The following is a 56,258-nucleotide window of genomic DNA, read 5'->3' as shown; positions in this document are numbered from 1 at the left end:
AGCGCGATGGCCTCGGTCAGGTCCTCGTTGAGCCCCAGCGCACGCGCGACCGACCGGCCGATCTGCGCGACCTCGAGCGAGTGGGTCAGGCGGTTGCGGAACAGGTCGCCCTCGTGACTGATGAAGACCTGGGTCTTGTACTCCAGACGGCGGAAGGCGCTGGAGTGCACGATGCGGTCGCGGTCGCGCTGAAACTCGCTGCGATGACGTGGTGCGTCTTCCGCGTACTGGCGGCCGCGCGTCTGCGCCGGGTCGGCCGCCCACGGGGCGAGGCCGATGCCGTTCGGAGTGCGGGCGATCGATGCGGTCTCAGGCGGCACGGGCGGTCTCGTCGAGGGTGTGTTGCAGGGCGTCGTCGTCAAAATCGGCGGTCAGCTCGGCGTTGCCCAGCCCGCGCAGCAGCACGAGCCGCAGGCGGCCGTCGCTGACCTTCTTGTCGATGCCCATCAGTTCACGGAAGCGTGCGGCGTCCAGTTCCGCCGGCGCGCGGGTCTCGAGCCCGGCGCGCCGGATCAGGGCCTCGGCGCGTTCGGCATCGGCGGGTGCGAGCCAGCCCATGCGGGCGGACATGCGCGCGGCCATCGCCATGCCGGTGCCCACCGCCTCGCCATGCAGCCAGGCGCCGTAGCCCATGCCGGTTTCGATGGCATGGCCGAAGGTGTGGCCGAGGTTGAGCAGGGCGCGGCGGCCGGATTCGCGCTCGTCCGCGGCCACCACCTCGGCCTTGCAGGCACACGAGCGGCGGATCGCATGGATCAGGGCCTCGGGTTCCAGGGCCAGCAGGCGGTCGATGTTTTCTTCCAGCCAGGCAAAGAATTCGGCATCCTTCATCAGGCCGTACTTGATGACCTCGGCCAGCCCCGCGCGCAGTTCGCGCGTCGGCAGGGTGTTCAGGCTGTTGGTGTCGATGACCACCGCGCGGGGCTGGTGGAAGGCGCCGATCATGTTCTTGCCCAGCGGGTGGTTGACCCCGGTCTTGCCGCCGACCGAGGAATCGACCTGGGCCAGCAGGGTGGTGGGGACCTGGACGAAATCGATGCCTCGCTGGTAGATCGCCGCGGCAAAACCGGCGATGTCGCCGACCACGCCCCCGCCCAGCGCCACGATGCGGCTGCCCCGGTCCAGCCGGGCCTCCAGCAGGCGGGTCAGGATCTGCTCGACGGTCGCCAGGGTCTTGTGCGATTCGCCGTCGGGCAGTTCGATCCACAGGGGTTCGCCGCGGATGCCGGCGCCGGCCAGGCTCGCGCGCAGGGCCTCGCCGTGCAGCGGCGCCACGGTGCGGTTGGTGACGACCGCGACACGGCGTCCGGAGAGTTCCGGGGCGAGGCGTTCGGGGTGTGCGGCCTCGCCCGGCCCGATGTGGATCGGGTAGCGGCGATCGCCCAGTTCGACGTTCAGCGTTTCCATGCCGTCATCATAGCGTGCGTGGCGGGTGCCCGTAAGTCGGGATGGACGGGCCTTTGGTGGTCGGCGACCAAGGATGTGGCCCGCATCACGGGCTTTTGCAAAAGCGCTGGCTTGGATTATGATACGCCGTTCTGCATGTCCGGGCGCTGCTCCGGGCATGGCGATCGTTACCGTTTCGTCGAAACAAAATGCCGTAATCGGAGAATGTATGCCGCACGTTCGAGTCCGCGAAAACGAACCCTTCGAGGTTGCCCTGCGTCGCTTCAAGCGCACCTGTGAAAAGGCCGGCGTGGTGGCCGAAGTCCGCCGCCGCGAGTTCTATGAAAAGCCCACGGCCGAGCGCAAGCGCAAGGCGGCCGCCGCGGTCAAGCGGCAGCTGAAGAAGAATTCGCGCGACATGACCCGTCGGCCGCGGCTGTACTGAGCCCGGCGGCCCCGGCCCCACCGGGCCCCCGGCCCGTGGATGATCACTGGCGAGGAGTGATGCCGAATGTCGCTGAAGGCCCGGTTACAGGACGACGTAAAACAGGCCATGCGCGCCCGGGAACGGGAGCGCCTTGCGATCCTGCGTCAGATCCAGGCCGAGATCTCCCAGTTCGAGGTGGATGAGCGTCGCGAAGCCGATGACGATGCGGTCCTGGCCATCCTCAATCGGATGCTCAAGCAGCGCCGCGATTCGATCGAACAGTACCGCAAGGGCGGGCGCGACGACCTGGCCGACCGCGAGGCCTCCGAGATCGCGGTGGTGGAGACCTACATGCCCGAGCCGCTGGACGACGCCGCGCTGGATGCGGTGATCGCGGAGGTCATTGCGGAGACCGGGGCCGAAGGTCCCGGCGACATGGGACGCGTGATGGGCGTGCTCAAGCCGCGGGTCTTCGGCCGGGCCGACATGGGGGCCGTCAGCAGCAAGGTCCGCACGGCATTGGGGAAATCCTGACCCGGAGCCGGCTTCCGGCTTAATCTGAACCGACGGTGCGATCGGCCGCGCCGATCTCCGATCCCGTCCGGCCGATGTGGCCCCACCCCGTTTCGTTGGAGCGAGTGACCCATGGCGACCAATCCCATGCAGTTCCTGGACCTCCCGCGCCAGGATCCCCAGAAGACCCCCGCAGAGATCCGTATCCACGAGTTTGGCGAGATCATCGGCCAGTTCGATCCGGCGACCGCCGGGCAGCAGGCCGGCCGCTGTCTGGCCTGTGGCAATCCGTACTGCGAGTGGAAGTGCCCGGTCCACAACTTCATCCCCAACTGGCTGAAGCTGGTCGAGGAGGGCAACCTCTTCGCCGCGGCCGAGATGTCGCACAAGACCAATTCCCTGCCCGAGGTCTGCGGGCGGGTCTGCCCGCAGGACCGCCTGTGCGAGGGGGCCTGCACGCTGAACGACGGTTTCGGCGCGGTGACCATCGGCTCGGTGGAGAAGTACATCACCGACGAGGCCCTGAAAGCCGGCTGGCGTCCCGATCTGTCCGATGTCGTGCCCACCGGCAAGCGGGTGGCGGTGATCGGTGCCGGACCGGCCGGGCTGGGCTGCGCGGACATCCTCGCGCGCAACGGCGTGCAGGCGGTGGTGTATGACCGCTATCCGGAGATCGGGGGTCTGCTGACCTTCGGCATCCCGCCGTTCAAGCTGGAAAAGCACGTGATCCGCACCCGTCGCGAACTGCTCGAGGGCATGGGCGTAGAGTTCCGCCTGAATACCGAGATCGGCCGCGACGTGGATTTCCAGACGCTGCTGGACGAGTACGACTCGGTGTTCCTCGGCATGGGTACCTACAACGCGATGCAGGGAGGCTTCCCCGGCGAGGACCTGCCCGGCGTCTATCCGGCGCTGCCGTTCCTGGTATCCAACATCCGCGAAGTGATGGGCTGGGAACATGACGAGAACGGTTTCGTCGACATGGCCGGGCAGCGCGTGGTGGTCCTTGGCGGCGGTGATACCGCGATGGACTGCAACCGCACCTCCATCCGCCAGGGAGCCGCATCGGTGACCTGCGCCTACCGTCGCGACGAGGAAAACATGCCCGGGTCGCGCAAGGAGGTCGTGCATGCGCGCGAGGAAGGTGTGCAGTTCGAATTCAACGTGCAGCCGGTGGAGATCGTCGGTGACGGCAAGGTCGAGGGCGTTAAGGTAGTGCGCACCCAGATGGGTGCCCCGGACGAGCGCGGCCGTCGGCGTCCCGAACCGGTCCCCGGTTCCGAGCACGTGATCCCCGCGGATCGCGTGCTGATCGCCTTCGGTTTCCGCCCTTCGCCGTCCGACTGGTTCGGCGAGTACGGCATTGACATCGACGAGGGCGGTCGCGTCCGTGCCCCGGAGTCCGGTCGGCACGCCTTCCAGACCGCCAACGAGAAGGTCTTTGCCGGCGGCGACATGGTCCGCGGCTCGGACCTGGTGGTCACCGCCGTCTTCGAGGGCCGCCAGGCCGCCGAAGGCATCCTCGATTACCTCGGCGTCTGAGGGCTGCATGGCTCAGGAACTGCAGAACGACCGCCTGCTGCGGGCGCTGGCCCGCGAACCGGTGGATCGCCCGCCGATCTGGATCATGCGCCAGGCCGGCCGCTATCTGCCGGAATACCGCGAGACCCGGGCACAGGCCGGCAGCTTCATGAGCCTGTGCCAGAACCCGGAACTGGCCTGCGAGGTCACCATGCAGCCCCTGCGGCGGTTCCCGCTGGATGCCGCCATCCTGTTCTCCGACATCCTGACCATCCCGGATGCGATGGGGCTGGGGCTGTACTTCGAGACCGGTGAGGGCCCGAAATTCCGCGACCCGGTGCGCAGCGCCGAGGCGATCGAGCGGTTGCCGGTTCCCGATCCAGAGGACTCCCTGGCTTACGTGACGGATGCGGTTCGCATGATCCGGCGCGAGCTGAACGGTCAGGTCCCGCTGATCGGGTTTGCCGGCAGCCCCTGGACCCTGGCCACCTACATGGTCGAGGGCGGCAGCTCGCGCGACTTTGCCGAGACCAAGCGGCTGCTGTACGGCGACCCGCAGGCGATGCACGCGCTGCTGCAGAAGGTGGCCGATTCGGTGACCGAATACCTCAACGCGCAGATCCGTGCGGGCGCCCAGGCGGTCATGATCTTCGATACCTGGGGAGGTTCGCTCACGCCGCGCACTTACCGCGAGTTCTCGCTGGCGTACATGCAGCGCATCGTCGACGGACTGATCCGCGAGAATGATGGACGGCGGGTCCCTGTGACCCTGTTCACGAAGGGTGGCGGCGCGTGGCTGGAGGCGCAGGCCGATACCGGGGCGGATGCCCTGGGGCTGGACTGGACCATCGAGATCGGCGAGGCGGCGGGGCGTGTCGGTGACCGGGTCGCCCTGCAGGGAAATCTCGATCCCTCGGTGCTCTACGCCCCCGAGTCCGTGGTGCGCGAAGAGACCCGCCGGGTGCTCGATGGCTTCGGCCGGGACACCGGACACGTGTTCAATCTCGGCCACGGGGTGCATCCGGGGATCGACCCGGAGCGCGTCGCCGCGATGGTCGATACGGTGGTCAACTACCGCCGGCCAGCCTGAAGCGCCGCTGGGCGCCGGGCTCCCTCATCCGGGGATCAGGACAGCGGTTCCGCCTCGTTTCCTTCGGCCAGCAGGCGCTCGACCTCCGCCACCCCCGCGCGGGGCATCGGTCGGCCATCCACGGGAGATGGCGGTGCCTGCCGGATGCCGTCCAGCGGGAAGATCGTCATCTCCACCTCGGTGTCATCCGGGCCGCGAAAGGCGATGAACGGCACGCGCTGCTCGCGCCCCTGGCGGCTGCGGTAGCGGCGTTCGCCGGTCTCGCAGTGGATGCCGCGGTCGGCGAGCTCGATCAGCACCTCCTCCACCGTCTCGGCGAAACCGTGCAGATTGATCACCGGAAAGCGTTCGATCATGCCGGTCAGCAGCGGGCCCACCAGGCGCGGCTCGAGGTGCGCCAGCTGTTCCATCACCACAACAGCGGCCCGCAGGCGGTCGCGATAGGCCGCGCGGCTTTCCTCGGAGGCGAACAGCCGACTGCGTTCCAGCGCGGCATCCTGGATCTCGATGTTGGCGGGCATGTCGTGGCGCGCGTCCACGCCCAGGTGCTCCGCCGCCTTGCGCTTGGCCAGGCCGAAATCACGGATCCCCTCGTCGAGCAGGATGCGACCGGCTTCCTGAGCGAGTTCGTGACGCAGGCGGGAGGGGTTCCCCATCTCAGAACACCGATTCGGGTTGCTGGGCTGAACCGTTGCGGTCACCGTCACCCCCGCCGGTGTCACGCCCGCGCTCGGGCATCTGCTGCGGCAAGAGCCACTCGGTCGTGGCTCGCCCGTCATTGGGGTCGGAGGCGCGGCCGCCGTCCGGCAGGATGCCGACCCGCACCAGATCGTCCGGCCGTTCGAGCGGGCTTTCCTCGGCGTCGGCGAGCACGTTGCTCATGAAGCGGGTCCAGATGGGCAGTGCAGCGCGACCGCCACTTTCGCGTCGGCCGAGTTCCCGGTTGTCGTCGAAACCGATCCAGGAAGTCGCCACCAGATCGTCGTTGAAGCCGGCGAACCATGCGTCGCGATAGCTGTTGGTCGTCCCGGTCTTGCCTGCCAGATCGGAGCGGCCGAGTGCCTGCGCGCGGCGACCGGTTCCGGCCTCGATCACGTGGCGCAGCATCTGGCCCATCTGCCAGGCGACCCCGGGTTCCATCACCGGGGCCGGGTCACGGTGCTGCAGCACGGCTTCGCCGGTCGAAAGGGTCAGATCCTGTCCCGGCGGGTTCTCGCAGGGCGTTTCGCAGCTGCGTTCGGCCGGAGCCTGGTACAGCAGCTCGCCGTCGACGGTTTCGATGCGCGAGATGATCCACGGGCTGTTCAGCCGGCCGCCGCTGGCGAATACGCCATAGGCGTTGTTGAGCTGCAGGGGGGTCACCTCACCGGTGCCCAGCACCATTGAAAGGTTACGCGGCTGGCGCTCCGGGTCCAGGCCGAAGCGGGTCAGCTGATCATGGGTGCTTTCCACCCCGATATTGTCCAGCAGGCGGATGGAGGCCAGGTTGCGCGAATGCGCGAGGGCGCTGCGCATCGGGGTGTCGCCCTGAAACTGGCGCGAGTAGTTCTGCGGTCGCCATTCGGCACCCAGTGCCGGGTCGTCGAAGACCATCGGAGCGTCCACCAGGGTGCTGCCGGGACGGTACCCCTCGCGCAAGGCCAGGGCGTAGACCAGCGGCTTGAAGGCCGAGCCCGGCTGGCGACGTGCCTGAACCGCACGGTTGTAGTGGTTCTCGAAGAAGTCGAAGCCCCCGGCGAGGGCCAGGATCGCACCGTCCTGTGGCGCCTGTGCGATCAGCGAACCGGTGACCTCCGGTTTCTGTGCCAGGCGCCAGGGAGCGGTGTCGTGCGGGCGGATGCGGATGACGTCGCCGCGTTCGAAGACCGGAGTGTCCGCCCACTCCAGACTCTCCGGTTCCAGCTCCAGTTCGCCAATACGACCGCCGTCGACGCGGACGTGGCCGTCTTCACCGGTTTCCATGACCACTACGGGGTAGAGCAGGCGCCCGTGCACACCGATCGCCCGCAGCGCGCGTTCACGCGAGTCCGCTGAGGCCATCTGTTCTTCGCTCAGGCGAGTTTCCGGGCCGCGATAACCGTGACGCTCGTCATATTCCAGCAAGCCCTCGCGCAATGCCTGGTTGGCGGCCTCCTGATGCCCGGGGTCGATGGTGGTATGGACCTGCAGCCCCCGCCGGTAGGCCTCGTCACCCCACAGGTTGACCACGATCCGACGTGCGTCCTCCGCCACCCAGTGCGCGTCGACCTCGGTCTGCGCCGTGTGGCGTTCCGAGGCGACCGGGCGTTCGATCGCGCGTTCGTACTCTTCGGTGGAGATGGCGCCGGTGTCCAGCATGCGTCCGAGGACATAGTCGCGGCGGATGCGGGCGCGCTCCGGGCTGGTGACCGGGTTGGTGGTGGAGGGCGCCTTGGGCAGGGCAGCGAGGATCGCGATCTCGTCGATCTCCAGCTCGTCCAGCGAGCGGCCAAAGTACACCCGAGACGCGGCTTCGACCCCGTAGGCCCGCTGACCGAGGTAGATCTTGTTCAGATAGAGTTCCAGGATCTCTTCCTTGTCGAGCTCCTGCTCCAGCCGCACCGCGAGGAAAATCTCGCGCAGCTTGCGTTCGTAGGTGCGGTCGCGCGTCAGAAAGATGTTGCGGGCCAGTTGCATGGTGATGGTGCTGCCGCCCTGGGTTTTCTCGCCGGTACTGACGAGATTGACGGCAGCCCGCGCAAGTCCGAATACGTCGATCCCGGGGTGCTGGAAGAAACGCTCGTCTTCAGCGGCCAGGAATGCCTGGATCACCGGCTCGGGAATTTCGTCGATCTCCAGCGGAATGCGGCGTTCGTCGGCGAATTCGCCCATCAGGCTGCCGTCCGCCGCACGGATCTGGAGCGGCGTCTGCAGGCGGACCTCGCGCACCGCCTCGGCTTCCGGTAAGGTCGGGGCGTAATACGCGTACAGGCCCAGCAGCGCCGCCGAGCCGGCGATCACCAGGGTCAGGGTTACCGCCGCCAGAGCGGTGACAAGCTTCACAATACGGTGCATGACTCTAAATTTTGTGGGGCGAAGGTGAAGGATTGCCTTCAAAGCAATTTGCAACCCTGAAAACGTAATGTATATTAAACAATGTCTAGCATTTCGAGATTGTAACGCTACCAGCTGCAATCATCGGGGTATACAGGGGGATGTGTGCTGACTCTCGGAAAATCCAGGCCCGCCCTGCTGGGCGTTGATGTCAGTTCGGCGGCCGTCAAGGTGCTCGAGCTCGGTCGACATGGAAAGGGATATCGGGTCGAGGCGTTTGCCGTCGAACCGCTCCCGGACGGTGTCATGGTCGACAAGGTCTGCCAGGACACCGAGGCGGTCGGTGCAGCACTTGGACGCGCGGTGAAGCGCTCGGGTTCCCGGCTCAAGCAATGCGCGATGGCCGTGCCTTCCTCGGCCGTGATCACCAAGACCATCCAGCTCTCCGCTTCGCTCAGTGACGCCGAGCTGGAAGGGCAGGTGTTCGTCGAGGCCGATCAGTACATCCCTTACACCCTCGACGAGGTCAATCTCGACTTCCAGGTCCTGGGGCCCAACGAGAAGAACCCGCAGATGAGGGACGTCCTCGTCGTCGCGTCGCGGCGCGAGAACGTCGAATCGCGCATCGCCATCGCCGAGGCCGCCAGGCTGTCGGTGGAGCTCGTCGACGTCGAGGCCTACGCCATAGAGCACGCAGCCGAACGGCTGAGGGAGCAGATCCCCGACCGCGAGAGCAAACCGATGATCGCGATCGTCGATGTCGGTTCGTCGGTTACCGCGGTTTATGTCGTGTCCCAGACCGAGGGCGTCGTCTACACCCGCGAGCAGAACTTCGGCGGTCGCATGCTCACCGAGGAGATCATGCGCCGCTACAACATGAGCTACCAGGAGGCCGGTTCCGCCAAGATGAGCGGCGACCTGCCCGCCGACTATGTCGGCGAGGTCCTGGAGCCGTTCAAGCAGACGATGATGGACCAGATCCAGCGTCTGCTTCAGTACTTCTATGTCACGCGCCCGCAGGACACCATCGATCACGTGCTTCTGGGCGGTGGATGCGCGGCCATCCCCGGCGTGGACGAGATGCTCGAGGAGGTGACCTCCACCCCGGTCTCGGTGGCCAACCCCTTCCGCGGGATGGCTCTGGCACGGCGAATCAATCAGCAGCGCTTCACCAATGATGCGCCGGCCCTGTTGACGGCCTGTGGTCTGGCACTGCGGGGGCATACCTCATGATTAACATTAACCTGCTTCCCTGGCGTGAACGCGCCCGCGAGCAGCGGCGCAAGCAGTTCTTCGTCTCCGCGGGCGTGGCGGCCGTGATCGGCGCCGCGATGGCCTTTGGTGCGTACATGTTCGTGGACTCACAGATCGAGCATCAGGAAGATCGCAATCAGATCCTGGAGGAAGAGATTCGGGAGCTTGATCGCAAGATCGCCGAGATCGAGGACCTGGAGCAAAAGCGTGAGGACCTGATCGCGCGTATGGAGGTCATTCAGACCCTGCAGGCACAGCGCCCCGAGGCCGTCCACCTGTTCGACCAGATGGTCGAGACCCTGCCGGATGGCACCTATGTCAACGAGATCAGTCAGGAGGGCTCGCGCGTCCGCATCCGCGGGTTGTCGGAATCCAATACCCGGATCTCCGCCCTGATGCGCAATCTCGATGAATCGCCGTGGCTTGGGAACTCCGATCTGCAGATTATCGAAACCCGGGACGAGGGCCAGGTCCGGGTGCGTGACTTCCGCCTTGATGCCGAGCAGACCCGACCGGACAACGGCTCGGACAACGGCGACTAGGGAGATGGCCCCATGGATCTGAACAATCTCAAAGAAATCGATCTCAACAACATCGGCGAGGCCCCCTGGGTCGTCAAGGGCTTCCTGCTGCTCGTCATCATCGCGGTCATCCTGGGCCTCGCCTACTATCTGGTGATCGATGACCAGCTTGATGCGCTGGAGCGGGCCGAGGCCGAGGAACAGATGCTGCGCGACGAATTCGAGGACAAGCAGCAGCGCGCGGCCAATCTCGACGACTACCGCGAGCAGCTTGCGGAAATGGAAGACATGTTCGTCGAGCTGCTCGAACTGCTGCCGACCAGCGCGGAGATCCCCAGCCTGCTGGTCGATGTGTCCCAGACCGCGCTGCAGACCGGGCTTGAGATCGAGCTGTTCGAGCCGCGTTCGCATCGCGACCAGGATTTCTACGCCGAGGTGCCGATCCGGCTGCGGCTGCGCGGTGACTACGAGGAACTGGCCGAATTCGTCAGCGGTGTTTCCTCAATGCCGCGCGTCGTCACCATGCATGACATGCGTATCCAGCGCGCCGGCGACTCGGACTTTGACCTGACGATGAACGCCGAGGCACGGACCTACCGCTATCTGGAGGACAACTGATGAGTCGGATCTCTGTCAGCCCCCGGGTGCGGACGCGGGTACGAGTGCTCGCCATCGCGATCCTTGGCGCCGGCTTTCTCGGAGGCTGCGCGCAGGAGAAGAGTGACCTGCACAGTTACATCGCGGAGGTGCACGAGCGACCCGGTGCGGGTATCGAACCGATCCCGACCCTCGAGCCCCACGAACCCTACATCTATCCCGGTCATACCCGCTCTCCCTTCGATTCCAGCGTGATCGAACAGCCCCGGGTCGCTGAGGAGGAAGGCGAGCCGGGCGATGCGGAAATCGATCCTGATCGCCCGCGCGAGTACCTCGAAAGCTACCCCCTCGATTCGCTCACCATGGTAGGCACCCTGGAACGGGACGACATGCAGCTCGCCCTGGTGCGGACTCCGGACCGTTCGGTCCATCAGGTCGCGGTGGGCAACTGGATGGGGGAGAACCACGGGCAGGTCGTCGAGATCACGCCCACGCGCATCGAACTCGTGGAGGTCGTGCCGGACGCCTTCGGCGGACACGAGGAACGCGAGAATTCGATTGCCCTGCGACGGGGCGATGATCGCTAGGATCCCGGGAGAACCATTATGGACATCAAAGCGCGGCTCAAAACCGGCAACAGCAACAGGGGACTGAACATGGGATCTTCCATGCGCGTACTGGCAGGCTCCGTCATGGCGGGACTGCTGTTCATGGCGTCCCAGGGCGTTTCCGCCCAGGAGCTTGAAGACATTCGGGCCGCGAGTATCAGCGGGGACCGCATTCAGGTGAACCTGCAGTTCTCGGATACGCCGCCGGAGGATATCCGCGCCTTCGCGATCGACTCGCCGCCGCGGATCGCCTTCGATCTGCCCGAAGTTGGCAGTGCGCTGCGAGACCGGCAGAAGGAGTTCAATGTCGGGCCCCTGCTGGAGGCCACGGCCGTGGAATCGGGGGAGCGTACCCGCGTGGTGCTGGGACTGACCCAGCCCTCCGAATACCAGACCCGGGTGGACGGTAACAACCTGATCGTCACCCTCGGGCGCGGCGTCACCGAGGCCGATGCCGAGGATGAGGCCGTCGCCGAGCGCGTCGGGGAGACTGAGCCTCGCACCACCCGTTCGGCCCGGCCGCTGGAGTTGACCGACATCGATTTCCGCCGCGGTGATCAGGGTGAAGGCCGTGTGGAGATCGATCTTTCGCGCAGTGGCGCCTCGGTGGATGTGCGCGAACAGGCGGGTCGGATCGAGCTTCAGTTCGACCGGGCGCAGATCGACGAGGAACTGGAACGCCGCCTCAACGTCGTCGACTTCGCCACTCCGGTGAGGACCATCGACACCGTGGCCGAACGAGATCGGGTGCGGCTGGAGGTCGCTACCGAGGGCGAGTATGAGGTGGTCTCCTACCAGAGCGACCGGAAATACGTGCTCGAGGTCGCCCCGCTGACCGAGGCCGAACGCCAGGCGCGTGAGGAAGAGGAACGGGAATTCACGGGTGAGCGCCTGTCGCTGAACTTCCAGGACATCGAAGTGCGTTCGGTGCTCCAGCTGCTGGCCGACTTCACCGACCTGAACATCGTGGTCAGCGATGACGTGGGCGGCAATATCACCCTGCGGCTGAACAACGTGCCGTGGGATCAGGCCCTGGACATCATCATGCAGTCCCGTGGCCTGGACAAGCGGATGGAAGGCAACGTGCTGTTCGTCGGCCCGGCGGAGCAGATCGCGGCGCGCGAACGTCAGCGCATGGAGGCGGAGCGTGACCGTGAGGAACTGGAGACCCTCCGCACGGAGTTCATCCAGATCAATTTCGCGCAGGCGAATCAGATCGCCGAACTGATCCGGGGCGAAGAAGACCGCTTCCTGTCCGAGCGCGGCAGCATGACGATCGACAGCCGGACCAACACCCTGCTGGTGCAGGATACGCAGAACCGCATCGAGGATGTCCGCGAACTGGTGCGCAGCCTGGATGTGCCGGTGCAGCAGGTTCTGGTCGAGACGCGGATCGTGATCGCCGAGGACAGCTTTAACCGTGACCTGGGGGCACGTTTCGGAGTGACGGGAACGCGCACCCGGGGGCAGACCGAGGCTGCCGGCACCGGGTCTATTGATGGCGCCGATGCCGCCCGCGGCGGGTCGCCCGCGGATGCGGCTCTTGCCGACCGCCTGGGTTCGTCCCTGCCGGCGGATGCCGCCAACCGCGGGGAGTTCGGCTTCAGTATCCTGCGGCGCGGTCTCCTGCTGGACCTGGAGCTGTCCGCTCTGCAGGCCGAGGGTCGTGGCGAGATCATCTCCTCGCCGCGTGTGGTGACCACCAACGGTCAACCAGCGCTGATCGAGCAGGGTCAGGATATCCCGATCATCGTTCAGGACGAGGCCGGGAACCCGAATACCGAGCTGGTCGAGGCCTATCTGGCGACCGAGGTGACTCCGCAGATCACGCCCAATGGCAACGTGATCATGGATATCCGCGTGACCAAGGATGAGCCGGGTGACGTGGTCTTCGATGACGTGACCATCAACCGCCGCGCGGTGGAGACCCAGGTCTTCGTGGGTGACGGCGAAACCGTGGTCCTCGGCGGGGTGTACGAGATCGACAGCTCGGAGCAGGTGCAGGAGGTTCCGTTCCTGGCGGACATCCCGTTCCTGGGGAACTTCTTCCGCAACCGCTCCAGTTCCGAGCAGAAGGCGGAGTTGCTGGTCTTCGTGACGCCGCGCATCCTCGATTGATGCGCCAGCTCCCGGCCCTGCGCCGGGGTGCCAGCGAACCCGGGGTCCACGGATCCCGGGTTTTTTTTGGCCCGGACTCCCGGTAGCCTGCCTGCATGCAAAACATAGTCCTGGTGGGGCCCATGGGGGCCGGCAAGAGCACGATCGGGCGTGGACTGGCAGGCCTGCTGCGCCGTCCGTTCCACGACACCGATGACGAGATCCGCAGGCGTACCGGGGTCGATATCCCGACGATCTTCGAGTTCGAGGGCGAGGAGGGTTTCCGCCGGCGCGAGAGTGCGGTTCTGGACTCGTTGCTGGAGAGCGAGGGCATTGTGCTGGCCACCGGGGGCGGGATCGTGGAACGCCCGGAGAACCGTGAACGCCTGCGGGATGCGTTCGTGATCTACCTGCGGGTGCCGGTGGAGGAGCAGTTCCGCCGTACGCGCCGGACCCGGAACCGGCCGCTGCTCACTCAGGCGGAGGACCCCCGGGCGCGGCTGCAGGCGCTGTTCGAGCGGCGTGATCCGCTTTACCAGGAGGTGGCGGACATGGTCCTCGAGGGCCACGGGCGCCGGGTGCGCGATGCGGTCAACGGCGTATGTTCGGCCCTGCGGATGAAGCGCCCGGATCTGTGCGAGCCGCGCACAGGGACGGAATAGTCGGCATCAGTGGCGGGTCTGGCCGCCTCCGTCCGGCATGAAGACGCCCTGCGGATCCGGGTTGGCCCGTCGCCCGTGGGAGGCGTGATGAAACATCAGCCGCCACTCTCCGGGTCCCTGATCGGCCGTCCGGCGCCAGGTCTGGCTGAGCAGCAGGGTACCGGTCGGGGCGACATCGCCCGGGCGGGTGATGGCCTCTTCGATCACCAGCCCGAGACTGTCGGCACCCTCGCATCGTCCCACGACCCGGGGCTCGATGCCGATGTTCAGCTCGCGCGAAAACACCAGCAGCCAGCTTTCCATGACTTCGGTGGTGCCGCGGTGCGCCCGGGGGCTGCCGGGATGAATGCAGATGATGTCCGGCCGGTCGGCCCACAGATCCATCATGCGTTCGATGTCCGCCTCGCGGAACGCCCGGTAGTAGGCAGCCATGCAGGCCTCAACGGCATCCCCCGCCATCAGTGGACACTCCGGCGGTTGCGGCGCGCCCGGGTGGCCGGGTCGGGACTGGCGTGGTGTAGCACCATGCGCCAGCTCCGGCCGTCGAAGCGGTAGGCATTGGTCGCGAGCACGACACCGCGCAGCTCGCCGCCCATGTACAGGTGCTCGTGCAGGGCGTGAGTGACCAGCCCTTCGCCGGCGAAGACGCTGCGACCGGAGCGCCGGATCACGGTGTCTTCCATGTTCACGAGGATATCGTCCCAACTGTCCATCACCAGTTCGATCCCCTGCAGGCGCTCACCGCCGGGATGGATGCACACGCAATCAGGCCCGTCCATCCAGACCGCGCGCATGGCCTCCGGGTCACCGGCTTCGAACGCGCCGTAAAAAGCTTCTTCGGCGGCTTCGGGGGAGGAAAACTTCGCCATGGCCATCCTGTCCTTTGTTGCGCCCGCCCGGGGCGATCCTGGATCGGAATTCTTGCAGTGCCGGGCGCTCGCGGCGAATTCTGCCAGTAACCGCACCGTTGAGGATACGGCGAACCCCGGCGGTGCTGGTCGCCTGCGGCGGTGACCGTCACAATGACGCGTCCATGCGACCCCGCCCAACGCGAACGGAGCCCTGCCCATGGCCCGCATCCTGACCACCGGCATCGTCACCCTTGATCACGTACTGGATGTCGCTACCTATCCCGCCGAGGACGCCGAGGTGCGCGCGGTCGCGAGTCGCACCCGGCCCGGTGGCAACGCGGCGAACACCGCCGTTCTGCTGGCGCAGTTCGGGCACCGGCCGGAACTGGCCGCGGTGGTGGCGGACGGGGCCGCCGGTGACGACCTGATCCGGCGTCTGCGCGAGCGGGGCATCCCGGATGGCCATCTGGTCCGCCGGCCGGGGGCGACGCCGACCTCGCATATCCTGCGCGCCCGCGACACGGGTTCGCGCACCATCGTGCATCATCGTGATCTGCCCGAACTGGCGGCGGAGGACCTGCGCGGCGTCGCCTGGGAGGAATACGACTGGCTGCATTTCGAGGGACGCAACCCGGAGGTCCTGGCCCGGGTACTGGCCACGGTGCGCGACTGCGTGTACGACGCCCCGGTCTCGCTGGAGCTGGAGAAGCCCCGCGACGGGCTGGAGGCCTGCATCCCGTTCGCCGACATCCTGATGGTCTCGCGCGACTGGGCGCAGGCGCGAGCTGAGGGCCTCGGGGTCGGCGACGAGCCGGCGGCGGGCTGCGAGGCGGCCCTGCGGGCCCTGATGGAGGAACACCCGGAGGCCATCATCACCGTCACCGGCGGCCCCGCCGGTGCCTGGATCGGGTTCCGCGGCCGCGTGGAGCACTGCGCGCCGACGCCGGGGCTCACGGTGATCGACAGTGTGGGCGCCGGGGACGCCTTCAACGCCGGGCTGATCGACGCCATCGCCTCCGGGGAGCCGCCGGAGCGTGCCCTGGTCGCCGCCGTGCGTCTGGCCGAACGCAAGCTGGCGCAGGACGGCCTCGAAGGGCTGGCCCGGGCCTGACGCCGGGGCTGGTTCGGACCCGATCCGGGGCGAGCCGCGGCCTCCCCGGTCCTGCGGGATCATCGCACCGGCCGGGTCGGCTCCAGCCGAAGCCCGCGGACCTCGCCGCGGGCCCCGGCGGTCTGCAGGGATTCGGCCCATGGCGACTGGCGGGCGGGCTGGCCGTTGATTTGTTCCACGGTGGTGCCCCGGCGGCGTGGCAGCCAGGGCCCGGCCATCAGCCCGCGCAAAGCGCCGACGATGCGGTGTTCCCAGTCGGCCGGCTCGATGCGCGTGACATCGGCCGGCCAGATGAACAGCTGTCGCCCGGAGGCCGTGAGGTAGATCGCGGGACGCCCGTCCACCAGCGCGACCAGCGCGCCGGCGACGCGACGCAGCCGCCGCTGCGCACCCGGGGGCGGCTCGGGCCAGGCCAGCAGCGAGCCCCAGGGCTGGGCCGGATCCACGGCCGCCAGCCAGCACGCCTCGTCGGCTTCACTGGCGCCGGACCCGGAGCTCTCCAGCGAACGCAGTCGGTCGACCACGCCGGCGCGCGCGAACTGGGCCCCCGTCAGCCCCTCGACGAAATGCCCGCGTCGCAGCTTGCCGGCGTCCTCCATCGCGCGGCACACGGGATAGATGCGACCGAACCCGCCCGGCGACTCCTCCGCCCGCGCCATCTCGCGACTGACCACGCCGTAGCGCGCGAGCAGCACCTCGGTGCGGTCGCGGGCGCGTTCGGTGATCTCGATGGTCGGGTCCACCAGATCGCTCACCCGCGACCAGCGTCCGCCCGCGATGCCTGCCTGCCCCCGATCCGGCCCCCTGCCGGCACCCCGTCCGGCGCCACGTCCGGGCCCCCGGCGGCCGCGCGTCGCGGTGGATCGCCCGCGCTGGCCGAGGCCACGCAGCGGGGCCACCGTGTCGTTGGTGATCAGGCCGGACCATACGCAGTCCCACAGCGCCGCCTCGATGGCGGCCGCCGGGGCCTCGGGTACGGCCTCGCGCGCCGCGCGCTCGAGCTCCATGTAGAAGCAGGCCCCGCGCCGGTCGAGGGCGTCGAGGATCGCGCGCCTCAGGCGGGCCTCGCTGTCGCCGTCGATCCCGGAATCGCCGTCCTCGGTCGATGCGTCCGGGCACGCGTCCGCGTCGGGCGCTGCGGCCGCTGGTTCCAGCAGCGCTCCGGCGTGTTCCCGCCGCAGGAACATCACCCGCCCGTCGCGCTGGCCCAGTGCCCCGCAGCCGACCCAGACAAAGGCCCCGGTGGCCGTGGCCAGGTCCAGCTGTTCCAGCGAGAAGCCCTGCAGCCGCATCGGCAGCACCTGTCCGGTCCAGGCCGACCAGGGCAGGGCGATGCCCTCCAGCTGCGCCAGCACCTCGTGCAGGGCCTCGGTCCCGCGCCCCGGTCGGGTAATCCCCTGCCACTGCGGCAGGAAACGCCCCAGGGTGCCGGCGTCCACCGCGGCGGCCTCCTCGCGCAGCTGCGCCAGGGTGCGGCGCTTGAGCCGGCGCAGCACGTCGGTATCGCACCATTCCTCGCCGTGGCTGCCGGGCCGGATCGCCCCGCGCAGCAGGCGCCCGGCCGCTTCCAGCACCTCCAGTACCGGGCGCACGGCGGCCTCCGGCAGACCGTAGCGGGCGGCGGGCTGTTCCGCGCGGAACGGGCCGCGATTGCGGGCGTAGCGGATCAGCAGCTGTTCCAGCGGCCGTGCCGGCGCTTGCAGAAAGCTGCCCGGCAGACCCGGCGGCGGCACCACGCCCGCGGCATCGCGGTACAGTGCGGCGTCCTCCGCTGCGATCCAGCGCGGCTCGCCGCCGATGTTTACGCGCACCGCACGCAGCCCGTCCTGCAGCTGCTGCAGCCACGGCCCGGGAGGCGCCTCGCAGGCCGCGGCCAGCTCCGCCTCGCTGCGGTCGCCGAGGCGGCGCAGCAGGTCGTGCAGTTCGTCCGGGTCGGTGGCGCGGGTGCCCGGCGCGGTACGGGCCAGTTCCGCCTCCAGCGCCGCCAGGGCCCCGGGGTCGATCAGCTCGCGCAGTTCCGCCTGGCCCAGCAGTTCCGCCAGCATCCCGCGGTCCAGGGTCAGCGCCTGGGCCTTGCGTTCGGCCACCGGGGCATCCTGCTCGTAGATCCACGCCGCCACCCATGCCGAGACCAGGCTGCGGGCGAATGGCGAGGCGCGCGGCGTCTCCACCTCGTGCACCCGGATCTCGCGCTGCTGCACCCGCTCCAGCAGGTCGCGCAGGGCCTCCATGTCGAACACGTCCGCCAGCAGCTGGCGGTAGGTCTCCAGCACCACCGGGAACTGCGCATGCTGCTGCACCGTGGCCAGCAGCTGCTGGGCCTTCAGGCGCTGGGCCCACAGCGGGGTGCGCTGTCCGGGCCGGTTGCGCACCAGCAGCAGGGCGCGGGCGGCGTTCTCGCGGAACAGCGCGGCGAAGCGGCTGGAGCCGGCCGCCTCGCGGGTGACGAGCTCCTCCACCGTGTCCGGGTCGGGGAACAGCGTCGCCGGATCCGGCAGATCCTCGCGATCCGCCAGCCGCAGCACGATGCCGTCGTCGGTGTACATCACCTGGGCCTCGCCCTCGGCGCTGACGCTCAGCTCCGCCTGCAGGGCCATGGCCCACGGGGCGTGCACCCGCGCGCCGAACGGTGACAGGATGCACACCCGCCAGTCGCCCAGTTCGTCGCGGAAGCGTTCCACCACGATGCGCCGGTCGGAGGGTACCGCGCCGGCGGCCTCCATCTGCTCGCCGATGTACTCCGCGAGCTCGTCGGCGGCGGCCGGCGACAGCGGCGCGTTGCGGCAGAGCCAGTCGCTGCGCGCGGCCGGCTCCAGCCGCGCCAGGGTCTCCGCGGCGGCGCCGATGGCGCGCCCCAGTTCCACCGGACGGCCGGGGCCGTCGCCGTGCCAGAACGGCAGCTTGCCGGCCTCGCCGGGGGCGGGCGAGACCAGCACGCGATCGCGGGTGATCGCCTCCACGTGCCAGGTGCTCGCGCCCAGGGTCAGGTTCTCGCCGGTCTTCAGCTCGAAGACCATCTCCTCGTCCAGTTCGCCGATGCGCGGGCCGCCTTCGCCGGCATGCACCGCGTACAGCCCGCGATCGGGGATGGTTCCGGCGTTCAGGCGGGCAGCCATGGCCGCGCCGCGCCGCGGGGTCAGCTCGTCGCGCGCGCGGTCCCAGGCCAGCCACGGGCGCAGATCCGCCAGTTCGGTCCCGGGCAGGTTGCCGGCGAGCATGTCCAGGGTGGCCTCCAGCAGGCCGCGGCCGAGATCGCGCCATGGTGCGGCCCGGGTGACCACGGCGTGCAGCTCGTCCACCGTGCGCGGCTGCTCGCAGACCATGGCCACCAGCTGCTGGGCCAGTACGTCCAGCGGGCGACGGGGCATCTGCAGGGGTTCCAGCGCCCCGGCGTGCATGCGCTGGCCGATCACCGCGCATTCCAGCAGATCGCCGCGATAGCGCGGCAGCATCAGCGAGCGCGACACCTGGCCGACCCCGTGGCCGGCGCGCCCGGCCCGCTGCAGCCCGCGCGACACCGCACCCGGCGACTCGACCATGACCACCAGGTCCACGGCCCCCATGTCGATGCCCAGCTCCAGCGAGCTGGTGGCGATGATCCCGCGCAGGTGGCCGGTCTTCAGCCGACCCTCGATCTCGGCCCGCCGGCCATGCGATACGCTGCCGTGGTGGGCGGCGACCAGGTCCTCCGGGTTGTCTTCGTCGCAGCGTTCCCGCCATGCCTCGTTGATGCGCTGCACCAGGCGTTCGCACAGGCCTCGGCTGTTGACGAACACGATGGTCGAACGATGCGCGAGGATGGCCTCCAGCAGGCGCGGTTCCAGACTGGCGGCGCGCCCGCCCTGCGGCCCCGTCACCGCCGGGCCGGGCGGGCTGCTCGTTGCCTGCCGGCCCGCGCCCTGCTGCCAGGCCTGGCCGAGCAGCGAGCCGCCCGCGATCGGCGGGGCTTCGGAGCGGGTCTTATCGTCGGTTTCGTTCGGGTCCGAGGCCGGAGTCCCGGGGTCGGACGCGGACGCCGTCTCCTCCGGAGTGACGATCTCCAGATCCAGCCGCGGCGCTTCGGCGGCATCCACGACCTGCACCTCGCGGTCGCCGCCGAGGAACTGTTGTGCGACCTCGACCGGGTGCACCGTGGCGGACAGGCCGATACGCTGCGGATCCCGCGCGCAGCGTTCGCTCAGGCGTTCCAGCGACAGCGCCAGATGGGCGCCGCGCTTGCTGCCGGCCAGGGCATGCACTTCGTCGACGATCACCGTATCCACCGTTTCCAGGGTCGCGCCGGCGCGCGAGCCCAGCAGCAGGTAAAGCGATTCCGGGGTGGTGACCAGGATGTCGCCCGGCTCGTGCGCCTGACGCCGCCGCTCCGCCTGCGGCGTGTCGCCGGTGCGGATGTCCACGCGCGGGGTGACGACGGGCCGGCCCTGGCGTGCGGCGGTATGGGTGATGCCGGTCAGCGGCGCGCGCAGGTTGCGTTCCACGTCGGCCGCGAGCGCCTTCAGCGGCGAGACATACAGCACGCGGTAGCCGGGCGTGATTTCTGCTGCGGTGTGCTCCGGATCCGGGACCCATTCCGGGGGCTGTTCCTGCATCCGCCGGTCGAGTGCGTCGAGGAACGCGGCCAGGGTCTTGCCGCTGCCGGTGGGGGCGATCAGCAGGGCGTGCCGGCCTTCGCGGATGACCGGCCAGCCGGCGCTCTGGATCGCGGTGGGGGTGCCCAGGGCCTCCCGGAACCAGGCATCGGTCGCCGGCCCGAAGGGCGTGCTCATCGAGCAGTGTTTCCCTAGGCGTGGCCGACGGTGGTGTCGGTGCTGGCATGGAAGTACTCGCTGTCGCGGGCCAGTTCGTCGACCAGCTCGTGCAGCATGGCCAGGCGGCTCTCGGCATCGGAGAACGGCGAGCATTCCTCGCAGCGCACGTCGCCGCAGGGCTGGCGGCTGTACAGCCAGAAGTGCACCGCGCCGGCCAGCAGGCCGTCGGCGACATCGCCGGTGTCCACCGCGTCACCGTCCTCGGCAAGGCGGTTGGCCAGGTCGATCAGGCGGCGCGCGGCGTTGTTGTAGCTCTCTTCGGGGCTGTCGTTCTCGTTCATCTTGTATCGGCTCGCGTTGGCGTTGGGGACCCGGGAGGTCATCTCCGCGGGTCCGCGCGCCAGTTTACCGGGAATTGGCCAGCGACCGAAGGAACAGCGGGATGCGGCGTTCCTCGGGCGAGAGCCCGCCGTGTGCGCCACGGAAGAACGGGCCTTCGTCGTCGGCCGGCGGGTCCACCAGGTAGGCGTCGGCCGCGGGCAGGAGGAGGTAGTCGCCGGCGCGGGCCCGCAGCTCCGGGTGTTCCGGTCCGGGGCCGAGGGTGGGGGCCAAGGTGTCGCCGGCCATCCAGGCCTCGCGCGGCAGCAGGGCGATATCGTCGCCGAAGCTCTGCGCGACGGCGGCCTCGAACGCGGCTTCGCGGCCTTCGCGCACGTGGGCCAGCGCGGCGCGCGGTTCGCCGGTCAGGCGGTGCCGCAGGCAGTCCTGCACCGCCGGGGCCTCGCGCAGATCGAGACGGCGCTCCACCGGGCGCATGCCGTGGTCGGCGGTGGTCAGCATCACCGCGTCGGTCCCGGCGAGCTGGGCGCAGGTGGCGGTGTAGGCGAGATCCAGCTGTTTCAGGTGGTGTTCCACCTCGGGACTGTCGGGACCGTATTCGTGGCCGAGGTGATCCAGCTCCGACCAGTAGACGTAGGTGAAATGCGGCCCCGGATGCGCGCGTACATGGGCGGCCACGCGCGCCGGCAGGTCGCTGATGCCGTCGAAGCCGACAAACCCCGCACCCTCGCTCATCATTCGGTTGTAGGGGGAGTGGCCGATCCACTTCGGGCCGATGAAGGTGCTGGCACAGCCAAGGCGGTCGATCAGCCGGTCCGGTCGCACCCGGGCGGCGAGTTCGCGATGGTCCAGGCGCGTGGCCTGATCATCGGCGCCGCGTTCCTCCGCCATCAGCACGGTCAGGGTGCGCGCGGTTTCGGCCAGTCGGGTGTGCCAGCCGAGCAGCCCGTGGTGCGCCGGGTGCCGGCCGGTGAGGATGCTGGTGATCGCGGTGGCCGTGGTGCTGGGGAACACCGTCTCCAGCGTGGCGTGGTGGTCGGCCTGCATCAGGGGGGTGTGCCGCCGGTAGTCGTCGGCGAAGCCGTCGATCAGCCACAGCACCACGTGGGTATCCGGGCCCAGGGCCGGGTCGAGCCCCGCCAGGGCGCCGGCAGGTTCCGGCGCGTCCGGATTGAGGGCCGCCTCGATGCGCCCCAGCAGGTCCATCAGCCCCGGCCCGTCGTGGCGGGCGCGCAGGACCTCGGTGATGGACATCAGGCCTTTGCGCCGCCGTCACCGCCCTCGCACGGGGGGGAGTCGGCTACCTTGCCGGCGCGCTCGAACCACTGATCGGGGTCCAGGGTATGCAATGCCAGGGCGTGGACCCCGCCGGCGAGTTCGTCGGCGAGGGTGCGGTTCACCATGCGATGGCGTGCGACGAGTTTCTGGTCGCGGAAGTCTTCGGAGACGATGGTGACCTTGAAATGCGACTCCGAGCCCGGGGGCACGTTGTGCATGTGGCTCTCGTTCACCACCTCCAGATGCTCGGGCGTAAAGCTCTCCTCCAGCTTCCGGGTAATGGTCTCCTGCATGCTCATCGGTGACTCCAGTGCTTCAATTGACGGAATATCCTGCTCAGTCTGACGTGTCGCTCCCGCATGTCCAGATCCTTCGCGGGCGGCATGGCTGCGTTCTGCAGTGGACGAGCCGGCGGCCGATTTCGCTCTGGCAGTGCGGCCCGCGGGTTTCGGAACGGGGTCAGTCGGTGGGTGTCTCGATGACGGCATCCAGCGGGTTGTCTTCCGGCAATGCGTGCATGCGACCCTCGCGAAGTTCGTGAGCCACCCCCTGCAGGCTGTGGCGGCGGGCGTGTACGCCGTCCAGCGACAGGAAGAAGAATCGCCGCGTGGCGTCACCGCGCCAGATCAGGGCCAGGCGTACGGGATTCTGGCCCTCGTCATCGGTGAACTCGAACCAGTCCCCCACGTCGAGCCCGATCGCGGCGAACACATAGTCATCGTCGAGATCCTGCTCCAGGGCCGGATCGTCGTCCTCGTAGCGTACGGATTCTCGTATCCGCAGGCGGGCGCGCGGATCAAAACGCGGGGTGTCCTCGCCGGCGCGCAGGCAATAAAGATGGGCCTTGCCCAGGTGCTGTACCAGATCGCGGATGCGATCTTCGGCCAGTCCGGCCGCACTTGCGTGCTGTTTCGTTTCAGCCACGAGCGGGTTCACCTCGGCGGCGCTGGCCATCTTGCAGATGTGACGCACGACCTGACGCAGTACGCGGTGCAGGGCCTCGCCCGCTTCGCCGGCGTCGTGTTCCGTGGCCAGTACGGTCTCCCACGACTGGAAGATCTCCTCTGCCGCGGATTCCGGCAGATCTGCCCCGGTCTCCAGTGCGGCGAGGGCCAGGTTGCGGCGCGCCTGTTCGGCCCACTCCTCGGCATTGGGCAGATCGACCTGCATGACCTGGCGCTCATGCCAGAGCGCATCCTCGGCTTCCACGCGGTCGAGAAACTGGTTCAGCAGCACCTCGGCACCGTCACGGTCCAGGCGGTCGGCCTGATTGCGCAGCTGTTCAACGGACTTGCGGATGTGTGCCAGATAGCGCTCGACATCTTCGCTCTCGGCACCGGATTCCGGGTTGATGCGCATGGCCACGTTGATCAGGCTGCCGATCCACAGGCGCAGGGGATGCGAACGGTCACGGAAGAAGCCGAGATCATGGATCACCGTGGTGGCCAGCGGGTACTGCATTTCGCTGATCACGGCGCGCACGGCAGGGTTGAAGCCCACCTCGCGAAAGATGTGGTCGAATAGCCCTTGCAACAGGTCGAGGATGAAGGGTGCCAGATCGGCGCGCGCATCCGGTCGGTCCTCCGGTGCCACGAACGCCGTCACCGGGGTGCCGCTTGACGTCGCCTCCGTATTTGCCCCGGCCTGCCGGAATACGGGCGACTGCCGCATGTTCAACGCCCAGGCGGCCCACTGCGCCGGGTCGGCCTCGGTGTCGGGCATGCGCACGGTTTCCGCATCGTCGGCGTTGCGGGTCGAAGGGCGCCAGACCGCGTCGGGTTCGGGCTGGTTTTCGGTGTCCTTTTCCGTCCGTGATTCGCGGGCGCCGGCCAGGCGCTTCCACGAGGAATTGCGGCGCAGATTGGCCGTGGACTCCGGGTCGGCCTGCGGCGTGGTGACCAGCCCGCACTGCTCGATGGCCTCCACCACGAAGGCCAGCGTGGGTGCCCCGATTTTCTGGATGCAGTCCAGATAGGAGCGCATCAGATCCAGCGTCATCTCGGACTGGCCGAAGTAGAGTTCGCCGACCTCGATCAGGCGTTCGTACCAGTGCAGAGGGGACCATGGGGCCCAGTTGGGATATTCGAAGCGGTTTTTTTCCTGTGCGGCCTGCGAGAAAACAAAGAACGAATAGCGGTGGTTCTGGCGTACCGCCCCCTCGAGTCGGTGACGCAGGGACCGTCGGGTGGACTGGTAATCGTCCAGGATGGCGAGACCGTCATCGTCGTCGGCGAACGTGACGCCGGAGAATTCGTATTGCGGGGGGTAATCGCTTGTCCGGAAATCCTCCATGAGGTTTTCGCCAAAGTCGTCCTGAACCCGCTGCTCGAAAAGGCGGAAGTCGTTGGCCCACATCAGGGGGTTCTGGCTGGAGTTTCCCCAGGATCGCCCCGCCTCCCACTCGGTTCGGGTGGTTTCCAGGCAGCGGCTCAGATGCTCCCGCACCCGCGGAACGATCATCTCGGCCAGCTGTTCGCGTTGCACGATCGAGAGCCCGCCCATGCCGGTCCATTTGCCGGAGGGGGAGAGGCCATGACTGGAAGTTCCGAGAGTGGGTTCCCGGTCGAGGGACATAAATCAGCTCCGGTGTTCCGCGAGGGCTATGGGCGTGATATTGCGCTTATTGTCACCCAGGAGGTCTCAATTTGCACCGGGCGGGGGGTGCTGAGGCCATGGGTGCACAGGAAGGGGGTTTCAGGGTGGTCGGCGTGGCCGATCAACGATAAGGTTAGGATTTGAGCAGGATCACACGCAAAGCCGCCGGGTTCGACGGCTGGGTTCAATGGTATGAGCTACGGGCTGACTCAGGAAGAGATTGCGGTCTCCGAACTGCAAGTCGGGATGTATGTGAGTCAGCTGGACCGTCCCTGGCTGGAGACACCCTATCTGGTCGAAGGCCTTCTGGTGCGCTCCCAGGCCGATATTGACGAGCTCGCGCGGTACTGCAGCCGGGTCTGGATCGATCGGGAGAAAAGTGTACCGGAAGCCCTTGCACGGACTCCCGTCCGGCCTGGCAGCACCGTCCGGACCGATCCGGCGACGTCGCGGACGGAAGCGGCCCGGTTCCGGGGTGTGACGGTCTACCGCGACCGGCATCCGGTCGAACAGGAATTGCCGGCGGCGCGCGAGGCCGGCACGGTTGCGGGGCGCGTGCTGGAACAGATCCGGGACGGTCTGGAGCGCAGCCCCGGCGTGCGGATCGAGCTGGCGCGCGAGGCCTCCGAGGCGCTGCGTGAAAGTATCGAGCGCAACCCCGATGCCCTGATGTTGCTGGCCCGTCTGCGCGACTCGGGTGATGTGCTGTACGACCATTCGCTGAAAGTGTCCGTTCATCTTCTGGCGCTGGGGCGGCATCTGGGGCTGAGTCGCGCCGAGTTGTCGATACTCGGTCTGGGGGGGCTGCTGATGGATATCGGCAAGATGCGCCTTCCGGACGAACTGCTCGGGCGCGGCGGGCGTCTCTCGCCCGATCAGCGCCGCGAACTTCGGCGGCATGTCGAATACGGTGAGGCGATCCTGCAGCAATCCCACGGGATTCCGGAGGGGGTGTACGAGATCGTCGCGCAGCATCACGAACGCGAGGATGGACGCGGCTATCCGCGGGGGCTTGTGGCCAACCAGATCAATGCCTTCGCGCGCATGGCGGCCATTGCCGACTCCTACGAGGAGATGCTGGCCGGGGGTGGTCCGGTCATGACGCCGCACGAGGCTTTGATGGAGTTGCGCGAAGGCGCTCGCTGGGGCCTGAATTCGGCGCTGGTGGATCAGTTCACTCACTGCGTCGGGCTGTTCCCGGTCGGCAGTCTGGTGGAACTCGACAACGGCGAAGTGGCGATCGTACTGAGCCACCGGCGCGCACAGCGGTTCATGCCCCGCGTCATGCGCATCCTGGATCCGTCACACACGCCCTATCCCGATCCGCTGGAACTGGATCTGGCCGACCGCGATCCGGAATCGGAGGGCGCCCGCCGGCAGATCCGCTGTGGTCTGCCGGCCGGCGCTTACGGAATCGACCCGGCACGCTACTATCTCTGAAAGCGTCATCCTGACTGACTCGCCTCCAGCCGGCGGTGCCGGCGCTCAGGCGCTCACAAGACAGCGAGCGGGACCCGGCCCATGCCAGACTTACTGGAATACCACGACTTTGTCCGGTCCCTCGGGGAGTTCCCCGCGCGAGCCCGGGAAACGGGGGCTCGCATGGCCATGGTGGTCGTTGAGCTGGAGGGGCTGGCGGACGTGGATGTCGCCTTTGGCTACACGGTTGCGGATGCCCTGCTCCGGCGGGCCGGCAAGGCACTGAATGCCCGAATTCCGGATGGTCTGACCGGGGTTACCGGCCGGCATCAGCTGGCCTGCTTCCTGCCCGAGGCGGGAGGAAGCGGGTTTGCCGAACTGGCGGCGCACAAGGTGCTGCGTGTGCTGAGCGAGCCGTTTGCCTGTGAAGGCCGGCAGATCTTGCTGTGGCCGCGCGTGGGGTTGGGGCTGGCTGCTGAATCCATGCCGCCCGATCAGTTGCTGTCCCGGGCGTTTGCGGCGGTGCGAGAGGCGCGCCGCGCACGCGCGAGCCTGCGTCGATACACCACCGATGCGTCCACCGAGATGCTGGAGGGGGTCGATCTGTGGTCCCGGCTGAGCGAGGCGATCGAGGACGGCCAGCTCTATCTGGAGTATCAACCGCAGGTCGGAATGTCCACCGGACGTGTGGTGTCGGCCGAGGCCCTGCTGCGCTGGAACCACCCCCGGTATGGACCGGTCCGGCCGGACACCATGGTGGGTGTGGCGGAGGGGACCGACCTGATGCCCCGGTTGACGCACTGGGTGTTCAACACCGCCCTGCGCCAGTGCGCTGAGTACCGCCAGGTCGGGGCGGATCTGGGCGTGTCGGTGAATTTCTCCGCGGGCGACCTGAAGGAAGACGAGCTGGTGGAACTGGTCGGCCAGTCGCTGGATGTGTGGGGGGTGCCTCCGGATCGGGTCACGGTCGAGCTGACGGAGACCGCGGTCATGGAGAGTGACACCGAGGCACGCAAGGCTCTGCGCCGGATGAAGGATCTCGGGCTGCGGGTTGCCATGGACGACTTCGGTACCGGTTACTCTTCCATGGAGCGGTTGCTCCGTATGCCGCTGGACGAACTCAAGATCGACAGGACCTTCATTCGCGAGCTGGTTTCCAGCCCCTCACATCAGCGCATCGTGGAGTCCATGGTCATGCTTGGCCACAATCTGGATCTGATGCTGGTGGCCGAAGGGGTTGAGGACGACGGGACCCTCGAGCACCTGCGTGCGCTGGGTTGCGATCTCTTGCAGGGCTTTCACCCCGGTCTTGGTCGCCCTGTCTCCCTGGCCGATTTCAAGGCACGGGTGCTCAAGGAAACCGGCTCGGCCCCGGGGTAAGAACCGGCTTGCCCGTCCGGCACGGGCACTCAGCCCGCAGAGCTGGATGGCTCCTGTACCGGGGCGTGCCGTTCGCGATCGACCATCAACTCGTTGGCCAGGGCCTCCAGGTCGTCCTGCAGGGCGTGCAGATCCGGACCCTCGGTCATGCCCGGGCGGTCATCGAACCGGGCTCGCAGGCGGTTTCCGGGGTGCCGACACTGATGCCGCTTCCCCGGGGAGGGTTATACTGAAAGGCTTGTTTCGGATGCCGGGAGCCGTTGATGATGCCAGTGATGCGTGGCGCGAAATCGGGTTGCGTCCCGTCGGTTGTGCATCGCCGCTGACATGAGGCGCGTGCAGCACCTGGACGAGCTGGCGACCCTGCTGGAGGCGGGTGTGGACTGGCAACGGGCCAGCGGGGCAGCGGGCCTGCCCCCGGGCCGTGCCGAACCCCTGCGCGCGCTGGAGGCGGCCGGATGGATCCGCCCCGAAGAACGGCCGCTGCTGGAGTCGCTGAAGACCGCCGGGCGGCTGGACCGCGCGCTGCGGCTGCTGGCCGACCGGCTGCATCGCGAGGAGAACACCGAGCGGCGGATCCGCGCCGGCTTGCTGCTGCCGGCGCTGCTGTGGGTGGTGGCGCTGGTGGCCGCGCCACTGCCGGCGCTGTTCCGAGGCGAGCTGGACGGATCGGGTTATCTGTTCGCCGTGCTTCAGCCGCTGGTGGTGACCGGGTTGCTGGTCTGGGCGGCGTTTCGCTTCTGGCGCCCGCTGCTGCGGGCGTGGCGGCGCTGGCGCCTGCGGCCGGGGCGTCTGCCCGGGGCCGGACGGCGGCAGGCGCTGTTACGGGACCTGGGTGCGGTGCTGGGGGCCGGTGTGCCAGCGGATCAGGCGCTGGAGGGGCTGGCCGCGGCGGAGTCCGGCGAGTTTCGGCGGCGGCTGAATACGGCGGCCAAGGCCTGTGCGGAGGGACTGCCGGTGGTCGAGGCGCTGCGGCGCGAGGCCATGCTGGAGCCCGAACGCGAACCCGGACTGTTGTCCTCGGGCGAGGCGGCCGGCCGCCTGCCCGCGGTGCTGCAGTATCGGGCCCGCGAGCTGGACGGGCATCTCGCCCTGCGCCGCGAGATCGTGGCCGAATGGCTGCCGCGCGGTGTGTACCTGCTGGTGCTGGTCTACACCGGCTACTGGTTGGTGGTCTGAGCCGGCCAGGTGTGGCCCGTCAGGGGGTTTCCGGTGCCTCGGCCTGCGGATCGCGGAGCTCGAGGTCGACCATCAGCTCGTTGGCCAGCGCCTCCAGGTCGTCCTGCAGGGAGTGCAGGTCCACGCCTTCGGGCACCCCGAGCCGGGCGCGGGCACGGAACATCGGCTCGCCGGTCATCGATGCCGGCTCGACGGCGGTGTCCAGGTTCTCCACGCCCACGTCGCGACGCGACAGTACCGCGGTGAGGTCCTGCACGATGCCCGGCCGGTCGTGGCCGATGACATCCAGGATGACCGGGTGGCGTGCAGGCGCGGTGGTGTCGTCGTGACCACGCTGGATGTGGATCTGCAGGCCCTCGCTTTCCAGCTCCCGCAGCGCCGCCTCCAGGCCCTCGACCGTCGTGGCATCGGCCTCCAGCAGCACGATTCCCGCAAACTGGCCGGCCAGCTGCGCCATGCGGCTCTCCAGCCAGTTGCCGCCGGCGTCATGCGCCCGGGTGGCCACCTTGCTGACCAGTCCCGGACGGTCCGGTCCGATCAGCGTCAGAATTACCGAAGTCTTCATGGTCAATCTCCTGTGTCCTGGCGGCGCGCGGTCCACCATCGTACGGGAAGAAGGACCCCGGCGGTATCGTGGTGCCGGGGCAGCGTGAACATGTACATTGAGCCGGTTTTCCTGGCCGTACGGGCACGCCATGACCAAAGATCCGCAGGTGCAGCAGGCAGTCGTCTCCACCGGTCTGCAGGGCCTGGATCATGTGCTTGACGGCCTGCGGGTCGGTGACAACGTGGTCTGGCGGGTCGACGACATCGAGGACTACCGCCGCTTCGTCGAGCCGTTCGTGGCCGCGGCCCGCGCCCGGGGGCGTACCATCATCTACCTGCGCTTCGGCAGCCATGCGCCGCTGGTGGAGGCCGGGCCGGGGGTCGAGGTGGTGCCCATCGACGCCCTGCGCGGTTTCGAGCCGTTCACCCGCCACGTCTTCCGCCTGATCACCGAATACGGTCGCGGCGCGTTCTATCTGTGCGACTGCCTGTCGGATCTGCTGGATGCCTGGGCCACCGATCACATGGTGGGCAACTTCTTCCGCGCCATCTGCCCGTATCTGTACCAGATGGATACGGTGGCCTGGTTCGCGCTGCATCCGCACAGCCATTCGCACACCACGCTGTCGCGCATCCGCGAGACCACCCAGGTGCTGATCGACGTGCGCCGCGCCGGCGAGGCGGTGCATGTGCAGCCGGTCAAGGTGTGGCAGCGCAGCTCGCCGACCATGTTCCTGCCGCACCGCCAGCGCGGCACGCAGTTCGAGCCGGTGGTGGACAGCAGCGAGGCCACGCGGCTGCAGGCGCTGCTGGAGGAACAGCGCCCCGGGCAGCCGCACGGGCGGCAACTGCTGGATTACTGGGACCGCCTGTTCCTCGCGGCCTCCGACGCGCTGGCGGAGGGCACGCCGGCGGCCGACCGCGCCCGGGTGCAGGACGAGATCCTGCGGGTGCTGATCGGCCGCGACGAGCGCATGCTGGAACTGGCGCGGCGCCACCTCGGGCTGGAGGAGCTGCTGGCGATCCGCAGCCGCATGGTCGGCAGCGGCTACATTGGCGGCAAGGCCGCGGGCATGTTGCTGGCGCGGCGCATCCTGCTCGCGCAGGACCCGCAGCGCTGGGGGCGGGTGCTGGAACCGCACGACTCGCACTTCATCGGCGCGGACGTGTACTACGCCTATCTGGTGTACAACGGCTGGTGGCCGCGGCTGATGCGCCAGCGCACCCCGGAAGGCTATTTCGACGAGGCGCGCAGCCTGCGCCACGACATGCTGCACGGCGAGATCCCGCCGGAGGTGCGCCGCGAACTGGAGCGGGTGCTCGACCACTACGGCCAGTACCCGATCCTGGTGCGTTCCAGCAGCCTGCTGGAAGACGGCTTCGGCAATGCCTTTGCCGGCAAGTACGAGAGCGTGTTCTGCGTGAATCAGGGCAACCCCGCCGAGCGCCTGGCGCGGCTGGAGGACGCCATCCGCCGGGTCTATGCGTCGACCATGAGCGACGACGCGCTGAGCTACCGCCGGCAGCGCGGCCTGATGGATCAGGAGGAACCCATGGCGCTGCTGCTGCAGCGGGTCAACGGGCGCTACCACGGCTCCCGCTACCTGCCGGACGCCGCCGGCGTCGGGGTCTCGTGGAACACCTTCGTCTGGGACGGCGCGCTGGATCCGTCCGCCGGGATGCTGCGCCTGGTGCTGGGGCTGGGTACCCGCGCGGTGGACCGGGTTGCGCGCGACCATGCCTGCGTCGTGGCGCTGGACCGGCCCGAGCGGCAACCGTTCCACAGCCGGGACGAGGCCTACCGCTACTCGCAGCACGCCGCCGACGTGCTCGACATCGAGGCCAACCGTGAGGCCGCCGTGCCCGTCCAGCAACTGGCCGGGGCCGCACCGGACCTGCCGCTGAACCTGCTCGGCGAGATCGACCGCGAGGCCGGCCGTCGCGCCCGCGAGCAGGGGCGCGAGGAGCGCCTGTGGCGGGTGACCTTCACCCCGCTGCTGCAGCGCACCGGCTTCGCCCCGCTGATGCGCGACCTGCTCAAGACCCTGGAGGCCGCCTATGCCCACCCGGTGGACGTCGAGTTCACCGTGCACCTCGACGCCGATGGCAACGCCGGCGTGAACCTGGTGCAGTGCCGGCCGCTCGCCACCCTGGGCAGCGACCGGCCGGTGGAACTGCCGGACGGGGTTGACCCGCAGCGCCTGTTTTTCGCCAGTGACGGTCGCTTCATGGGTGGCAACATGGATCTCGCCATCGACCGCGTCATCCGCGTGGAGGGTGCCCGCTACGCCGGGCTCTCCCGCCCGCAGAAATACGCCGTGGCCCGCCTGGTCGGCGTCCTCAACCGCCAGTACGCCCGTCCCGAAGAATGCGCCACGCTCCTGATCGGCCCCGGCCGCTGGGGCACGGGCACCCCCGAACTGGGCGTGCCCGTGCGCTTCGCCGACATCGACCGCGTGCGCATGCTGGTGGAGGTGGCCGACCCCGACGCCGGCATCGTCCCCGACCTCTCGTTCGGCAGCCACTTTTTCCAGGACCTGGTCGAGGCGCGGATTGCCTACGCCGCGCTGTTCCCCGCCGAACCGGGCTGCGAGTACCACCCCGCCTGGCTCGACGGGTGCCCCGCGCACACGCCCGAGGTCGACCTCGAGGCCGCCCTCGGCGAGCCCCTCGACCCCGCGGTACGCGCAACCGTGCAGGTGCACGACACCCGCGACGCCGACCTGCGGGTGGTCGCCGATGTGGTGCGGCAACGCCTGCTCAGCTTCGGGCCCGGTTCGACTGTAACGAGTACGGGGTGACGGATCCGTTCCGTCGCCGCAACGATTCAGTCGGCGTAGAGCATGCGCCGGGTCATGCCGCCGTCGGCGGTCCAGATCTGGCCGGTGACGAAGCCGGCGTCGGGGCCGAGCAGGAAGGCGGCGAGGCCCGCGATGTCGGCGGGCCGGCCGACGCGCCCGGCCGGGTGCTGGGCGTGGTCCTGTGCGGACAGCGGCTCGGCCTGTTGCTGTTCGGGGCCGCGCGTGTCGATCCAGCCGGGGCGGATGGCGTTCACTCGGACCTCCGGTCCGGCGCTGACGGCCAGCGCGTGGGTGAAGGCGTCCAGTCCGCCCTTGCTCGCGGCGTAGGCCTCGGTGTCCGGTTCCGACTGCAGCGCGCGGGTGGAGCTGATGTTCACGATGGCGCCCCGGCGGCGGCGCAGCAGGGGCAGGGCGTGCTTGGCGAGCAGGAAGGCGCCGGTCAGGCTGGTGTCCAGCCAGCGCTGCCAGTCGGCCAGGTCCAGCCCTTCCAGTGGACCGGAGTGCGGGTCGCTGATGCCGGCGTTGTTTGCCAGGGCATCCAGGGCGCCGTGCCATTCCTCCGTGCGCCGGATGGCCTCGCGGACCTGTTCCTCGTCGCGGACATCCAGCGCGATGGCGCGGGCGGCGGGGCCCAGGCGCGTGGCGGCCCGTTCGCATTCGGGGCCGTCGATATCGGCCAGCACCACCTGCCAGCCATCCCGCACCAGGCGCTCGGCGATCCCGAGCCCGATCCCGCGCGCCGCGCCGGTGACCAGCGCGACGCGTGGCGGCCCGCTGCTCGGGGTTTCAGGCATCGGCGGTTTCGGGCAGGTGGTAGAAGGCGCGGGCTGTGGCGGTGGTGTGGTCGGCGAGGTCTTCCGGGGTCTCGTCGCGCAGCTGGGCCACGTATTCGCCGATGTGGGGGAGGAAGGCGGGCTCGTTGCGCCGGCCGTTGCCGATCTTCTTGCCGGTGCCCTTCGGCAGGGTGCGCGGCAGCAGGTACGGGGCGTCGGTCTCGATCATCAGGCGGCCGCGCGGGATGGTCGGGACCAGCGTGTGCAGGTGTTTGCCGCGGCGCTCGTCGCAGACCCAGCCGGTGATGCCGATGTGGCAGTCGAGGTCGAGGTATTCGGCCAGGGCGTCGGCCTCGCCGGTAAAGCAGTGCACCACGGCGGCCGGCACCTTGTCACGCCAGCGGCGCAGGATCTGCGCGAAGTCGTGGTGGGCGTCGCGTTCGTGCAGAAACACCGGCAGGCCGAGGTCCGCGGACAGCTCCAGCTGGGCCTCGAAGGCGATGCGCTGCTGCGGGCGCGGCGAGTGGTCACGGTTGTAGTCCAGCCCCATCTCGCCCATGGCGACCACGTTGGCGTCCGCGCGGGCGAGGTCACTGAACCGCGCGGCGGTCGCGTCGGTCCACTGTCTGGCCAGGTGCGGGTGCACGCCCAGGGTGGCGCGGCAGCAGTCCGGGTACTGGTCGGCGATCTTCAGGCACTTCTCGCTCTGGTGGGCGTCGGCGCCGGTGATCAGCATCCAGGACACGCCGGCCTCGCGCGCGCGCTCGAGGACCTCGTCGCGTTCCTTGTTGAAGGATTCGTGGGTGAGGTTGAAGCAGATATCGATCCATTCCATGCGCGGTATGCTAACGGATTGGGCGCGCAGCGCCAGATCCCCGGCTCCGCCATCGCGGAAACCCGGCGGTTGCAATGACGGCGCCGGCGTCCGGGTATGGGCCGGGGCAGCGGCGGCGTGTTAAACCTTTGGCAATGTTTCTGATCTGGAGTCTGGAATGCGTGATGCGAACCCCCAGCCGGTCTATCTGAGCGAGTATCAGCCGCCGGCGTTCGAGGTGGAGAACCTGGAGCTGGATTTCGATCTGGCGGCGGCGATCACCGAGGTGACGACGCGCATGGCAGTGCGCCGCAACCCGCAGGCGGCGGAGCCGGGGGCGCCGCTGCGGTTGTACGGCGACGGCGTGGAGCTGGTGTCGCTGACGGTGGATGGCGCCGAGCCGGGCGAAGGTATGCTGGAGCAGGATGGTGAGGGCCTGCTGCTGTACGGCCTGGCGGAGTCGGCGCGGCTGGAGATCGTCAGCCGCTGCCACCCGGAGCAGAACACCGCGCTGGAAGGCCTGTACGCTTCCAGCGGCAACCTGTGCACCCAGTGCGAGCCGGAGGGCTTTCGCCGCATCACGTTCTTTCCCGATCGCCCGGATGTGCTGACCACTTACCGCGTGCGCCTGGAGGCGGACCGGGCGCAGTACCCGGTGCTGCTGGCCAACGGCAACCGCGTGGAGGCCGGCGAGCTGGACGGCGGGCGCCACTACGCGGTGTGGGAAGATCCGTTCCCCAAGCCGTCGTACCTGTTCGCGCTGGTCGCCGGGGATCTGGCCTGTCAGCGCGATACCTTCACCACCATGTCCGGGCGCGAGGTGGCGCTGGAGCTGTATGTGGAGGCGCACAACGCCGATCGCTGCGATCACGCACTGGCCTCGCTGAAGCGCGCGATGCGCTATGACGAGGAGGCCTTCGGCCGCGAATACGATCTGGACGTGTACATGATCGTCGCGGTGGACGACTTCAACATGGGGGCGATGGAGAACAAGGGGCTGAACCTGTTCAACGCCAAGTACGTGCTGGCCAGCCCCGACACCGCCACCGACGACGACTTTGTCGCCATCGAGTCGGTGATCGCCCACGAGTACTTCCACAACTGGTCCGGCAATCGCGTGACCTGCCGCGACTGGTTCCAGCTGTCGCTGAAGGAAGGGCTCACGGTCTTCCGCGACCAGGAGTTCACCACCGACTGCACGCTGTACGGGGTCAAGCGCATCGACGACGTCTCGCTGCTGCGCGCCCATCAGTTCCCCGAGGACGCCGGGCCGCTGGCGCACCCGGTGCGACCGGATCACTACGCCGAGATCAACAACTTCTACACCCTGACGGTGTACGAGAAGGGCGCGGAGCTGATCCGCATGCTGCGCACCCTGATCGGGCGCGAGACCTTCCGCCGCGGGCTGGATGTCTATTTCGAGCGCTTCGACGGTCAGGCGGTCACCACCGACGACTTCGTGGCCGTGATGGCCGAGGTCAGCGGGCGCGACCTCACGGCGTTCAAGCGCTGGTATACCCAGGCGGGAACCCCGCACGTGACCGCCGCCACCGCGCAGGATGGTTCCACCGGCGAGTTCCGCATCAGCCTGGGGCAATACACGCCGCCGACGCCGGGTCAGGAACACAAGGAGCCGGTGGTCATCCCGGTGCGGGTGGCGATGCTGGATGCCGACGGGCGGCGCATCCGCGGGCGCCTGGAGGGCGGCCCGGAACAGGATGAATGGGTGCTGGAGCTCGACCGCTCGGAGCGCAGTTTCCATTTCGACGAGCTCTCGGCGACCCCGCAGGCCGTGTCCTGGCTGCGCGGTTTCTCCGCGCCGGTGATCCTGGAGGCCAACCAGAGCGCGACGACCCTCGCCCACCTGCTGGCCCATGACGACGATGCCTTCAGCCGCTGGGAAGCGGCGCAGACCCTCATGCGGCGTGCGATCCGGGCGCGCATCGAGGATGACGCCGCCGACCCGGTGCTGGAGGCGGAAATCCAGCATGCCCTGGCGGCCCTGCTGGAGGATCCGGCGATCGAGCCCGTGCTGCTGGCCACGATCCTCCAGCTGCCGCCGCCGCGCGAGCTGGCGGAGCTGTTCGACTGCGTGGACCCGGTGCGCCTGCGGGCCGAACGTGATGCCCTGGAGGCACGGCTGTACGCCCCGCTGGCGGACCGGCTGCGTGACCGCCAGCCGAAGCTGGACGACATCGACAACGGCGCGTTCACCGCCGATGCCATGGGGCAGCGGCGCCTGCGCAACCGCCTGCTCGCACTGCGGGTGGCGGTCGGTGACGAATCCGCGGTGCCCGAGGTGCTGGAGCAGTATCGCAAGGCCCGCAGCCAGACCATGCGCATGGGGGCGTTGAATGCCATCAACGACCTGAACCATGAGGCCCGGGGCCTGCTGCTGGCCGACTTCGAGCGGCGCTACCACGACGATCCGCTGGTGCTGGACAAGTACTTCGGCCTGCAGGCGGCCAGCCAGGTGCCGGGCGGCTTCGACCGCCTGGAGTACCTGCTGCAGCATCCCGGGTTCCGCTGGTCCAACCCCAACCGCGTGCGCGCGGTGCTGGGCCCGTTCATGGCCCGCAACGAACGCCATTTCCACCAGGCCGACGGCGAGGGCTATCACCGCATTGCCGGCTTCGTGGAGAAGCTGGACAGGATGAACCCGCAGACGGCCGCGCGTCTGGTGCAGCCGCTGACCCGCTGGCGCAAGGTGGATCCGGCGCGCGGCGAGCAGATGCGTGCGGAACTCGAGCGCCTCGCCGCCCTCGAAATCTCGCGCGACCTGCGCGACGTGATCGAGCGCGCGCTGGCCGACGCCTGAATCGGCCCGCGCCGGGGTCTTGCGCGGAGGTTGCCGCGTCGCCTTTGGCTCCTCGCAACGACGGGGGCTGGAGGGGTTCCCGTCATCGCGAGGCGCGCAGCGCCGTGGCGAGCTCCGCGGGTGCCCCGGCGCTGGATTGCAGAATGCCGGGGTCGCGTCTACAGGGAGCCGCGGGTTGTGGTATTTTCCGGCGTAGTTGCCGACTGGCACCGCCTCACCAGACGAGGTTTCGACTGACGTGAAACGGGTCTTCCAACAACTGCTTTGCTGGATGCTGGTGGCGGCGATTGCCGGCCTGCCGGCGGTGGCTGCGGCAGTGGGCATGGAAGACGGTCACGCCGGTCATGCAGCGATGCACGCAACCCCGTCCGCCGATGATCCGCACCCCGGTCACGAGCGCGGCCATGCCCATGGTGCCGAATCGCACCACCATGGACATGATCCGCACGCCGGGCATGCCGATGAGTCGCATCACGATCACCATGCCCCCGTGACTTCCGACTCTTCCCACGTTGGTGACCCGCTCGGGCACGCCGACTGCGTGGACCCCACCTGTCTGGCCAGCTGTTCCGCCTGCGGTCACTGCCAGGGCATGCCGACTTCGTCCGGAACCGATTTTTCGGCCCCGGTGAAGCAGGCCATGAGTCTGTATTCCTTCCAGAACGGCCCGCCCGCGGCCGCGTTGTACCGACCCCCGACCCTCTCCTGATCTGACTGCACCGGCCCGAGCGCCGGAGCTGTCCGCACGTCCGGGTTCCACCCGGTGCCGGCGGGCGGCAACGCCGTGTCGCGCGTTCGCGCGGGATGCGGAATCGAAGTCCGATCAAGGAGATTTTCACGATGCGAGCAACCCGATTGCTGCTCCCCGTCGTGTCGGTGCTGTTCCTCGCCGGCTGCGCGGTCACCGCACCCGAGCCGGACCGCTCCGACCTGGCGGAGGATGTCTCGGTGCAGGGGATCGACCTGCCCGAGTCGGAGATGCCCCGACCCTCCGGCGAGCTGACGCTCGAGGAGGCCATTCATCAGGCCCTGTGGCGCAATCCGCGCATGCAGCAGGCCTACGCCGAACTGGATCTGACGGCCGCCGACGTGGTCGAGGCCGCCCAGTTCTCCAATCCCACCCTGTCGCTGTCGGTGATGCGCCCCGAGGGCGGTGGCGGCAACGAGACCGGGGGCGGTCTGGCCTGGGGGATCTCCGGCCTGCTGATGCGCAGTGCGCGTCAGGACATCGCCGAGGCCCACTGGGAGTCCACCCGTCTGCAGCTGGCCGAAGGCATGGTGGCCCTGGCCTCGGACACCGAACGTGCCTGGTATGACGCGGTCGCCGCGCGCCAGCGGGCGCAGGTGCAGGCGCTGGAGACCCGTGCCGCGGATCTCGGTTCGCTGCTGGGCGAACGCTTCTATGACGCCGGCAACATCACCGACCTGAAACGTGCCCGGCTGAATATCCGTGCCGCCGAAGCGCGGCTGAAGCTCGAGGACGCGCGTCAGCGCGAGCGCGAGACCCGTCTGCGTCTGGCGCACCTGATGGGGCTGCCCGGTCACGTCGATGACTGGGAGGTCCCCGGCAAGCTGCCATTGCCGCTGGCCGGCGTGGAGGATCGCGAGGCCCTGGTCGAGCAGGCCCTGGAGCAGCGTCTGGATCTGCGGGCCCTGGATCATGCCCTGGAAGGGCTCACCGAGGGCGTGGCCCTGGTACGGCGCTATCGCTGGCTGGGCGACATCGAGCCCGGTATCGAGTTCGAGCGCGAGACCGATGGCACCCGCCTGTGGGGCGGTGGTATCTCCTTCACCCTGCCGATCTTCAACCAGAACCAGGCCGGCATCGCCCGTGCCGAGGCGCGGCTGGAGGACGGCGAGGCCCGGAAGGCCGAGCTGGAACAGGCCGTGACCGCCGACGTCCACCAGCACTTCGTGCGGCTGGCCCATCAACGGGACAAGTTCAGCACCAAGCGTTACGAGCTGGTCCCGGCCCGCGAGATCGAGGTGGAGCGCATGCAGGAGCGCGTGAACTTCATGTTCGACGATGTCTTCGATCTGCTGGTGACCAAGCAGGAAGAGCTCGCCGACTGGCAGCGCGCGGTGGCCGCGCTGGGGGACTACTGGCGGGCCCGGGTGGATCTGACCTTTACCGTGGCCGGCGAACTGCCGGGCGGGGCGCCGGGTGACGAGGGCTATCTCGAAACCGACGCGCTGGAGCATGACCCGTCCGCGATGGACCACGACCATCATGACCACGGGGACCACGGGGACCACGGGGACCACGGGGACCACGGAGATCACGGGGATCACGGGGATCACGGGGATCACGGGGATCACGGAGATCACGGGGATCACGGGGATCACGGAGATCACGGAGATCACGGAGATCACGGAGATCACGGAGATCACGGAGATCACGAGGATCACGAGGATCACGAGGATCACGACCATGGCGATCACGGTGACCACGGCGACAACGGTCACGGAGGGCATCACTGATGAAACGGCGTAACTTCCTGCTGGCCGCCGGCGCGGCAATGCTGCCGGCAACCACCCTGACCCGGGTGATGGCCGAAACGGGTCACGAGCACCACAACGAGGGCGATGCCACGCCCGGCGAACGCACCGAACAGGGCTACATGCCGGTGCATACGCCGAACGGCTGGACCCTGCCCTACGAAATGAACAACGGCGTGAAGGAGTTCCACCTGGTCGCCGAGGAGATCGAGCACGAGTTCGCGCCCGGCTCGGTGGCCAAGTGCTGGGGCTACAACGGCACCACCCCGGGGCCGACCATCGAGGCGGTGGAGGGCGACCGGGTTCGCATCTACGTGACCAACCGCCTGCCGGAATACACCTCGGTGCACTGGCACGGCATCCACCTGCCCTCGGGCATGGACGGCGTAAAGGGCGTGACCCAGCCGCCGATCCATCCGGGCGAGACCTTCGTCTACGAGTTCGAGCTGAACCAGCACGGCACGCACATGTACCACCCGCATGCCGACGAGATGGTGCAGATGGCGATGGGGATGATGGGGATGTTCATCATCCACCCGAAGGACGGCGAGATCGAGCCGGTGGACCGCGACTACGCGATCCTGCTGCACAACTGGGGCCTGCACCCGGGCACGCGCACGCCGGACCCGTCGATCATGGTCGATTTCGACCTGTGGTCGATGAATTCTAAGGTGTTCCCGGCCATCGACTCGCTGGTGGCGAAGACCGGCGAGCGGGTGCGAATCCGCATGGGCAACCTGTCGATGTGGAACCACCCGATGCATGTGCACGGGGTGTCGTTTGAGGTGACCGGTTCCGATGGCGGGCGCTGGCCGCGCGAGCAGTGGCGCAAGGAGACCACCGAGATCGTTGCGGTCGGCCAGACCCGCGATATCGAGTTCACGGCACCGCCGGGCGACTGGGCGTTCCACTGCCACATGACCCACCACACCATGAACCCGATGGGGCACGGCATCGCCAACCCGCTGGGGGTCGATCAGTCCGGTATCGAGGAAGAGATCCGCAGCATCCTGCCGGGCTACATGGCCATGGGCGAGCACGGCATGGCGGATCACCAGGACCACACCGACGGTGGCCACATGCCGGGCCCGGAAAACACCCTGGCGATGGGCATGGGCCACGGGCCGTTCGGCAACATTGGCATGGGCGGCATGTTCACCCTGATCAAGGTCCGCGACGACCTCGAGCCCGGGGACTTCCGTGACCCGGGCTGGTACTGGCACCCGGACGGGGAGGTGGCCCACAAGGTAAGCGACGACCCCGACTTCGGCAGCCCGGTACGTCGCGGCAAGGTCGCGGATGCGGATTCCGACGGGCTCCCGACCCCCAGCCGCGATGCACACGGGCATCACGGTCACGGAGGCCACGGGGACCACGGAGGACACGGCGGCCACAACCACTGAGTTTCCACCGGCGCGGGCGGCCGGGGACGCTGCAAGGCGTCCCCCGGTGGCCTGTGGCCGGCGGATGCTGACACGACACGACTGCACCCGAACAACGAAAAGGATGAAATCATGACGATGATCACGCGCAATACCCTGCTGTCCGGCCTTGCGGCCCTGCTGCTGGCCTTTGCCACCCCGTTGCTGGCCCACGAGGGCGAGATGGGGCAGGTGCCCGATGATGGCTCCACGGTCGAGGGTACCCCCGAGGAGATCGGGATCCACTTCGATGGCGCGATGCGCATCACCCAGTTCGACGTGGTCGGCCCGCAGGGCCGGGTGTCGCTGGAAGGCGGGCCGGGCAATGACCCCACCGAGGAATACCACGTGCGTCCGGCCGGATCCATGGAAGCCGGTGACTACGAGGTGCGCTGGCGCGGTCTGGCCCGCGACGGCCACATGATGTCCGGGAGCTTCCGCTTCACCGTGGAGGACTGAGGCGTGGCCTGGCTGTCCGCGCTGGCCGGTGTGGATGCCTGGATGGTCGCCATGATCCTGGCGGCGGCCGGGTTCCATGCCGGCGCCCTGCTGGCGGCCGGGGCAGTGCTGTTCCGTCTGGCGTTTCCGGATCTGCCCGATCCGGCGCGCCGGGCGGCCAGCCGTACGGGTGCGATCGCGGCCTGGGTCGCGATCGCGCTGGTCCTGGTCCAGTGGCCGCTGCAGGCGGGGTATCTCGGGGGCGGGAATGTGTCCGCCGCGTTTGATCCGGCGATGCTGGGCATGGTGTTCGACGGAGCTCAGGGAACCCGGCTGGTGCTGGCCGTGAGCGGCCTGCTGCTGGTGCAGGCGATCCTGCTGGATGTCCGGCGGCTGCCGGGGGTGGGCTACGGCCTGAGTCTGGGTGGCGTCCTGCTGGTGATGCTTGCCTTCGTGCAGGTCGGGCATACGGCCGGCGAACCGCGCGTGCTGCTGGGCGGCCTGCTGATCCTGCACCTGCTGGCGGCCGCGTTCTGGATCGCCTCGCTGTGGCCACTTTATCGCCTTGCGGGGCAACCCGCCGCGGATCCGGCGGCCGCCCGCATCCTCGAGCGTTTCGGTCGTGTCGCGTTGCTTGTGGTGGGCCTGCTGGTGCTTGCGGGTGCGGTCCTGGCCGTGTTGCTGGCAGGCGGCGTGACACCCCTGTTCACTACCGCCTGGGGGCAGTTCCTGCTCGCCAAGGTGCTGCTGGTGGCGCTGCTCCTGCTGCTGGCCGCGCTGAACAAGTGGCGTCTGGTGCCGGCATTCTCGCGGGGTGAGACCACGGCACCCCGGCGCCTGCGGCGCAGCATCGCGGTTGAAGGTGTGCTGGTCGCCGCCGTACTGGGAATGACCGCGATCCTCACGGGCATCACCTCGCCGAACGGCTGAGTCCCCGGCCTCAGGTTGGATTCAGCGCAGGAGCATCAGCAGGCCGGCGAGGATCAGCACCCCGGCGAAGCCGCGGCGCAGCACCGCGACCGGCAGATGGTGCGCCAGCCAGACCCCGGCGCGTACGCTGATGGCGGTACCCGCGACCACCCCGGCGATGGCCGGCAGGTAGAGATACCCCAGGCTCCATTCCGGGGTGGCCGGCTCGCCGGCGGTCCATTGCGGCAGGGCAAACACCAGGGTCGCGCCGATGGAGATGGGCACCCCGAGGGCCGCGGCCGAACCGATGGCGCGACGCAGTTCCAGCCCCTGGCTGACCAGAAAGGGGGTGGTCAGGGTGCCGCCGCCGATCCCGATCAGTGCGGATACCGCACCAATGATGCCGCCCCCGCCCAGCCACACGCCGCGGCGCGGGACTGGTTTGCGGGGCGGTTGAACGTTGAGCAGCATCCAGAGACCGATCGCGACCTCGAAGGCGCCGAAGATCCGCCCGAGGTGGTCGCTGTCGAGCTGGGTGGCGAGGCCGGCGCCCAGCAGGGCCCCGCCGATGATCCCCGGCAGCAGCCGGCGCACGGCCTCGCCGTCCACCCCGCCACGGCGGTGGTGGGCCCGCGCCGACAGCAGCGCGGTGGGGATGATAGCCCCCAGTGACGAGCCCACCGCCAGCTGCACCACCCCCGCCTCGGGAAAACCCAGTACGGTGAAGACCGCGACGAATACCGGTACCAGCACCAGTCCGCCACCGATCCCGAACAGCCCGGCCGGGATGCCGGTGATCAGGCCCAGGATCACGAACAGCACGGCCAGTCCGGCAGGCGTGGCCGCCAGCGCGTCGATCAGGGGCATGCCCGGGGGCCGTCAGCGGGCGTCACGAACCGGGTTCCTCGTCGCGGCGTCCGGAAGTGGCGACCACGATGCCCCAGACGATACCGGCGAGGAACATCACCACGCCGGGGATCCCGAACAGGGCGGCACGCCGGGCGTGCTCGAGGAAGCGCACCTCGCGGAGGGTGAAGGCATGCGCGTCTTCCATCCCTTCGGCGAGGATCGTGTACGTCCCCGGTTCCGGGAAGTGGAAGCGTCCCAGGGCTACCCGTTCGGTCTGTCCGGAGGTGTACGTCAGGGTGGCCCGCGATGACTGCAGCCGGATGGCTTCGTCCCCGTCCGGCGTCCGGGCGACGACCCGGGTTCCGTCCGGAAGTTGCTCGGGGAACTCGCGGAAGGTCCCGTCGAGGTAGGTCCGGGTATACAGCCACAGGCGATAGTCACCGGCGCGCGGGATCTCCACCTCGGTGCTGCCCGGACCCTCGAAGTCTTCGGCCAGGCCCTGAAAGGCCCCGCTCAGCGCGACCCATGCCAGCGCCAGAAGGGCCAGCCCGGCCACGCTCAGGGCGACAGGTCCGCGCATCGGTGCCGACCCGCCGGGGCGTGACGCTCAGGCGTCCAGCGCCTTGAAGCACTTGCGCGCCGCCTCGATGGTGGCCTCGATATCCGCGTCGGAGTGCGCGCTGGACATGAAGCCGGCCTCGAAGGCCGAGGGCGCGAGATAGATCCCTTCTTCCAGCATCGCGTGGAAGAAGCGTCCGAAGGCCGCGGTGTCGCTGGCGGTGGTGCCGGCGAAATCGGTGACCTTCTCCTCGCTGAAGAACAGCCCGAACATGCCCGGGACCTGGTTGGTGGTCAGGGCCACGCCGGCCTCGCGCGCGGCCTCCTCGAAGCCCGCGACGACCTTGCGCGTGCGTTCCTCCAGGTCCTGATGGAAGCCCGGGCGGCTGAGGATGTCCAGGGTGCGGATCCCGGCGGTCATCGCGATCGGGTTCCCGGACAGGGTGCCGGCCTGATAGATCGGCCCCAGCGGGGACAGCTGCTCCATGATCTCGCGGCGACCGCCGAAGGCGCCCACCGGCATGCCGCCGCCGATGATCTTGCCCAGCGTGGTCAGGTCCGGGGTGACGCCCAGATAGCCCTGGGCGCAGTTCGCGGACACGCGGAAACCGGTCATCACCTCGTCGAAGATCAGCACCGTGCCGTATTCGTCGCACACCTCGCGCAGGGTCTCGAGGAAGCCCGGTACCGGCGGGATGCAGTTCATGTTCCCGGCGATCGGCTCGACGATGATGCAGGCGACCTCCTCGCCCTTCTCGCGGAAGAACTCGCGCACGCCCTCGGGGTCGTTGTAGCTGAGCGTGCTGGTCAGCGCCGCCAGTTCGGCCGGCACGCCGGGCGAGCTCGGCTGGCCGAGGGTCAGGGCGCCGGAGCCGGCCTTCACCAGCAGGGAATCGCCGTGGCCGTGGTAGTTGCCCTCGAACTTCACGATGCGGTCGCGGCCGGTGTAGCCGCGCGCCAGGCGGATCGCGCTCATGGTCGCCTCGGAGCCCGAGTTGGTCATGCGCACCATGTCCATGGACGGGACCAGCTCGCACATCTTCTCGGCCATCTCGCTTTCCAGCCGCGTCGGGCAGCCGAAGGACAGGCCGTTGTTGCAGGCTTCGCGCACGGCCTCGATCACCTCGGGGTGGGCGTGCCCGGCGACCATCGGACCCCAGGAGCCGATGTAGTCGATGTAGCGCTTGCCGTCGGCATCCCACATGTAGGCGCCGTTGGCGCGGTCCATGAAGATGGGGGTCCCGCCGACGCCCTTGAAGGCGCGTACCGGGGAGTTCACGCCGCCGGGGATCCGGTTTTTGGCGGCTTCAAAGAGGCGAAGCGTTTCCTGCATGGCGGTGTCCTGTCTGCAATGGGAGTTGGGAGCGGGGTCGGGGCCGCAGCCCCGACCATGCAACCCCGCAACCTTAGCGACGGGGCGGCGGCGGTGCAAAGAGGTGCTAGGTCTTGCGGAACAGTGCGGCGATGCGGCGGGCGGCGGCCTCGGGATCGGGCGCGGCGCTGATGCCCTGAATCACCGCGACCATGTCGGCGCCGGCGGCCACCACCTGCGCGGCGTTGTCCGCGGTGATGCCGCCGATCGCGCAGATCGCCACGTTGAGTTCGCGCCGGGCCTGGCGGATCAGCTCCGGGGTGGCCCGCACCGCCTCCGGCTTGGTCGGTGACGGGAACATCGAGCCGAAGGCGACGTAATCGGCCCCGGCCGTCTGCGCCGCCCGCGCGCGCGCCAGCTCGTTGTAGCAGGAAACACCGATCACCGCCGCGTCCCCCAGACGGGCGCGGGCGCCGGCCGGGTCGGGGTCGTCGCGCCCCAGGTGCACCCCGTCGGCGCCGATGCGCGCGGCGAGCTCCACGTCGTCGTTGACGATGAAATACGCCCCGTGGTCGTGGCAGAGTCGGGCGAGCGCCCGTGCCACGGTCTCCTGTGCTTCCCCTTCCAGGTATTTGTCGCGCAGCTGGACGCAGCAGGCCCCGCCGGCCAGTGCGGCGGCGGCCGCGTCGGTGTGGGCCGGCAGCGGATCGGCCCCGGGCGGCGGGGCAGGCGTGACGAAGTACAGCCCGCGCAGGGGCGCGCGCTCGGTTACGGGTTCAGTCATGGTTGGCCGGGCACAGGCGGTTGGGCACGTGCTGGCCCTGTCCGGGGGCGTAGCCGGTCTGCACGGCGTGGTTCATGAAATTCTGTGCCTCGATCACCGCCGGTTCCAGGTCGCGCCCGCGGGCGAGGAAGGCGGCGATGGCGGCGGCCAGGGTGCAGCCGGAACCGTGGAAACCGGCCGGGTGGCGCGGCAGTTCGAACATCCGCTGGTGGCCGTCCTCGCGGAACAGCCGGTTGCGGATTGGCTCGTCCTCGCCGCCCTCGTGGCCACCGGTGATCAGCACGTTGCGCGCGCCGCGTTCGCGCAGGGCCGGGCCCTGGTGCTCCGGGGTGTCGTGCCCGGCCAGGGCGTGCGCCTCCGGACCGTTGGGGGTGATCAGGGTGGCGCGCGGGAGCAGGATCTCGCGGGTCGCGTCGATCACCGCCTCGGTCGCCAGTTCGCCCCCGCCGCCGGCGACCATCACCGGGTCGAGCACCGCCGGGATATGCGGGTGCGCGCCCAGCAGCGCGGCGGCGGTTTCCACGTTCTCCACCGAGCCAAGCATGCCGATCTTGATCGCGCCCACGTCCAGGTCCGCCAGCGTGGCCTCGATCTGCGCGCGCAGCTGGGCGGCCGGCAGCACGCTGAAGTCGATCACGTTGCGGGTGTCCTGCACGGTGATGGCGGTAACCGCCGTGGCCCCGTGCACCCCCAGCCGGGTGAAGGTCGTGAGGTCCGCCTGCAGGCCGGCGCCGCCCCCGGGGTCCGAACCGGCAATGGTCAGGGCGATGGGGGGATGGGTCATCTCGCGGTCTCCCGTGCTATGGTTCGCGCGCCCCGCGGACCGGGGCATGCCATTTCGGTCGCCATTTCAACAGGGGAGTGTACGCAGCATGAGCACGGAGTTCGATGTGGAACAGGCGCAGCCGCTGCTGGCGGTGGCGCGCGGAGAGGCGGGGCTGTCCGCCGCGGCGGACAACGCCCTGCAGGCGCTGGAGGCGGAGCTGAACGCGATCGCCGCCGAACTGCAGGTGGAACACGTCGGGCCCGGGGTGGGCATGGCGGACATGAACGCCGAAGGGGCCTACCGCATCGTGGTGCGTGAACACGAGCACGACGTGACCCGGTGCGAATGGGGCGTGATGGTCTGCGACGCGGCCGACAACTGCGACTACCGGCCGATGTGGCCGATGTCCGGCACCGGGCGGCTGCGGCGCCGTCAGGTGGTCGAGGCCCTGCCCGAACTGATCGCCGGCTGGCGCGCGGCGATGAACGAGGCCGGCCGGGCCCTGACCCCGGCGGGCCAGCGTCTGGCCGCGCTGGACGGCGTGTTCAACCCGGCCTGACGGTCCTGCCGTGGCGGGCGGCTGGCCTCAGTCCAGTGTGACCGGCTGCGCCCCGGCCCGCAGGGTCAGGCGTTCCCACCCCTGTTCCCGGGCGTGTGCGTCCAGGGTCGGGTCCGGGTCCACGGCCACCGGCCGGCCCACCCGTTCCAGCAGCGGGATGTCGTTGCGCGAATCGCTGTAGAAACAGGCCTGCGCCATCACCGCGTCGGGGTCGTCGTGGTGGTCGGCGAGGAAGGCGTGCAGACGATCCACCTTGCCATGCTGGAAGCAGGGCGTACCGGCGACCTCGCCGGTGAAGCGGCCGTCGCGTTCCTCGGCGATGGTGGCCAGCAGATTCGGCACCCCCAGGCGCTGCGCGATCGGGGCGGTGACGAACTGGTTGGTTGCGGTGATGATCACCAGCTCGTCGCCGGCTTCGCGATGGCGCTGCAGCAGCGCGTGGGCGGCCGGTGCGATCATTGGCTCGATGATCTCCTGCATGAAGGCCTCGCGCCACGCCTCCAGCCGCTCGCGGGGCTGCTCCGCCAGCGGGGCGAAGGCGAAGCGGCAGAACTCGAAGATGTCCAGCGTGCCGGCCAGGTACTGCTCGTAGAACCGATCATTCCCCGCGGCGAAGGACTCGCGGTCCACCGCCCCGCGGGCGATCAGGGTCTCGTTCCAGGCGTGATCGCTGTCGCCGGCGAGCAGGGTATTGTCGAGATCGAACAGGGCCAGGGTCATGCGGCATCGTCGCGGGTATGCGTGAAGCCGCGCAGTCTACCCGATCCGGCCACCCGCCCGCTGCGGGGCCGCGGCAGTTGTCGCCACGGTGGCGCGCCGCTATCCTCGCCGCCATGAATCTGCACGAATTTCAGGCCAAGGCGGCGTTTCGTGACGCCGGGATACCGGTGCCCGAGGGCCGGGTCGTCGACACGGCGGACGCCGCCGCGCACGCCTGGCGCGAGCTGGGCGGGGGGCGTGCGCTGGTCAAGGCGCAGGTGCACAGCGGCGGTCGCGGCAAGGCCGGCGGGGTGACCCTGGTGGAGGACGGCGAGGCCGCTCGGGACGCGGCGGCCGGCATGCTCGGCACGCGTCTGGTGACCGCCCAGAATGCGCCCGAGGGACAGCCGGTGGAGCGGGTGTTGCTGGAACCGGCGGCCGACATCGCACGCGAGTTCTACTTCGCCCTGCTGGTCGACCGTTCTCGCGAATGCCTGACTTTCGTGGTATCGGCCGAGGGCGGCATGGACATCGAGACCCTGGCCGCCGAGCGCCCGGAGGCGATCCTGACCCTGCCGGTGCACCCGGCGACCGGGATCATGCCGTTCCACGGCCGGCGCATCGCCGCGGCCCTGGGGCTGGAGGGCGCGGCGGCGAAGGCGGTGGCCCAGCTGGCGACCAATACGCATGCCCTGTTCACCCGCACGGATGCCCAGCTGCTGGAGATCAACCCGCTGGTGCAGACCGGGGACGGTGAGCTGCTGGCGCTGGATGCCAAGCTGAGTCTGGACGACTCCGCCGCCTACCGGCAGGCGGCGCTGGTCGAGCTGCGCGATCCGAACCAGCGCGACCCCTCCGAGGAGCGCGCCCGCGAGCACGACCTCAACTACATCCCGCTGGACGGCTCCATCGGCTGCATGGTCAACGGCGCCGGTCTGGCGATGGCGACCATGGACCTGATCCAGCACCACGGCGGCGAGCCGGCCAACTTCCTCGACGTGGGCGGCGGAACCACCGTGGAACGGGTGACCGCCGCCTTCAAGCTGATCCTGTCCGATGACACGGTGCAGGCGGTGCTGGTGAACATCTTCGGCGGCATCGTGCGCTGCGACCTGATCGCCGAGGGGATCATCGCCGCGATCCGCGAGGTGCAGGTGGACGTGCCGGTGGTGGTGCGTCTGGAGGGCACCAACGCCGAGCAGGGCCGGGAGGCCCTGGCGAATTCCGGCCTGGACGTGATCCCGGCCGCCGATCTGGACGCGGCCGCGCGCGCCGTGGTGGAGGCCGCCGCATGAGTATCCTGGTCGACCGCGACACCCGGGTGATCTGCCAGGGCTTCACCGGCAAGCAGGGCAGCTTCCACTCCGAGCAGGCCATCGCCTATGGCACCCGCCTGGTGGGCGGGGTGACCCCGGGCAAGGGCGGGCAGAGCCATCTCGATCGCCCGGTGTTCGACACCGTGGCCGACGCGGTGGCGGCTACCGGTGCGACGGTCAGCATGATCTACGTGCCGGCGCCGTTCGCCGCCGATGCCATCTGCGAGGCGGCCGATGCCGGGATCGAACTGGCGGTGTGCATCACCGAGGGCATCCCGGTGCAGGACATGGTGCGGGTCAAGCAGATGCTGGCCGACACCGGCACCCGCCTGATCGGCCCCAACTGCCCGGGGATCATCACCCCGGAGGCCTGCAAGGTGGGGATCATGCCCGGCTACATCCACAGCCGCGGACGCATCGGCATCATCTCGCGCTCGGGCACGCTGACCTACGAGGCCGTGCACCAGACCACCGCGCTGGGGCTGGGGCAGAGCACCTGCGTGGGCATCGGCGGCGATCCCATCCAGGGGCTGGATTTCGTCGACTGCCTGCGGATGTTCCGCGACGACCCCGAGACCGACGGCGTACTGATGGTCGGCGAGATCGGCGGTGATGCCGAGGAACGCGCGGCGCGCTACATCCGTGAGGAATTCGACAAGCCGGTGGCCGCCTACATCGCCGGGGCCACGGCCCCGCCGGGGCGGCGCATGGGGCATGCCGGGGCGATCATCGCCGGCGGGCAGGGGACCGCCGCGCAGAAGATGGACGCCCTGCGCGGCGCCGGTGCCGTGGTGGCGGAGAGCCCGGCGGAACTGGGCCAGGCCATGCAGCAGGCCCTGGGCGTCTCCGGTCGCTGATCCCCGCACTTCGAACATGACTGCCCAAGCGCCACGCATTGCCCTGGCCCAGTTCAACCCCGTGGTGGGGGCACTGGAGGCCAATGAGCGGCGGATGCGCGAGTTCGTGCAGCAGGCGCGTGCGGCCGGGGCCCATCTGGTGGTGTTCCCCGAGCTGGCCCTGACCGGCTATCCGCCCGAGGATCTGCTGCTGCGCCCCGCGTTCCTGGATGCGGTGGACGCGGCGCTCGATCGGCTGGCCGATATGAGCATCGGCATCGACCTGCTGGTGGGCGCTCCGCGGCGCACTGAGGAAGACCTGGCCAATGCCGGGGTATGGCTGCGCAACGGTACGGTGCACGCCTGCTATGCCAAGCACATCCTGCCCAACTACTCGGTGTTCGACGAGGTGCGCTACTTCCATGCCGGGCACGAGCCCTGCGTGGTCCAGCTGGGTGGCTGGCGCCTGGGTGTCACGGTCTGCGAGGACATCTGGCAGCCGGCCCCGGCGGCGCATGCCCGCATCGCCGGGGCCGACGTGCTGCTCAATCTGAATGCCTCGCCGTTTCATCGCGGCAAGCCGGCCGAGCGTGCCGCGGTGGTGGCCGCGCGGGTCGCCGAGACCGGGTGCCCGGTGCTCTACGTCAACCAGGTGGGCGGACAGGACGAACTGGTGTTCGACGGCCGCAGCTTTCTGCATCCCGGCCCCGGTGGCGCACCGCAGGCCCTGCTGGATCCCTGGGAGGAAGGACTGGCGCTGGTCGAGCTGGAGGCCGGTGACGCCGGACGTCCCCGGCCCGTGGCCGTGGCGCCCGAAGGGGTGTCGCCGCTGCCGCCCGCGCCGGCGGCGGTATCCGAGGCCGACAGCTCCGCGCACGCTGCGGATGTTGAGGTCGCGGATCTCTACGCCGCGCTGGTCACCGGCATCCGCGACTATGTCGACAAGAACGGTTTCCCCGGGGTGATCCTGGGGCTGTCCGGCGGCATCGACTCCGGGCTGACCGCGGCCCTTGCCACCGATGCCCTGGGTCCGGAGCGGGTCACCGCGGTGATGATGCCCTATCGCTATACAGCCTCGATGTCGGTCGAGGATGCCCGCGCCCAGGCCGAAACCCTGGGGCTGGATTACCACGAGGTGGCGATCGAGCCGATGGTGCAGGCGTTTCTCGGCGGGCTCGACAGTGCGCTGGCATCGGTACCGCCGCCACCCGGCGACGTGACCGAGGAGAACCTGCAGTCCCGCTCGCGCGGGGTGGTCCTGATGGGCCTGTCCAACCGGACCGGTCGCATGCTGCTGGCCACCGGGAACAAGAGCGAGCTGGCGGTCGGCTATGCCACGCTGTACGGCGACATGAACGGCGGCTTCGCCCCGCTGAAGGACGTGTCCAAGCAGTGGGTCTGGCGCCTGGCGCGCTGGCGCAATACCCTTGGCGAGGCGATTCCCGCGCGCGTGATCGAACGCCCGCCCAGCGCCGAGCTGGCGCCCGGGCAGGAGGATACCGACTCGTTGCCGCCCTATCCCGTGCTGGACGCGGTGCTGGAGGCCTTCGTGGAAGAGGAGGCCTCGGTGGCCGAGATCGTGGCCCGGGGGCATCCGCGCGAGGTCGTGGAACGGGTCGCCCGCATGGTGCTGCGGGCCGAGTACAAGCGTCGTCAGGGGGCTCCGGGCGTGCGCGTCAGTCCGCGGGCCTTCGGCCGTGACCGACGCTATCCCATCACCTCCGGCTACCGTCCCGGCTGACAGCGCGGCGGTGATGGTCTGATACACTGATCCGGACATGACTCGCCCGCACCGGGCCCGCCCGGGCGGGGCAACCAGGGGATTTGCATGAAGAAGATCGAGGCGATCATCAAGCCGTTCAAGCTGGAAGACGTTCGCGAGGCCCTGACCGAGATGGGCATCGCCGGGATGACCGCCACCGAGGTCCAGGGTTTCGGCCGGCAGAAGGGCCACACCGAGCTCTACCGCGGGGCCGAATACGTGGTCGACTTCCTGCCCAAGGTGAAGCTGGAGCTGGTGGTGGACGATGACCGCGTGGATGCCTGCATCGACGCGATCGTGAAGGCCTCGCGCACCGGCAAGATCGGGGACGGCAAGATCTTTGTCTCCGACATGGATCGCGTGGTGCGTATCCGCACCGGCGAGGAGGGCAGCGAGGCCCTCTGAAGCCACCTCCGAAGTCGGGGCCCTCGCCGTTCAGTTGAAGAATGGCAGGCGGTCGAAGGCGCGCCAGAGGCCTCCGCGATCCACGTCCAGGGACAGATGCTCGCCGCCGCGCACCGCGACGGCGGCGTCGGCATCGTTGAGTTCCAGCACGCTCAGGGCGGCATCCGCGTGGTCGTCCAGCCCCAGCTCGCGATACGAGTGGTAGAGCACGGACAGGGCCTGCGGCATCACATCAGCATTGGGATAGTGGCCCAGCACGTGGCGCGCGCGCTCGGCGGCGGCCACCCAGGCGGTGCGCTCCATGTAGAACTCGGCGACCCGCAGTTCGTGCGCGGCCAGGGTGTTGAGGATGAACACCATGCGCGGATGCGCGTCGGCGCTGTACGGGCTGTCCGGGAAGGTCCGGATCAGGCGGTCGAAGTCCTCGTAGGCCTGCATCAGCGGTTCCGGGTCCATCTCGGTCGGATCCTTGGGGAACACGTTGCTGAGGAAGCCCTGATCGCGGTTGAAATTGATCAGGCCCCGCAGGTAGTAGGCATAGTCGAGGTTCGGGTGGCGCGGGTTGAGCTGCTCGAAGCGATCCACCGCCGCCAGCGCCGGCTCCGGTTCTCCGGCCCTGTAGTAGGCGTAGGGGATCTCGATCTGCGCCTGCTGGGCGAAGCGGCCGAACGGGTAGCGGGCCTCCAGCAGTTCGTAGTACTCCACGGCCTGGCTGTAGTTGCCCTGATCCAGGGCGGATTTGGCCTCGCCGTAAAGCTGGCTGGCCGACCAGTCGGCGGTCGGGTCATCGCGCCAGCCCTCGCAGCCGGCCAGGAGCAGGGCCACAATCAGGATGACGAGCAGGCGCGGCAGGGCGGAAGCTGGAAACACGGACACCTCTTGCGAACCGTTGTACGCGGATGAGATCCGGATTCTACACCATTGACGATGATTGACGCGGCCGGCCCGCGGAGGTTCGGGACATGAGCGAAGCACGCCGGGCAGTCCTGCCCGAGGACGAGGCGGGTCAGCGCCTGGACGCGGCCCTGGCTCGGCTGTTCCCGGAGTACTCGCGCAGTCAGCTGGTGCAGTGGCTGAAGGCCGGCGACCTGCGGGTGGACGGGGGCCAGCCCCGCCCGCGCACGCCGGTGCGCGGCGGCGAGACGGTGGAGCTGGCGCCGCCGGAGACGCCGTCGCTGGAGGATGTGCCGGAGCCCATCGACCTGGACATTCGGTACCAGGATGCCCACGTGCTGGTGATCGACAAGCCGGCGGGGCTGGTGGTGCACCCGGCGGCCGGTCACCGGCAGGGGACCCTGGTCAACGCGCTGCTGCACCACGCGCCCGAGGTCGGCGTGCTGCCGCGCGCCGGGGTCGTGCACCGCCTGGACAAGGACACCACCGGCCTCATGGTGGTCGCGCGCAACGCGCAGGCGCAGACCGCCCTGGTGCGTCAGCTGCAGGAGCGCAGCGTGCACCGCGAATACCGCGCTCTGGTTCACGGCCGGGTGATCGCCGGGGGCACGGTGGATGCGCCGGTGGGCCGGCATCCGGTCGATCGCAAGCGCATGGCGGTGAACCCGGCGGGCAAGCCCGCGACCACGCATTACCGAGTTGCGGAACGCTTTCGTGGCCACACCCTGCTGAACGCGCGTCTGGAGACCGGGCGTACCCACCAGATCCGCGTGCACATGGCGCATCTGCGTCACCCGCTGGTGGGTGACCCGGTGTACGGCGGCCGGCCGCGACCGGTGCGCGGGATGGACGAGTCGGCCCGGGAGGTCGTGAATGGCTTCCCGCGTCAGGCGTTGCACGCCGCGCGCCTGGAGTTCCGTCACCCCGCCACGGGCGAGGCGCAGGCCTTCGAGGCGCCGCTGCCCGCGGATTTCGCCTCGCTGCTGGAGGTGTTGCGCGCGGATGCCGCGCACGCGGAGGCGCAGGCATGAACGCCGCTGACGCGCTGTATGACGAGGTTCTGATCACGCCCGACTGGCCCGTCGGTCCGGCGGTGGGGGCCCTGCAGACCACCCGCGCCGGCGGAATCAGCGAGGGCGTATGGGCCAGCCTGAATCTCGCGCTGCATACCGGGGATGATCCGCAGCGGGTCGCCGGGAACCGGCGCCGTCTGGCGCGGGCGGTGGCCGCGCGGGGCGTGCCCGGTGCCGAGCTGCACTGGCCGGCGCAGGTGCATGGCACGCGGGTGGTGCGCGCGGAAGACCTGGCCGCCGCCGGTGCGCCGGTGGAGGCCGACGCGGTGATGACCACCCGGCCCGGTCGGGTCTGCGCGGTGCAGACGGCCGACTGCCTGCCGGTGCTGTTCGCCGGTACCGGCGGGGAGGCGGTGGCGGCGGCGCATGCCGGCTGGCGCGGGCTGGTGGACGGGGTCCTGGAGGCCACGCTGGCGGCGCTGCAAGAGGCCTGTCCGCAGGCGGTCTGGCAGGCCTGGCTGGGGCCGGCGATCGGCCCCGAAGCCTTCGAGGTCGGCGCGGAGGTGCGCGAGCGGTTCCTGGCGGTGCAGCCGCACATGACCGGCGCTTTCAAAGCGGCCGCACGCAGCGGGCCCTGGCTGGCGGACCTGGAGGCGCTGGCGCGCGATCGCCTGCAGCGCGCGGGCGTGGCCGTGCATGGCGGTGGCGAATGCACCTTCAGCGATCCCGAGCGGTTCTTCTCGTATCGTCGCGACGGCACGACCGGGCGCCTCGCGAGCCTGGTCTGGATTCGGCCGGAGGCCGGAGCCTAGGGAAACACTGATCAATGTACACGCTCGCGTTGGTGCCCCGGGTTTTCCGAGACAAGGCGCGTCGTGCAGCGGGTAGTGGTTCTACCCGCAAGCGGCGCAACGCCGGATCGGGGAACCCGGGGCCCAACCCCGTAGGGGCTCGGCCGCTTTTGCGCGCGCACGGCGTTGCGGCTTCCTTGTGCAGAATAACTGCACGGCGGTCGCCGCGCCTTGTTCGCACGCAAAAGCGACTCGAGCGCGAGCGTGTACATTGATCAGTGTTTCCCTAGGAACCGCTCGTGGGGTCCTCGTGGGGCGTCCCGGTGCCGGCCTCCGGGGCGGGGATGCTGGCGGGCCTTGCGGCCGGGTCCACCGGTGCGCGAGTGAGCGCCTTCACCGGGATGGCCGGCGGTTCGGCGAGCCGGCCGGCGGCCCGTTCGTCCAGGCGTGTCCGGGCCCAGGTTACATGCTCCCGCACCAGTGGCGACGGGTGGTCGGCGCGCGCGGCCAGGGCCTCGCGCGCCTGATCGGTGGCCGGTCCGTTGCCGAGCGCCACGGCCAGGTTGCGCAGCCATTGTTCGTGGCCGATGCGGCGGATCGCCATGCCGGCGGTGCGTTCGAGGAAGGTCGCCTCGTCCCAGGCGAACAGCTCGACCAGCGAGGCGCTGTCGAGGCCATGGCGGGCGACGAAATCCGGTTCGGCCGCGACCTCGGCGAAGCGGTTCCACGGGCAGACCAGCTGGCAGTCGTCACAGCCGTAGATGCGGTTGCCGATCAGCGGGCGCAGGTTTTCCGGGATCGATCCTTTCAGCTCGATGGTGAGATACGAGATGCAGCGTCGCGCATCGAGGTCGTGCGGGCCGCGGAACGCCTGCGTGGGACACACGTCCAGGCAGGCGCGACAGCTCCCGCAGTGGTCCTCGCCCGGACCGGGGTCGACCGGCAGCGGCAGATCGGTGAACAGTTCACCGAGGAAGAACCAGGAGCCGGTCCCGCGGGCCAGCAGGTTGGTGTGCTTGCCGATCCAGCCAAGGCCCGCCTGCTGCGCCAGTGCCTTCTCCAGCACCGGCGCGCTGTCGGTGAAGGCGCGGTAGCCGTGCGGTGCCTCGGCCTCGATCCGGCGGCCGAGTTCGGTCAGTCGCTTGCGCAGCAGCTTGTGGTAGTCGCGGCCCAGGGCATAGCGTGAGACATAGGCGCCCTGCGGATCCGCCAGCTGGGCGGCGGGGCGGCGGGTGCGGGGCGGGAAGTAATCCATGCGCACGCTGATAATGCGCTGCACTCCGGGAACCAGCGCGTCGGGGTCATGGCGCAGCGACGCGCGATCGGCCATCCATTGCATGTCGCCGTGGGAGCCGCGTTCGAGCCAGGTGTTCAGTTGCCGACGGTCGGCCTCGGGGACCCGCGCCGGGCCGATGCGCAGGTCGGCGAAGCCGAGTTCGCGTCCCCACTGGCGGATGCGATCGGCGAGTTCGGCGCATTGGCGCGGGTCGGGATGCTCAGGCACGATCGACAGGCCAGCAAGGAGAGAAACGGACATGAATGATGCCCCCGCACCCCCGTCGCCGGCCAGCCCCGTGTTCGGTGAACCGCTGTTCGACAGTGCGTCCATGCGCGAGCTGGATGCCACCGCCATGGCCCTGCCCGGGATCGCGCCGGGCGAGCTGATGGACCGGGCCGGGGCGGCGCTGCTGGAACATCTGCGTGCGTGCTGGCCGGAGGTGACCCGTATCGGGGTGCTCTGCGGCCCCGGCAATAACGGCGGCGACGGTTTCGTGCTGGCCCGCCGCGCGCGGGCGGCCGGACTGGAGGTGGTGCTGCACGCGGGGTCCTCGCGGGCGCGGGAGGAGTCGGACGGGCAGCGGGCCCGGCGTCTGTGGGAGGAAAGTGGGGGCCAAATCCACCCGCTGGAGACGTTCGAGCCCGCCACTGCGGAGCTGTGGGTGGATGCGCTGTTCGGTATCGGTCTGCAGCGCCCGCTGACCGATGGGTACGGTGACGTGATCGAACGGCTGAATCGCGCCGGCCTCCCGGTGCTGGCGGCCGACGTGCCGTCCGGCGTGGATACCGACAGCGGGGCCTTGCGCGGCCAGGCGGTGCGGGCCACGCG

At 69.2% G+C, this 56,258-nt stretch carries 51 protein-coding genes and 1 pseudogene (2 of these 52 running past the window's edge); 29 read left to right on the top strand and 23 right to left on the bottom strand.

The genetic code is table 11. The features are described from left to right. Together D571_RS0106430 and aroB are read right to left on the bottom strand one after the other, a co-directional pair. Positions 1–320 carry the 5' portion of a deoxyguanosinetriphosphate triphosphohydrolase gene (locus tag D571_RS0106430; RefSeq protein ID WP_018935853.1) on the bottom strand. The gene continues 868 nt to the left of window position 1, outside the view, so 320 of the gene's 1,188 nt are visible here — the first part of the coding sequence; it begins with the start codon at positions 318–320; the stop codon falls past the left edge of the window. Continuing rightward, positions 310–1,407 (bottom strand): 3-dehydroquinate synthase, encoded by a 1,098-nt coding sequence (gene aroB / locus D571_RS0106425; protein ID WP_018935852.1) that lies wholly within the window; start codon positions 1,405–1,407, stop codon positions 310–312. Before aroB ends, D571_RS0106430 begins: the two co-directional genes overlap by 11 nt. Positions 1,408–1,615: 208 nt before the next feature. Between aroB and rpsU the strand changes: the two genes are divergently transcribed. The 4 genes from rpsU (at position 1,616) to hemE (ending at position 4,937) form a co-directional block, all read left to right on the top strand. Next, complete coding sequence (gene rpsU, locus D571_RS0106420; RefSeq protein WP_018935851.1) at positions 1,616–1,831, top strand: 30S ribosomal protein S21; 216 nt, start codon at positions 1,616–1,618, stop codon at positions 1,829–1,831. Between the two features lie 66 nt (positions 1,832–1,897). Further along, positions 1,898–2,347: a GatB/YqeY domain-containing protein gene (locus D571_RS0106415; protein WP_018935850.1), complete on the top strand. Its 450-nt coding sequence runs from the start codon at positions 1,898–1,900 to the stop codon at positions 2,345–2,347. A gap of 111 nt (positions 2,348–2,458) precedes the next feature. Then, positions 2,459–3,868 (top strand): FAD-dependent oxidoreductase, encoded by a 1,410-nt coding sequence (locus tag D571_RS0106410; protein WP_018935849.1) that lies wholly within the window; start codon positions 2,459–2,461, stop codon positions 3,866–3,868. A gap of 7 nt (positions 3,869–3,875) precedes the next feature. Next, on the top strand, positions 3,876–4,937 hold the full coding sequence (hemE, locus tag D571_RS0106405) for a uroporphyrinogen decarboxylase (RefSeq protein WP_018935848.1): 1,062 nt from the start codon (positions 3,876–3,878) through the stop codon (positions 4,935–4,937). A gap of 35 nt (positions 4,938–4,972) precedes the next feature. On the opposite strand, the gene D571_RS0106400 is transcribed toward hemE, so the two are convergent. Together D571_RS0106400 and D571_RS0106395 are read right to left on the bottom strand one after the other, a co-directional pair. Continuing rightward, positions 4,973–5,593: a hypothetical protein gene (locus D571_RS0106400; RefSeq protein ID WP_018935847.1), complete on the bottom strand. Its 621-nt coding sequence runs from the start codon at positions 5,591–5,593 to the stop codon at positions 4,973–4,975. Between the two features lies 1 nt (position 5,594). Then, positions 5,595–7,970: a penicillin-binding protein 1A gene (locus D571_RS0106395; RefSeq protein WP_018935846.1), complete on the bottom strand. Its 2,376-nt coding sequence runs from the start codon at positions 7,968–7,970 to the stop codon at positions 5,595–5,597. A gap of 144 nt (positions 7,971–8,114) precedes the next feature. Between D571_RS0106395 and D571_RS0106390 the strand changes: the two genes are divergently transcribed. The 6 genes from D571_RS0106390 to D571_RS0106365 all read left to right on the top strand — a co-directional run bounded on the left by D571_RS0106390 (position 8,115) and on the right by D571_RS0106365 (position 13,688). After that, positions 8,115–9,182, top strand: a complete 1,068-nt coding sequence (locus D571_RS0106390; RefSeq protein WP_026287645.1) for a pilus assembly protein PilM — start codon at positions 8,115–8,117, stop codon at positions 9,180–9,182. Further along, positions 9,179–9,745, top strand: coding sequence for a PilN domain-containing protein (locus D571_RS0106385; protein WP_018935844.1), 567 nt, complete (start codon positions 9,179–9,181; stop codon positions 9,743–9,745). Before D571_RS0106390 ends, D571_RS0106385 begins: the two co-directional genes overlap by 4 nt. A gap of 12 nt (positions 9,746–9,757) precedes the next feature. After that, positions 9,758–10,342 carry a type 4a pilus biogenesis protein PilO gene (locus D571_RS0106380; protein ID WP_018935843.1) on the top strand — a complete coding sequence of 195 codons (585 nt, stop codon included), beginning with the start codon at positions 9,758–9,760 and terminating at the stop codon, positions 10,340–10,342. Beyond that, positions 10,342–10,908, top strand: a complete 567-nt coding sequence (locus D571_RS0106375) for a pilus assembly protein PilP (RefSeq protein ID WP_018935842.1) — start codon at positions 10,342–10,344, stop codon at positions 10,906–10,908. Before D571_RS0106380 ends, D571_RS0106375 begins: the two co-directional genes overlap by 1 nt. Positions 10,909–10,926: 18 nt before the next feature. Continuing rightward, positions 10,927–13,047: a type IV pilus secretin PilQ gene (pilQ, locus tag D571_RS0106370; RefSeq protein ID WP_018935841.1), complete on the top strand. Its 2,121-nt coding sequence runs from the start codon at positions 10,927–10,929 to the stop codon at positions 13,045–13,047. Positions 13,048–13,142: 95 nt separating this feature from the next. After that, positions 13,143–13,688: a shikimate kinase gene (locus tag D571_RS0106365; RefSeq protein WP_026287644.1), complete on the top strand. Its 546-nt coding sequence runs from the start codon at positions 13,143–13,145 to the stop codon at positions 13,686–13,688. Positions 13,689–13,694: 6 nt separating this feature from the next. Here the strand turns inward: D571_RS0106365 and D571_RS0106360 are convergent, their stop codons facing one another. Continuing rightward, the gene (locus D571_RS0106360; protein WP_018935839.1) at positions 13,695–14,147 is read right to left on the bottom strand and encodes a nuclear transport factor 2 family protein; all 453 of its coding nucleotides are present in this window, start codon (positions 14,145–14,147) and stop codon (positions 13,695–13,697) included. Next, a complete protein-coding gene (locus D571_RS0106355) occupies positions 14,147–14,557 on the bottom strand; it encodes a nuclear transport factor 2 family protein (protein WP_018935838.1) in 411 nt (136 codons plus the stop codon). The genes D571_RS0106360 and D571_RS0106355 overlap by 1 nt, the downstream gene beginning before the upstream one ends. Positions 14,558–14,756: 199 nt before the next feature. Here D571_RS0106355 and D571_RS0106350 point away from each other — a divergent pair, with 199 nt between their 5' ends. Continuing rightward, on the top strand, positions 14,757–15,650 hold the full coding sequence (locus D571_RS0106350) for a PfkB family carbohydrate kinase (protein ID WP_018935837.1): 894 nt from the start codon (positions 14,757–14,759) through the stop codon (positions 15,648–15,650). A 59-nt stretch (positions 15,651–15,709) separates the two neighbouring features. Here D571_RS0106350 and D571_RS0106345 read toward each other — a convergent pair whose 3' ends face one another. The 5 genes from D571_RS0106345 to D571_RS0106325 form a co-directional block, all read right to left on the bottom strand. Further along, positions 15,710–20,416, bottom strand: a complete 4,707-nt coding sequence (locus tag D571_RS0106345) for a DEAD/DEAH box helicase (protein WP_018935836.1) — start codon at positions 20,414–20,416, stop codon at positions 15,710–15,712. 14 nt (positions 20,417–20,430) lie between these two features. Next, positions 20,431–20,739 carry a hypothetical protein gene (locus tag D571_RS0106340; RefSeq protein ID WP_026287643.1) on the bottom strand — a complete coding sequence of 103 codons (309 nt, stop codon included), beginning with the start codon at positions 20,737–20,739 and terminating at the stop codon, positions 20,431–20,433. Between the two features lie 64 nt (positions 20,740–20,803). Then, positions 20,804–21,991, bottom strand: a complete 1,188-nt coding sequence (locus D571_RS0106335; RefSeq protein ID WP_018935834.1) for an alkaline phosphatase family protein — start codon at positions 21,989–21,991, stop codon at positions 20,804–20,806. After that, positions 21,991–22,314, bottom strand: a complete 324-nt coding sequence (locus D571_RS0106330) for a BolA family transcriptional regulator (RefSeq protein WP_018935833.1) — start codon at positions 22,312–22,314, stop codon at positions 21,991–21,993. The genes D571_RS0106335 and D571_RS0106330 overlap by 1 nt, the downstream gene beginning before the upstream one ends. Positions 22,315–22,474: 160 nt before the next feature. Beyond that, complete coding sequence (locus tag D571_RS0106325; RefSeq protein WP_026287642.1) at positions 22,475–24,589, bottom strand: DUF1631 family protein; 2,115 nt, start codon at positions 24,587–24,589, stop codon at positions 22,475–22,477. 213 nt (positions 24,590–24,802) lie between these two features. Here D571_RS0106325 and D571_RS0106320 point away from each other — a divergent pair, with 213 nt between their 5' ends. Further along, the gene (locus D571_RS0106320; protein ID WP_018935831.1) at positions 24,803–26,050 is read left to right on the top strand and encodes an HD-GYP domain-containing protein; all 1,248 of its coding nucleotides are present in this window, start codon (positions 24,803–24,805) and stop codon (positions 26,048–26,050) included. A gap of 81 nt (positions 26,051–26,131) precedes the next feature. Further along, entirely contained in the window at positions 26,132–27,409 is a 1,278-nt protein-coding gene (locus D571_RS0106315; RefSeq protein WP_026287640.1) for a bifunctional diguanylate cyclase/phosphodiesterase, read from the top strand. A gap of 29 nt (positions 27,410–27,438) precedes the next feature. Here D571_RS0106315 and D571_RS14265 read toward each other — a convergent pair. Continuing rightward, positions 27,439–27,617: pseudogene (locus D571_RS14265) on the bottom strand (glycine cleavage system protein R); the annotation flags it as partial. Positions 27,618–27,736: 119 nt separating this feature from the next. Here D571_RS14265 and D571_RS0106305 point away from each other — a divergent pair. Then, positions 27,737–28,588: a type II secretion system F family protein gene (locus D571_RS0106305; RefSeq protein WP_026287639.1), complete on the top strand. Its 852-nt coding sequence runs from the start codon at positions 27,737–27,739 to the stop codon at positions 28,586–28,588. A 19-nt stretch (positions 28,589–28,607) separates the two neighbouring features. On the opposite strand, the gene D571_RS0106300 is transcribed toward D571_RS0106305, so the two are convergent. Next, on the bottom strand, positions 28,608–29,153 hold the full coding sequence (locus D571_RS0106300) for a glycine cleavage system protein R (protein WP_018935827.1): 546 nt from the start codon (positions 29,151–29,153) through the stop codon (positions 28,608–28,610). Between the two features lie 130 nt (positions 29,154–29,283). Between D571_RS0106300 and D571_RS0106295 the strand changes: the two genes are divergently transcribed. Then, positions 29,284–31,935 carry a PEP/pyruvate-binding domain-containing protein gene (locus tag D571_RS0106295; RefSeq protein WP_018935826.1) on the top strand — a complete coding sequence of 884 codons (2,652 nt, stop codon included), beginning with the start codon at positions 29,284–29,286 and terminating at the stop codon, positions 31,933–31,935. Between the two features lie 26 nt (positions 31,936–31,961). On the opposite strand, the gene D571_RS0106290 is transcribed toward D571_RS0106295, so the two are convergent. Both D571_RS0106290 and D571_RS0106285 read right to left on the bottom strand, forming a co-directional pair. Beyond that, entirely contained in the window at positions 31,962–32,729 is a 768-nt protein-coding gene (locus D571_RS0106290; protein WP_018935825.1) for an SDR family oxidoreductase, read from the bottom strand. Then, positions 32,722–33,543 carry a TatD family hydrolase gene (locus tag D571_RS0106285; protein ID WP_018935824.1) on the bottom strand — a complete coding sequence of 274 codons (822 nt, stop codon included), beginning with the start codon at positions 33,541–33,543 and terminating at the stop codon, positions 32,722–32,724. Before D571_RS0106285 ends, D571_RS0106290 begins: the two co-directional genes overlap by 8 nt. A 157-nt stretch (positions 33,544–33,700) precedes the next feature. Between D571_RS0106285 and pepN the strand changes: the two genes are divergently transcribed. The 6 genes from pepN to D571_RS0106255 all read left to right on the top strand — a co-directional run bounded on the left by pepN (position 33,701) and on the right by D571_RS0106255 (position 41,628). Further along, positions 33,701–36,340: an aminopeptidase N gene (pepN, locus tag D571_RS0106280; RefSeq protein WP_018935823.1), complete on the top strand. Its 2,640-nt coding sequence runs from the start codon at positions 33,701–33,703 to the stop codon at positions 36,338–36,340. Positions 36,341–36,611: 271 nt separating this feature from the next. After that, complete coding sequence (locus tag D571_RS14555; protein ID WP_232196947.1) at positions 36,612–37,049, top strand: hypothetical protein; 438 nt, start codon at positions 36,612–36,614, stop codon at positions 37,047–37,049. A gap of 146 nt (positions 37,050–37,195) precedes the next feature. Then, entirely contained in the window at positions 37,196–38,821 is a 1,626-nt protein-coding gene (locus D571_RS0106270) for a TolC family protein (RefSeq protein ID WP_018935821.1), read from the top strand. Then, complete coding sequence (locus D571_RS0106265; protein WP_018935820.1) at positions 38,821–40,242, top strand: multicopper oxidase family protein; 1,422 nt, start codon at positions 38,821–38,823, stop codon at positions 40,240–40,242. The genes D571_RS0106270 and D571_RS0106265 overlap by 1 nt, the downstream gene beginning before the upstream one ends. A 108-nt stretch (positions 40,243–40,350) precedes the next feature. Continuing rightward, complete coding sequence (locus D571_RS0106260) at positions 40,351–40,719, top strand: copper resistance CopC family protein (RefSeq protein WP_026287638.1); 369 nt, start codon at positions 40,351–40,353, stop codon at positions 40,717–40,719. A 3-nt stretch (positions 40,720–40,722) separates the two neighbouring features. Next, entirely contained in the window at positions 40,723–41,628 is a 906-nt protein-coding gene (locus tag D571_RS0106255; protein ID WP_018935818.1) for a CopD family protein, read from the top strand. Positions 41,629–41,649: 21 nt separating this feature from the next. Here D571_RS0106255 and D571_RS0106250 read toward each other — a convergent pair whose 3' ends face one another. From D571_RS0106250 to thiD, 5 genes are all read right to left on the bottom strand, one after another. After that, positions 41,650–42,474, bottom strand: a complete 825-nt coding sequence (locus D571_RS0106250) for a sulfite exporter TauE/SafE family protein (protein ID WP_018935817.1) — start codon at positions 42,472–42,474, stop codon at positions 41,650–41,652. Between the two features lie 22 nt (positions 42,475–42,496). Next, a complete protein-coding gene (locus D571_RS0106245; RefSeq protein ID WP_018935816.1) occupies positions 42,497–43,036 on the bottom strand; it encodes a hypothetical protein in 540 nt (179 codons plus the stop codon). Positions 43,037–43,063: 27 nt separating this feature from the next. Next, on the bottom strand, positions 43,064–44,347 hold the full coding sequence (hemL, locus tag D571_RS0106240) for a glutamate-1-semialdehyde 2,1-aminomutase (protein WP_018935815.1): 1,284 nt from the start codon (positions 44,345–44,347) through the stop codon (positions 43,064–43,066). A gap of 106 nt (positions 44,348–44,453) precedes the next feature. Continuing rightward, positions 44,454–45,110, bottom strand: a complete 657-nt coding sequence (gene thiE, locus D571_RS0106235; protein ID WP_018935814.1) for a thiamine phosphate synthase — start codon at positions 45,108–45,110, stop codon at positions 44,454–44,456. Then, positions 45,103–45,894, bottom strand: coding sequence for a bifunctional hydroxymethylpyrimidine kinase/phosphomethylpyrimidine kinase (thiD, locus tag D571_RS0106230; RefSeq protein WP_018935813.1), 792 nt, complete (start codon positions 45,892–45,894; stop codon positions 45,103–45,105). The genes thiE and thiD overlap by 8 nt, the downstream gene beginning before the upstream one ends. A gap of 88 nt (positions 45,895–45,982) precedes the next feature. Between thiD and D571_RS0106225 the strand changes: the two genes are divergently transcribed. Beyond that, entirely contained in the window at positions 45,983–46,435 is a 453-nt protein-coding gene (locus tag D571_RS0106225) for a hypothetical protein (protein ID WP_018935812.1), read from the top strand. Positions 46,436–46,462: 27 nt separating this feature from the next. Here the strand turns inward: D571_RS0106225 and D571_RS0106220 are convergent, their stop codons facing one another. Next, positions 46,463–47,155, bottom strand: coding sequence for an HAD family phosphatase (locus D571_RS0106220; protein ID WP_018935811.1), 693 nt, complete (start codon positions 47,153–47,155; stop codon positions 46,463–46,465). Between the two features lie 113 nt (positions 47,156–47,268). Between D571_RS0106220 and sucC the strand changes: the two genes are divergently transcribed. From sucC to D571_RS0106200, 4 genes are all read left to right on the top strand, one after another. Beyond that, complete coding sequence (gene sucC, locus D571_RS0106215) at positions 47,269–48,429, top strand: ADP-forming succinate--CoA ligase subunit beta (RefSeq protein WP_018935810.1); 1,161 nt, start codon at positions 47,269–47,271, stop codon at positions 48,427–48,429. Next, positions 48,426–49,307, top strand: coding sequence for a succinate--CoA ligase subunit alpha (sucD, locus tag D571_RS0106210; RefSeq protein ID WP_018935809.1), 882 nt, complete (start codon positions 48,426–48,428; stop codon positions 49,305–49,307). Before sucC ends, sucD begins: the two co-directional genes overlap by 4 nt. Before the next feature lie 16 nt (positions 49,308–49,323). Then, a complete protein-coding gene (locus D571_RS0106205; RefSeq protein WP_026287636.1) occupies positions 49,324–51,027 on the top strand; it encodes an NAD+ synthase in 1,704 nt (567 codons plus the stop codon). A gap of 87 nt (positions 51,028–51,114) precedes the next feature. Further along, the gene (locus D571_RS0106200; RefSeq protein WP_018870362.1) at positions 51,115–51,453 is read left to right on the top strand and encodes a P-II family nitrogen regulator; all 339 of its coding nucleotides are present in this window, start codon (positions 51,115–51,117) and stop codon (positions 51,451–51,453) included. A 30-nt stretch (positions 51,454–51,483) separates the two neighbouring features. On the opposite strand, the gene D571_RS0106195 is transcribed toward D571_RS0106200, so the two are convergent. Then, positions 51,484–52,323, bottom strand: a complete 840-nt coding sequence (locus tag D571_RS0106195) for an outer membrane protein assembly factor BamD (RefSeq protein WP_026287635.1) — start codon at positions 52,321–52,323, stop codon at positions 51,484–51,486. 92 nt (positions 52,324–52,415) lie between these two features. Between D571_RS0106195 and rluD the strand changes: the two genes are divergently transcribed. Both rluD and pgeF read left to right on the top strand, forming a co-directional pair. Further along, positions 52,416–53,378, top strand: coding sequence for a 23S rRNA pseudouridine(1911/1915/1917) synthase RluD (gene rluD, locus D571_RS0106190; RefSeq protein ID WP_018935806.1), 963 nt, complete (start codon positions 52,416–52,418; stop codon positions 53,376–53,378). Further along, positions 53,375–54,172, top strand: a complete 798-nt coding sequence (gene pgeF / locus D571_RS0106185; protein ID WP_018935805.1) for a peptidoglycan editing factor PgeF — start codon at positions 53,375–53,377, stop codon at positions 54,170–54,172. The genes rluD and pgeF overlap by 4 nt, the downstream gene beginning before the upstream one ends. Before the next feature lie 265 nt (positions 54,173–54,437). Here the strand turns inward: pgeF and queG are convergent, their stop codons facing one another. Beyond that, complete coding sequence (queG, locus tag D571_RS0106180) at positions 54,438–55,688, bottom strand: tRNA epoxyqueuosine(34) reductase QueG (RefSeq protein ID WP_018935804.1); 1,251 nt, start codon at positions 55,686–55,688, stop codon at positions 54,438–54,440. On the opposite strand from queG, the gene D571_RS0106175 reads away from it, so the two are divergent. After that, positions 55,687–56,258, top strand: the 5' end (the start) of a protein-coding gene (locus D571_RS0106175; RefSeq protein ID WP_018935803.1) for a bifunctional ADP-dependent NAD(P)H-hydrate dehydratase/NAD(P)H-hydrate epimerase. Its footprint extends 955 nt past the window's final position; the window shows 572 of its 1,527 coding nt (coding positions 1–572); the start codon lies at positions 55,687–55,689; the stop codon falls past the right edge of the window. The genes queG and D571_RS0106175 overlap by 2 nt on opposite strands.

The sequence above is a fragment of the Thioalkalivibrio sp. ALJ24 genome (genome assembly GCF_000377785.1).
Lineage (GTDB): Bacteria > Pseudomonadota > Gammaproteobacteria > Ectothiorhodospirales > Ectothiorhodospiraceae > Thioalkalivibrio.
Note: the sequence above shows the minus strand (reverse complement) of the source record. Positions and strands in the feature narration are given on the sequence as shown.

Excerpts from the sequence above, each read along its gene's own strand:
- aroB (WP_018935852.1), bottom strand. The coding sequence starts at position 1,407 with ATGGAAACGCTGAACGTCGAACTGGGCGATCGCCGCTACCCGATCCAC.
- rpsU (WP_018935851.1), top strand. The coding sequence starts at position 1,616 with ATGCCGCACGTTCGAGTCCGCGAAAACGAACCCTTCGAGGTTGCCCTG.
- D571_RS0106415 (WP_018935850.1), top strand. The coding sequence starts at position 1,898 with ATGTCGCTGAAGGCCCGGTTACAGGACGACGTAAAACAGGCCATGCGC.
- D571_RS0106410 (WP_018935849.1), top strand. The coding sequence starts at position 2,459 with ATGGCGACCAATCCCATGCAGTTCCTGGACCTCCCGCGCCAGGATCCC.
- hemE (WP_018935848.1), top strand. The coding sequence starts at position 3,876 with ATGGCTCAGGAACTGCAGAACGACCGCCTGCTGCGGGCGCTGGCCCGC.
- D571_RS0106400 (WP_018935847.1), bottom strand. The coding sequence starts at position 5,593 with ATGGGGAACCCCTCCCGCCTGCGTCACGAACTCGCTCAGGAAGCCGGT.
- D571_RS0106395 (WP_018935846.1), bottom strand. The coding sequence starts at position 7,970 with ATGCACCGTATTGTGAAGCTTGTCACCGCTCTGGCGGCGGTAACCCTG.
- D571_RS0106385 (WP_018935844.1), top strand. The coding sequence starts at position 9,179 with ATGATTAACATTAACCTGCTTCCCTGGCGTGAACGCGCCCGCGAGCAG.
- D571_RS0106380 (WP_018935843.1), top strand. The coding sequence starts at position 9,758 with ATGGATCTGAACAATCTCAAAGAAATCGATCTCAACAACATCGGCGAG.
- D571_RS0106375 (WP_018935842.1), top strand. The coding sequence starts at position 10,342 with ATGAGTCGGATCTCTGTCAGCCCCCGGGTGCGGACGCGGGTACGAGTG.
- pilQ (WP_018935841.1), top strand. The coding sequence starts at position 10,927 with ATGGACATCAAAGCGCGGCTCAAAACCGGCAACAGCAACAGGGGACTG.
- D571_RS0106365 (WP_026287644.1), top strand. The coding sequence starts at position 13,143 with ATGCAAAACATAGTCCTGGTGGGGCCCATGGGGGCCGGCAAGAGCACG.
- D571_RS0106360 (WP_018935839.1), bottom strand. The coding sequence starts at position 14,147 with ATGGCGGGGGATGCCGTTGAGGCCTGCATGGCTGCCTACTACCGGGCG.
- D571_RS0106355 (WP_018935838.1), bottom strand. The coding sequence starts at position 14,557 with ATGGCGAAGTTTTCCTCCCCCGAAGCCGCCGAAGAAGCTTTTTACGGC.
- D571_RS0106350 (WP_018935837.1), top strand. The coding sequence starts at position 14,757 with ATGGCCCGCATCCTGACCACCGGCATCGTCACCCTTGATCACGTACTG.
- D571_RS0106345 (WP_018935836.1), bottom strand. The coding sequence starts at position 20,416 with ATGAGCACGCCCTTCGGGCCGGCGACCGATGCCTGGTTCCGGGAGGCC.
- D571_RS0106340 (WP_026287643.1), bottom strand. The coding sequence starts at position 20,739 with ATGAACGAGAACGACAGCCCCGAAGAGAGCTACAACAACGCCGCGCGC.
- D571_RS0106335 (WP_018935834.1), bottom strand. The coding sequence starts at position 21,991 with ATGTCCATCACCGAGGTCCTGCGCGCCCGCCACGACGGGCCGGGGCTG.
- D571_RS0106330 (WP_018935833.1), bottom strand. The coding sequence starts at position 22,314 with ATGAGCATGCAGGAGACCATTACCCGGAAGCTGGAGGAGAGCTTTACG.
- D571_RS0106325 (WP_026287642.1), bottom strand. The coding sequence starts at position 24,589 with ATGTCCCTCGACCGGGAACCCACTCTCGGAACTTCCAGTCATGGCCTC.
- D571_RS0106320 (WP_018935831.1), top strand. The coding sequence starts at position 24,803 with ATGAGCTACGGGCTGACTCAGGAAGAGATTGCGGTCTCCGAACTGCAA.
- D571_RS0106315 (WP_026287640.1), top strand. The coding sequence starts at position 26,132 with ATGCCAGACTTACTGGAATACCACGACTTTGTCCGGTCCCTCGGGGAG.
- D571_RS0106305 (WP_026287639.1), top strand. The coding sequence starts at position 27,737 with ATGAGGCGCGTGCAGCACCTGGACGAGCTGGCGACCCTGCTGGAGGCG.
- D571_RS0106300 (WP_018935827.1), bottom strand. The coding sequence starts at position 29,153 with ATGAAGACTTCGGTAATTCTGACGCTGATCGGACCGGACCGTCCGGGA.
- D571_RS0106295 (WP_018935826.1), top strand. The coding sequence starts at position 29,284 with ATGACCAAAGATCCGCAGGTGCAGCAGGCAGTCGTCTCCACCGGTCTG.
- D571_RS0106290 (WP_018935825.1), bottom strand. The coding sequence starts at position 32,729 with ATGCCTGAAACCCCGAGCAGCGGGCCGCCACGCGTCGCGCTGGTCACC.
- D571_RS0106285 (WP_018935824.1), bottom strand. The coding sequence starts at position 33,543 with ATGGAATGGATCGATATCTGCTTCAACCTCACCCACGAATCCTTCAAC.
- pepN (WP_018935823.1), top strand. The coding sequence starts at position 33,701 with ATGCGTGATGCGAACCCCCAGCCGGTCTATCTGAGCGAGTATCAGCCG.
- D571_RS14555 (WP_232196947.1), top strand. The coding sequence starts at position 36,612 with ATGCTGGTGGCGGCGATTGCCGGCCTGCCGGCGGTGGCTGCGGCAGTG.
- D571_RS0106265 (WP_018935820.1), top strand. The coding sequence starts at position 38,821 with ATGAAACGGCGTAACTTCCTGCTGGCCGCCGGCGCGGCAATGCTGCCG.
- D571_RS0106250 (WP_018935817.1), bottom strand. The coding sequence starts at position 42,474 with ATGCCCCTGATCGACGCGCTGGCGGCCACGCCTGCCGGACTGGCCGTG.
- D571_RS0106245 (WP_018935816.1), bottom strand. The coding sequence starts at position 43,036 with ATGCGCGGACCTGTCGCCCTGAGCGTGGCCGGGCTGGCCCTTCTGGCG.
- hemL (WP_018935815.1), bottom strand. The coding sequence starts at position 44,347 with ATGCAGGAAACGCTTCGCCTCTTTGAAGCCGCCAAAAACCGGATCCCC.
- thiE (WP_018935814.1), bottom strand. The coding sequence starts at position 45,110 with ATGACTGAACCCGTAACCGAGCGCGCGCCCCTGCGCGGGCTGTACTTC.
- thiD (WP_018935813.1), bottom strand. The coding sequence starts at position 45,894 with ATGACCCATCCCCCCATCGCCCTGACCATTGCCGGTTCGGACCCCGGG.
- D571_RS0106225 (WP_018935812.1), top strand. The coding sequence starts at position 45,983 with ATGAGCACGGAGTTCGATGTGGAACAGGCGCAGCCGCTGCTGGCGGTG.
- D571_RS0106220 (WP_018935811.1), bottom strand. The coding sequence starts at position 47,155 with ATGACCCTGGCCCTGTTCGATCTCGACAATACCCTGCTCGCCGGCGAC.
- sucC (WP_018935810.1), top strand. The coding sequence starts at position 47,269 with ATGAATCTGCACGAATTTCAGGCCAAGGCGGCGTTTCGTGACGCCGGG.
- sucD (WP_018935809.1), top strand. The coding sequence starts at position 48,426 with ATGAGTATCCTGGTCGACCGCGACACCCGGGTGATCTGCCAGGGCTTC.
- D571_RS0106205 (WP_026287636.1), top strand. The coding sequence starts at position 49,324 with ATGACTGCCCAAGCGCCACGCATTGCCCTGGCCCAGTTCAACCCCGTG.
- D571_RS0106200 (WP_018870362.1), top strand. The coding sequence starts at position 51,115 with ATGAAGAAGATCGAGGCGATCATCAAGCCGTTCAAGCTGGAAGACGTT.
- rluD (WP_018935806.1), top strand. The coding sequence starts at position 52,416 with ATGAGCGAAGCACGCCGGGCAGTCCTGCCCGAGGACGAGGCGGGTCAG.
- pgeF (WP_018935805.1), top strand. The coding sequence starts at position 53,375 with ATGAACGCCGCTGACGCGCTGTATGACGAGGTTCTGATCACGCCCGAC.
- queG (WP_018935804.1), bottom strand. The coding sequence starts at position 55,688 with ATGTCCGTTTCTCTCCTTGCTGGCCTGTCGATCGTGCCTGAGCATCCC.